The 56650-nt window shown below is 73.0% G+C and carries 50 protein-coding genes and 1 pseudogene (1 of these 51 cut by a window edge); 32 read left to right on the top strand and 19 right to left on the bottom strand.

Going from position 1 to position 56650, the window contains the following annotated elements:
- Window positions 1–71: 71 nt before the first annotated feature.
- Both ACF061_RS32095 and ACF061_RS32090 read right to left on the bottom strand, forming a co-directional pair.
- Window positions 72–278: a DUF5999 family protein gene (locus tag ACF061_RS32095; RefSeq protein WP_392270510.1), complete on the bottom strand. Its 207-nt coding sequence runs from the start codon at window positions 276–278 to the stop codon at window positions 72–74.
- Between the two features lie 397 nt (window positions 279–675).
- Window positions 676–1260 carry a hypothetical protein gene (locus ACF061_RS32090; protein ID WP_392270509.1) on the bottom strand — a complete coding sequence of 195 codons (585 nt, stop codon included), beginning with the start codon at window positions 1258–1260 and terminating at the stop codon, window positions 676–678.
- 551 nt (window positions 1261–1811) lie between these two features.
- Here ACF061_RS32090 and ACF061_RS32085 point away from each other — a divergent pair.
- Both ACF061_RS32085 and ACF061_RS32080 read left to right on the top strand, forming a co-directional pair.
- Window positions 1812–3329: a glutamate-cysteine ligase family protein gene (locus ACF061_RS32085; protein ID WP_392270508.1), complete on the top strand. Its 1518-nt coding sequence runs from the start codon at window positions 1812–1814 to the stop codon at window positions 3327–3329.
- Window positions 3330–3485: 156 nt separating this feature from the next.
- Entirely contained in the window at window positions 3486–4286 is an 801-nt protein-coding gene (locus ACF061_RS32080) for a CPBP family intramembrane glutamic endopeptidase (protein WP_392270507.1), read from the top strand.
- Window positions 4287–4350: 64 nt separating this feature from the next.
- On the opposite strand, the gene ACF061_RS32075 is transcribed toward ACF061_RS32080, so the two are convergent.
- Window positions 4351–5160 carry a PhzF family phenazine biosynthesis protein gene (locus tag ACF061_RS32075; RefSeq protein WP_392270506.1) on the bottom strand — a complete coding sequence of 270 codons (810 nt, stop codon included), beginning with the start codon at window positions 5158–5160 and terminating at the stop codon, window positions 4351–4353.
- A gap of 163 nt (window positions 5161–5323) precedes the next feature.
- On the opposite strand from ACF061_RS32075, the gene ACF061_RS32070 reads away from it, so the two are divergent.
- From ACF061_RS32070 to ACF061_RS32055, 4 genes are all read left to right on the top strand, one after another.
- Window positions 5324–5941 (top strand): PadR family transcriptional regulator, encoded by a 618-nt coding sequence (locus tag ACF061_RS32070; protein WP_392270505.1) that lies wholly within the window; start codon window positions 5324–5326, stop codon window positions 5939–5941.
- A 277-nt stretch (window positions 5942–6218) separates the two neighbouring features.
- Window positions 6219–6809, top strand: a complete 591-nt coding sequence (locus ACF061_RS32065) for a Clp protease N-terminal domain-containing protein (protein ID WP_392270504.1) — start codon at window positions 6219–6221, stop codon at window positions 6807–6809.
- A gap of 298 nt (window positions 6810–7107) precedes the next feature.
- The gene (locus ACF061_RS32060; RefSeq protein WP_392270503.1) at window positions 7108–8106 is read left to right on the top strand and encodes a DMT family transporter; all 999 of its coding nucleotides are present in this window, start codon (window positions 7108–7110) and stop codon (window positions 8104–8106) included.
- Window positions 8107–8280: 174 nt separating this feature from the next.
- Window positions 8281–9231 (top strand): DMT family transporter, encoded by a 951-nt coding sequence (locus ACF061_RS32055; RefSeq protein WP_392270502.1) that lies wholly within the window; start codon window positions 8281–8283, stop codon window positions 9229–9231.
- A gap of 242 nt (window positions 9232–9473) precedes the next feature.
- On the opposite strand, the gene ACF061_RS32050 is transcribed toward ACF061_RS32055, so the two are convergent.
- A complete protein-coding gene (locus ACF061_RS32050) occupies window positions 9474–10157 on the bottom strand; it encodes a pyridoxamine 5'-phosphate oxidase family protein (RefSeq protein ID WP_392270531.1) in 684 nt (227 codons plus the stop codon).
- 35 nt (window positions 10158–10192) lie between these two features.
- Between ACF061_RS32050 and ACF061_RS32045 the strand changes: the two genes are divergently transcribed.
- Window positions 10193–11524 carry an aminotransferase class I/II-fold pyridoxal phosphate-dependent enzyme gene (locus ACF061_RS32045; RefSeq protein ID WP_392270501.1) on the top strand — a complete coding sequence of 444 codons (1332 nt, stop codon included), beginning with the start codon at window positions 10193–10195 and terminating at the stop codon, window positions 11522–11524.
- A gap of 30 nt (window positions 11525–11554) precedes the next feature.
- On the opposite strand, the gene ACF061_RS32040 is transcribed toward ACF061_RS32045, so the two are convergent.
- Window positions 11555–12724 (bottom strand): DMT family transporter, encoded by a 1170-nt coding sequence (locus ACF061_RS32040; protein ID WP_392270500.1) that lies wholly within the window; start codon window positions 12722–12724, stop codon window positions 11555–11557.
- A 74-nt stretch (window positions 12725–12798) separates the two neighbouring features.
- Between ACF061_RS32040 and ACF061_RS32035 the strand changes: the two genes are divergently transcribed.
- Window positions 12799–13701: a LysR family transcriptional regulator gene (locus tag ACF061_RS32035; protein WP_392270499.1), complete on the top strand. Its 903-nt coding sequence runs from the start codon at window positions 12799–12801 to the stop codon at window positions 13699–13701.
- Between the two features lie 16 nt (window positions 13702–13717).
- Here the strand turns inward: ACF061_RS32035 and ACF061_RS32030 are convergent, their stop codons facing one another.
- The gene (locus tag ACF061_RS32030) at window positions 13718–14200 is read right to left on the bottom strand and encodes a pyridoxamine 5'-phosphate oxidase family protein (protein ID WP_392270498.1); all 483 of its coding nucleotides are present in this window, start codon (window positions 14198–14200) and stop codon (window positions 13718–13720) included.
- Window positions 14201–14559: 359 nt separating this feature from the next.
- Here ACF061_RS32030 and ACF061_RS32025 point away from each other — a divergent pair, with 359 nt between their 5' ends.
- From ACF061_RS32025 to ACF061_RS31995, 7 genes are all read left to right on the top strand, one after another.
- The gene (locus ACF061_RS32025; RefSeq protein ID WP_392270497.1) at window positions 14560–15324 is read left to right on the top strand and encodes a HipA family kinase; all 765 of its coding nucleotides are present in this window, start codon (window positions 14560–14562) and stop codon (window positions 15322–15324) included.
- Between the two features lie 44 nt (window positions 15325–15368).
- Window positions 15369–15770 carry a DUF3037 domain-containing protein gene (locus ACF061_RS32020; RefSeq protein WP_392270530.1) on the top strand — a complete coding sequence of 134 codons (402 nt, stop codon included), beginning with the start codon at window positions 15369–15371 and terminating at the stop codon, window positions 15768–15770.
- A gap of 125 nt (window positions 15771–15895) precedes the next feature.
- Window positions 15896–16657: a 3-oxoacyl-ACP reductase FabG gene (gene fabG, locus ACF061_RS32015; protein WP_392270496.1), complete on the top strand. Its 762-nt coding sequence runs from the start codon at window positions 15896–15898 to the stop codon at window positions 16655–16657.
- A gap of 12 nt (window positions 16658–16669) precedes the next feature.
- Window positions 16670–17428, top strand: a complete 759-nt coding sequence (locus tag ACF061_RS32010; protein WP_392270495.1) for an SDR family oxidoreductase — start codon at window positions 16670–16672, stop codon at window positions 17426–17428.
- A gap of 209 nt (window positions 17429–17637) precedes the next feature.
- Window positions 17638–19215 (top strand): ABC transporter substrate-binding protein, encoded by a 1578-nt coding sequence (locus tag ACF061_RS32005; protein WP_392270494.1) that lies wholly within the window; start codon window positions 17638–17640, stop codon window positions 19213–19215.
- Window positions 19216–19306: 91 nt separating this feature from the next.
- Complete coding sequence (gene ung / locus ACF061_RS32000; RefSeq protein ID WP_392270493.1) at window positions 19307–19990, top strand: uracil-DNA glycosylase; 684 nt, start codon at window positions 19307–19309, stop codon at window positions 19988–19990.
- 168 nt (window positions 19991–20158) lie between these two features.
- Window positions 20159–20674, top strand: a complete 516-nt coding sequence (locus ACF061_RS31995; RefSeq protein WP_392270492.1) for a hypothetical protein — start codon at window positions 20159–20161, stop codon at window positions 20672–20674.
- Window positions 20675–20948: 274 nt separating this feature from the next.
- Here the strand turns inward: ACF061_RS31995 and ACF061_RS31990 are convergent, their stop codons facing one another.
- Window positions 20949–21434 carry a hypothetical protein gene (locus tag ACF061_RS31990; RefSeq protein WP_392270491.1) on the bottom strand — a complete coding sequence of 162 codons (486 nt, stop codon included), beginning with the start codon at window positions 21432–21434 and terminating at the stop codon, window positions 20949–20951.
- A gap of 175 nt (window positions 21435–21609) precedes the next feature.
- On the bottom strand, window positions 21610–22122 hold the full coding sequence (locus tag ACF061_RS31985) for a DinB family protein (RefSeq protein ID WP_392270490.1): 513 nt from the start codon (window positions 22120–22122) through the stop codon (window positions 21610–21612).
- A gap of 441 nt (window positions 22123–22563) precedes the next feature.
- Between ACF061_RS31985 and ACF061_RS31980 the strand changes: the two genes are divergently transcribed.
- Window positions 22564–23475 (top strand): Gfo/Idh/MocA family protein, encoded by a 912-nt coding sequence (locus ACF061_RS31980; protein ID WP_392270489.1) that lies wholly within the window; start codon window positions 22564–22566, stop codon window positions 23473–23475.
- Here the strand turns inward: ACF061_RS31980 and lnt are convergent.
- Window positions 23393–24967: an apolipoprotein N-acyltransferase gene (lnt, locus tag ACF061_RS31975; RefSeq protein ID WP_392270488.1), complete on the bottom strand. Its 1575-nt coding sequence runs from the start codon at window positions 24965–24967 to the stop codon at window positions 23393–23395. The two genes, ACF061_RS31980 and lnt, sit on opposite strands and share 83 nt — an antisense overlap.
- A gap of 246 nt (window positions 24968–25213) precedes the next feature.
- Window positions 25214–26041, bottom strand: a complete 828-nt coding sequence (locus ACF061_RS31970) for a YhjD/YihY/BrkB family envelope integrity protein (protein WP_392270487.1) — start codon at window positions 26039–26041, stop codon at window positions 25214–25216.
- A 468-nt stretch (window positions 26042–26509) separates the two neighbouring features.
- Between ACF061_RS31970 and ACF061_RS31965 the strand changes: the two genes are divergently transcribed.
- Window positions 26510–27250, top strand: a complete 741-nt coding sequence (locus ACF061_RS31965; RefSeq protein ID WP_392270486.1) for an SDR family NAD(P)-dependent oxidoreductase — start codon at window positions 26510–26512, stop codon at window positions 27248–27250.
- A 239-nt stretch (window positions 27251–27489) separates the two neighbouring features.
- On the opposite strand, the gene ACF061_RS31960 is transcribed toward ACF061_RS31965, so the two are convergent.
- From ACF061_RS31960 to ACF061_RS31950, 3 genes are all read right to left on the bottom strand, one after another.
- Complete coding sequence (locus tag ACF061_RS31960; RefSeq protein ID WP_392270485.1) at window positions 27490–27672, bottom strand: hypothetical protein; 183 nt, start codon at window positions 27670–27672, stop codon at window positions 27490–27492.
- Window positions 27673–27797: 125 nt separating this feature from the next.
- Window positions 27798–28673, bottom strand: coding sequence for an undecaprenyl-diphosphate phosphatase (locus tag ACF061_RS31955; RefSeq protein WP_392270484.1), 876 nt, complete (start codon window positions 28671–28673; stop codon window positions 27798–27800).
- Window positions 28674–28852: 179 nt separating this feature from the next.
- On the bottom strand, window positions 28853–29698 hold the full coding sequence (locus ACF061_RS31950; protein WP_392270483.1) for a TVP38/TMEM64 family protein: 846 nt from the start codon (window positions 29696–29698) through the stop codon (window positions 28853–28855).
- Between the two features lie 531 nt (window positions 29699–30229).
- Between ACF061_RS31950 and tuf the strand changes: the two genes are divergently transcribed.
- Both tuf and ACF061_RS31940 read left to right on the top strand, forming a co-directional pair.
- Window positions 30230–31399 (top strand): elongation factor Tu, encoded by a 1170-nt coding sequence (gene tuf, locus ACF061_RS31945; RefSeq protein WP_392270482.1) that lies wholly within the window; start codon window positions 30230–30232, stop codon window positions 31397–31399.
- 152 nt (window positions 31400–31551) lie between these two features.
- Window positions 31552–32343 carry a spermidine synthase gene (locus ACF061_RS31940; RefSeq protein ID WP_392270529.1) on the top strand — a complete coding sequence of 264 codons (792 nt, stop codon included), beginning with the start codon at window positions 31552–31554 and terminating at the stop codon, window positions 32341–32343.
- A 7-nt stretch (window positions 32344–32350) separates the two neighbouring features.
- Here the strand turns inward: ACF061_RS31940 and ACF061_RS31935 are convergent, their stop codons facing one another.
- On the bottom strand, window positions 32351–33418 hold the full coding sequence (locus ACF061_RS31935) for a hypothetical protein (protein WP_392270481.1): 1068 nt from the start codon (window positions 33416–33418) through the stop codon (window positions 32351–32353).
- Between the two features lie 147 nt (window positions 33419–33565).
- Between ACF061_RS31935 and ACF061_RS31930 the strand changes: the two genes are divergently transcribed.
- Window positions 33566–34003, top strand: coding sequence for a DUF4442 domain-containing protein (locus ACF061_RS31930; RefSeq protein WP_392270528.1), 438 nt, complete (start codon window positions 33566–33568; stop codon window positions 34001–34003).
- Between the two features lie 255 nt (window positions 34004–34258).
- Here the strand turns inward: ACF061_RS31930 and galU are convergent, their stop codons facing one another.
- Window positions 34259–35257 (bottom strand): UTP--glucose-1-phosphate uridylyltransferase GalU, encoded by a 999-nt coding sequence (gene galU / locus ACF061_RS31925; RefSeq protein WP_392270480.1) that lies wholly within the window; start codon window positions 35255–35257, stop codon window positions 34259–34261.
- Window positions 35258–35561: 304 nt separating this feature from the next.
- Here galU and ACF061_RS31920 point away from each other — a divergent pair, with 304 nt between their 5' ends.
- Window positions 35562–36215 (top strand): DedA family protein, encoded by a 654-nt coding sequence (locus ACF061_RS31920; RefSeq protein WP_392270479.1) that lies wholly within the window; start codon window positions 35562–35564, stop codon window positions 36213–36215.
- Window positions 36216–36371: 156 nt separating this feature from the next.
- Here ACF061_RS31920 and ACF061_RS31915 read toward each other — a convergent pair whose 3' ends face one another.
- Window positions 36372–36899 (bottom strand): gamma carbonic anhydrase family protein, encoded by a 528-nt coding sequence (locus tag ACF061_RS31915; RefSeq protein ID WP_392270478.1) that lies wholly within the window; start codon window positions 36897–36899, stop codon window positions 36372–36374.
- Between the two features lie 122 nt (window positions 36900–37021).
- On the opposite strand from ACF061_RS31915, the gene ACF061_RS31910 reads away from it, so the two are divergent.
- Complete coding sequence (locus tag ACF061_RS31910; protein ID WP_392270477.1) at window positions 37022–37852, top strand: acyltransferase; 831 nt, start codon at window positions 37022–37024, stop codon at window positions 37850–37852.
- A gap of 204 nt (window positions 37853–38056) precedes the next feature.
- Here ACF061_RS31910 and ACF061_RS31905 read toward each other — a convergent pair whose 3' ends face one another.
- Window positions 38057–38914: an EamA family transporter gene (locus ACF061_RS31905; RefSeq protein ID WP_392270476.1), complete on the bottom strand. Its 858-nt coding sequence runs from the start codon at window positions 38912–38914 to the stop codon at window positions 38057–38059.
- A 93-nt stretch (window positions 38915–39007) separates the two neighbouring features.
- Between ACF061_RS31905 and ACF061_RS31900 the strand changes: the two genes are divergently transcribed.
- Both ACF061_RS31900 and ACF061_RS31895 read left to right on the top strand, forming a co-directional pair.
- The gene (locus ACF061_RS31900; RefSeq protein WP_392270475.1) at window positions 39008–39580 is read left to right on the top strand and encodes a helix-turn-helix domain-containing protein; all 573 of its coding nucleotides are present in this window, start codon (window positions 39008–39010) and stop codon (window positions 39578–39580) included.
- A gap of 43 nt (window positions 39581–39623) precedes the next feature.
- Window positions 39624–40178 (top strand): YbaK/EbsC family protein, encoded by a 555-nt coding sequence (locus ACF061_RS31895; protein ID WP_392270474.1) that lies wholly within the window; start codon window positions 39624–39626, stop codon window positions 40176–40178.
- A gap of 274 nt (window positions 40179–40452) precedes the next feature.
- Here the strand turns inward: ACF061_RS31895 and ACF061_RS31890 are convergent.
- A pseudogene (locus ACF061_RS31890) lies at window positions 40453–40646 on the bottom strand (CoA-binding protein); the annotation flags it as partial.
- A 520-nt stretch (window positions 40647–41166) separates the two neighbouring features.
- Here ACF061_RS31890 and ACF061_RS31885 point away from each other — a divergent pair.
- From ACF061_RS31885 to ACF061_RS31870, 4 genes are all read left to right on the top strand, one after another.
- Window positions 41167–42849, top strand: a complete 1683-nt coding sequence (locus ACF061_RS31885; RefSeq protein WP_392270473.1) for a hypothetical protein — start codon at window positions 41167–41169, stop codon at window positions 42847–42849.
- Between the two features lie 154 nt (window positions 42850–43003).
- Complete coding sequence (locus tag ACF061_RS31880) at window positions 43004–43555, top strand: hypothetical protein (RefSeq protein WP_392270472.1); 552 nt, start codon at window positions 43004–43006, stop codon at window positions 43553–43555.
- Window positions 43552–45582 (top strand): Hsp70 family protein, encoded by a 2031-nt coding sequence (locus ACF061_RS31875; RefSeq protein ID WP_392270471.1) that lies wholly within the window; start codon window positions 43552–43554, stop codon window positions 45580–45582. Before ACF061_RS31880 ends, ACF061_RS31875 begins: the two co-directional genes overlap by 4 nt.
- 833 nt (window positions 45583–46415) lie before the next feature.
- Entirely contained in the window at window positions 46416–49949 is a 3534-nt protein-coding gene (locus tag ACF061_RS31870; RefSeq protein WP_392270470.1) for a HelD family protein, read from the top strand.
- Window positions 49950–50445: 496 nt separating this feature from the next.
- On the opposite strand, the gene ACF061_RS31865 is transcribed toward ACF061_RS31870, so the two are convergent.
- Window positions 50446–50853, bottom strand: a complete 408-nt coding sequence (locus tag ACF061_RS31865; RefSeq protein WP_392270469.1) for a CoA-binding protein — start codon at window positions 50851–50853, stop codon at window positions 50446–50448.
- A 511-nt stretch (window positions 50854–51364) separates the two neighbouring features.
- Here ACF061_RS31865 and ACF061_RS31860 point away from each other — a divergent pair.
- The 4 genes from ACF061_RS31860 to ACF061_RS31845 form a co-directional block, all read left to right on the top strand.
- Window positions 51365–52159: a hypothetical protein gene (locus ACF061_RS31860; RefSeq protein WP_392270468.1), complete on the top strand. Its 795-nt coding sequence runs from the start codon at window positions 51365–51367 to the stop codon at window positions 52157–52159.
- 231 nt (window positions 52160–52390) lie between these two features.
- Complete coding sequence (locus ACF061_RS31855) at window positions 52391–53017, top strand: YigZ family protein (RefSeq protein ID WP_392270467.1); 627 nt, start codon at window positions 52391–52393, stop codon at window positions 53015–53017.
- Window positions 53018–53137: 120 nt separating this feature from the next.
- On the top strand, window positions 53138–54301 hold the full coding sequence (locus tag ACF061_RS31850) for an exonuclease SbcCD subunit D (RefSeq protein ID WP_392270466.1): 1164 nt from the start codon (window positions 53138–53140) through the stop codon (window positions 54299–54301).
- A 172-nt stretch (window positions 54302–54473) separates the two neighbouring features.
- Window positions 54474–56650, top strand: the 5' portion of a protein-coding gene (locus ACF061_RS31845) for an AAA family ATPase (protein WP_392270465.1). Its footprint extends 817 nt past the window's final position; 2177 of the gene's 2994 nt are visible here — the first part of the coding sequence; it begins with the start codon at window positions 54474–54476; its stop codon lies beyond the right edge, outside the window.

Here is a 56650-nt window from a genome sequence, read left to right as displayed (position 1 = left end):
TCGCACGGGTGCGTGCGGGCCGGCCCCTGGTGATCCGCGGGCGGTTCGCCGGATCCGGCCGCCCGTCGCGCTCAGGCTGCGGTCATCACCCGGTCGGCGCCCAGTGGGCGGTGCGGGGCGATGATCTTGCCGTCCGGCAGGAGCTCACCGGTGTCCTCGAAGAGGAGGACGCCGTTGCACAGCAGACTCCAGCCCTGCTCCGGGTGGTGCGCCACGAGACGGGCGCTTTCCCGGTCGGCGGAGTCGGCTGTCGGGCACGGTGGCTGATGCTGGCACATGGGCGGGATCTTTCGCTCTGATGTGTGGTCCGGGATGGCTGTCGTGTCCGTCCCGCGGCTGATGGCGTTCTCCATGGCCGCCCCCCGTTTGATAAGTCGGACTGGAACCAGTGTTGCCCCACGGGCGTGATTCCGCAGGGATTTCACGGCACCGCTTCTCACAGGTTGGAGACGCGTCACCCGGGCGAGCGGTTCAGCCCAACCGCACCCTTCCTTCGGGTGGTTCGCGGTGGCCGGATGTGACTAGTCCGACCGGGCCGGTCACCCCCGGGGGCTCATGGGAGCCGTTCGCGGCCCGTACGAGCGGAGTCCGGAGCGAGGCCGGCGGGTGGCGACGGCAGTACCCCGCTTCCGGGGCTTCCGGCAGCGGGGTACTGGGGCGATCCGAGCGGCGGGGTCAGGCGGGCGAGCCCAGGAGGCGCACGGGAGTCGCCCGGTGGGTGAGGACCGGCAGCAGGTCGGCGACCCGGTGCGGCACGTGCGCCGGTATGCCGGGCGGGGCAGGCGCCAGGGGGACGAGCAGGTCGGTGGCGGCGGGATGGCCGCCGGCGCCGTCGTCGGAGAGGTCGCCGTGCAGCCACAGCGTGAGCATGTACAGGCTCGGCATCGACAGCAGACGCGGCTGGTACGAGTGGGTCATCGTCTCCGCCTGGCGCAGCGCGCGCTCGGTGGAGGTGACGTAGGGGCCCTCGAAGAAGTGCGAGAAGGCCCAGCCGTCGGGGGTCAGCATCGTCTCGGCCGCGGCCACCGCGTGGTCGCCGCAGCGGATCAGGAAGCGCCAGCCGGCCAGCCGGGTCGCGGAGACGCCCTCGGGGGTGATCCGCTCCAGGACGTGCACGGGCAGCGGAAGCTCGGGGGTCGCGGGCTCCTGGGCCGCGCGCAGGGCGGGGGTCGGAGCTTCACGCACGGCGGTGGGGGAACCGAGCGCCGTGAGGACGGAACGCAGTGCGGGGGCGGGTGCCGGGGGGACGTGCAGCGGCATGGTGGGTCGCCTCTCAATCGACAGGCACGGTGGCACGGGGGCGGACGACGCTGTCAGCTCTCGGACAGGAGGGGGCGGAGCCGGGTCCTGGTGAACAGGTGAGGGATGTGCTCAGTGCGGCATGCCGCATACGGCCCTGACTGCGGATCCAGAACCGCGCGAGCCTGCTTCTGCCGTGGTGCAGAGTTTATACGACAAATGTTCAGATGGTGTTTCGCCTAGTCGTTTCCGGCGTGAACAACAAGGGTTCATTCGGCCGGAGATTCGCGGTAATCGTCCTGCTTTTGAGCAGGGTGCACCGCGATGACCTCGGGTTGCGTCCGCGCGGTGGACGGCTCGATGTCGTCGGCGTTTCTCACGAGTTCACTGGGGTACCCGAAACTGCTGGGTGCTCCATGCCCCGTGAATGTGCCTCTGGTGACACCAGGCCAGAGTAGTCGGTGCGGGGCGGCGATGGGACGTTATCGATCGCGATGGCGGGGCATCATCCCACCTGACCGGGACCCAGGCGGCCGGATCTCCGGCCCGCCCGAGCGAGGAGGGATGCTGCGATGGGGGAGAAGGTCGTGGCAGGCCAGTTCGACCTGTCCGATCGCAACCGCTACCGCGACAAGCTCCGGCGGTGCCTGACGGGACTGGAGCGACTGTTGCAGGAGAAGCGGTTCGACCGGCCGAAGAATCTCATGGGGCTGGAGATCGAACTGAATCTCGTCGGTTCCGACGGGATGCCCAGAATGCTGAATGCGCAAGTACTCGAGCGCATCGCCAGTCGTGACTTCCAGACCGAACTCGCGATGTTCAATCTCGAGGTCAACATCGCCCCGCACCGGCTGGGCGGCCGGGTTTTCGACCGGCTGGCGGAGGAGTTGAGGACGTCACTGGCATATGCCGACCGAAAAGCCGGGGAGGTTGATGCCGGAATAGCGATGATCGGCATTCTGCCGACCCTCGGCCGGGACGACCTGGTCTCCTCCAACCTTTCCGACGTCGACCGGTACGCGCTGCTCAACGACCAGATCGTCGCGGCCCGCGGCGAGGACTTCGCGCTGGACATCGACGGGGTCGAGCACCTCGCCTGCTCCTCCAAGTCGATCGCGCCCGAGGCCGCCTGCACCTCCGTGCAGCTGCACCTCCAGGTCACGCCGGACCGCTTCGCGGACGTGTGGAACGCGGCGCAGGCGGCCAGTGCCGCGCAGATCGCCGTGGCGGCGAACTCGCCCTTTCTGTTCGGGCGCGAGCTGTGGCGGGAGTCGCGGCCGCCGCTGTTCCAGCAGTCCACCGACACCCGCCCGCCGGAGCTCCAGGCACAGGGCGTGCGGCCGCGCACCTGGTTCGGTGAGCGGTGGGTGTCCTCCGCGTACGACCTCTTCGAGGAGAACCTGCGCTACTTCCCGGCCCTGCTGCCGATCTGCGACGAGGAGGACCCCCTCGACGTGCTGGCCGAGGGCGGTGTCCCCAAGCTCGCCGAGCTCGTCCTGCACAACGGCACCATCTACCGCTGGAACCGCCCGGTCTACGACATCGCCGACGGCGTGCCCCACCTGCGGGTGGAGAACCGGGTGCTGCCCGCCGGACCCACCGTCACCGACGTGATCGCCAACGCCGTCTTCTACTACGGTCTCGTCCGCGCCCTCGCCGAGGAGCCGCGGCCCGTGTGGACCCGGCTGCCCTTCGAGGCGGCGGCGGCCAACTTCGACGCCGCGTGCCGGCACGGTATCGACGCCCGGTTCAGTTGGCCCCGGCGCGGCCGGTACTCCGGTACGGCCGAGGTCGACGCCGTCAGCCTCGTCCGCGACGAACTGCTGCCGCTCGCCGAGGCCGGTCTGAGCGCGTGGGGCGTGGAGCCGGCGGACCGGGACCTCTACCTCGGGGTGATCGAGGAACGGTGCCGTCGTCGGACCAACGGCGCCCAGTGGCAGGCGGCGACCTTCCACCGGGCGCTGGAGAAGGGGCTCAGCCGGGAGGACGCCCTGGCCGCCACGACCCGCCGGTACTGCGAGCTGATGCACCTCGGCGAGCCGGTGCACACCTGGCCGGCCGGCCTGCCGGCGCCCGTTCCGCTGGGGTGAGACGGGTGGGGCGGCGCCGGTCCCGGCCGGGCTCGCCGGGGGCGCGGCGTCGCGGGCCACGTACGTCGGGAGAGTCACGGCCAGGGGCCGCCCGTGCCCGCGCGGGGCGGATCGGGCAAGCTGTGACCTCCGACGACGGTGGTACTGGAGGCTGGTGTGCAGGCGGAGGCGGGGCCCGGGGCCGATTCCTTCTGGCGTGAGCCGCCGTCGCGACGGATCCTGCGCGACGAGACACTGCTGGTCCTGGCGCTCTCCCTCGGGGCGAGCGGGGTGTCCGCCCTGATCAGCTTCGTCGGGTCGGTCACCAAGCCGGGCGGGCTCAAGGACCAGGCGGCCACCCTCAACGCCTCCGCCGCTCCGGGGCGCCCCTGGCTCGACCTCGCCTGGCAGCTCTTCGGAATCGCCACCGCCCTCGTACCCGTCGCCCTCGTCGCCCACTTCCTGCTGCGGGAGGGGCGGAGCCTGCGCACGCTCGGCTTCGACCGCACCCGTCCGTGGCCCGACCTCGGCCGCGGGGCCGCGGTCGCGGCGGTGATCGGCAGCACCGGAATCGCCTTCTACCTGGCCGCCCGCGGTCTGGGGTTCAACCTCACCGTGGTGCCGGAGGCGCTGCCCGAGGTGTGGTGGAAGTACCCGGTGCTCGTCCTGTCCGCGCTGCAGAACGCGGTGCTGGAGGAGGTCATCGTCGTCGGCTACCTGCTGCGCCGGCTCGACCGGCTCGGCTGGTCGGCGGGGACGGCGCTGGTCGCCAGTTCCGTACTGCGCGGCTCGTACCACCTCTACCAGGGCGTCGGCGGATTCGTCGGCAACATGGTGATGGGCGTGGTCTTCGTCCGGCTCTACCGGCGGTGGGGCCGGGTCGGCCCGCTGGTGGTGGCGCACTCCCTGCTCGACATCGGAGCCTTCGTCGGCTACGCCCTGCTGGCCGGGAGGGTGGACTGGCTGCCCACCGCCTGAGCCGGCCGCGCGGGGGTGCCGAAGGGGGCGTACGCATGCCGGGTACGCCCCCTTCCCCGTCCGGTCAGGCGCGCAGTTCGCCTTCGATGACGGTGACCGCGCGACCGGTGAGCAGGGTGCGTTCGCCGCGCAGCGCGGTGCGGACGCGGCCGGCGCGCGCGGAGGCCTGGAGGCCGGTGAGGTCGGGGCGGCCCAGGCGCTCGGCCCAGTAGGGGGCCAGCGCGGTGTGCGCGCTGCCGGTGACCGGGTCCTCGTCGATGCCCACGTTCGGGAAGAAGCACCGGGAGACGAAGTCGTAGCCGCGGGCGGGGTCCTCGGCGCGGGCGGTGGCGATGACGCCGCGCGTGGAGTGGGCGGCGAGCGCCTTGTGGTCGGGGGCGAGGTCGCGGACGGTCTTCTCGTCGGCGAGTTCCAGCAGCAGGTCACCGACGTTCGGGCCGGTGTCGAAGGCGGTGCGCGGCTCGGTTCCCAGGGCCTCGGCGACCCCGTCGGGGACCTCGACGGCGGTGAGCGGGGCGGTCGGGAAGTCCAGGGTGATCGCGCCGTCGCCGTCGGGCGTGGCGATGAGCACGCCGCTGCGGGTGGCGAAACGCACCGGTCCGGCCTGGGCGCCGGTGGTGTGCAGGACGTGGGCGGTGGCGAGCGTGGCGTGGCCGCACATCGCCACCTCGGTCGCGGGGGTGAACCAGCGCAGCGCCCAGTCCGCCTCGGCGCCCTCGGGCAGCCGGTGCGCGAACGCCGTCTCGGCGTGGTTGACCTCCATGGCCACTTTCCGGAGCCAGTCGTCCTCGGGGAAGGCGTCGAGCAGCAGCACCCCCGCGGGATTGCCGGCGAAGGGACGGTCGGTGAAGGCGTCGACGATTCGGATGCGCATGCCCTGACGGTAGGGGGCCGCAGGAGTCCGGGACCAAGGCCAATCGGCGGTCGGCGGCCTGGGATTCGGGGAGGCCGCGGTTCGGAAGGGGGTTGTCGGTCCAACTCCTCCGATATATCGTTGAAGCATCGCGACAGATCAACGATGGAATGGAGTGGTTGCGATGCGTACCCACGGATACGAGCGTGGACACCGGCACGACGGTCCCCGGCGCGGCCTGGGCGGCTTCGACGCGCGGCGTGCGGCCTTCGGGCCCTTCGGGCCGGGCGGTCCCGGATTCGGACCTGGCTTCGGCGGTCCGGGCCCCTGGGGCGGCCGAGGGCGTGGCGGGCCGCGCGGCAGGGCGCGGCGCGGTGACGTACGGGCGTCGATCCTGGCCCTCCTCAAGGACCGTCCCATGCACGGCTACGAGATGATCCAGGAGATCGCCGAGCGCAGCGGCGGCGCGTGGAAGCCCAGCCCCGGCTCGGTCTACCCCACCCTCCAGCTGCTGGAGGACGAGGGCCTGATCACCAGTGAGAGCGAGGGCGGCAAGAAGCTGTACTCGCTCACCGACTCCGGCCGCGCCGCGGCCGCCGAGGGACCGGACGCCCCCTGGGAGGAGGCCTCGCGCGGGGTGGACTGGGAGGCCCTCGGTGAGATCCGCCAGGCCGGCTTCGGTCTGATGGAGGCCTTCGGCCAGGTCTGGAAGACCGGCAGCAAGGAGCAGCGGGAGAAGGCGCTCGCCGTCGTCAACGAGGCCCGCAAGAAGCTGTATCTGATCCTCGCCGACGAGGACTGAGCCTCCAGCGACGAGGGCCGATCGTCCTCCGGTGCGGAGGGACCGGGCGGGGGGCGCCCCGTGGAACGAACCGCGGGGCCTCTCGGCGTGTCGCTGCGGTGGGCCGGCGGCCGGTGTGCCGCCGGGGCTGTGGGATTCCCCGGAGGATCCTGGTCGGATTGGCCTGATCTCATCCGTAAGGAGGAGATTCCTGCCGGTGGCGTCCACTTCTCGTGGGACGCGTAAATGCTTCCCGCCGTGGATGACCGGAGCCCGGCGGACTGATGGGCTGGGAGTCGTGCAACACCGTATCCCCGGGCAGTCGGCCCACGAACAGGACGGGCGCGGTCCGGACGACGACGCAGGGCTCAGTGCCGAGCTGGCGGCGGTGGTCGCCGCCGCCCGCAGAAGGGCGGTGCGGGACGGGGACCGGCAGATCGACACCGCCCACCTGCTGCACACGCTCCTGGAGTCCGACCCGGAGGTGCGCGCCGCCTTCGACGGCGGGCCACGCATCGTGCGGCTGCTCGGCTATCTCGTGCAGCGCAGCATCGGCTACGGGCTGCGCTGGCAGGGCACCGTGGAGGATTCCGGCGCCCTGCCCCTGGTGACCGCGGCGGAGGCGGCCGGGGCGGTGGCCGCGGGCCCGCCGAGGGGCGGCGCGGTGGCGGCGGGGTCCGGGACCGACGGCTGCTCGCCCGCGGCGTCGGCCGCGCTGGAGTTCGCCCGGGACCGTGCCGCCCGGCGCGGCGACCACCGGGCGCGAGGTCTCGACCTGCTCGCCGCGGTCGTCGCCGACCCCGGGGCGCGGGCCGTCGAGGTGCTCGCCCGCGCGGGGATCGATCCCCGGGAGCTGGCGGCACGAGTGGACAACGATGCCGACGGCTGACGGGACGAGCGCACCCGGGCGGCGGAGTCCGCGGGCGGACTGCCCCACGCGGTCGCGGCGGCCGTGACCGGCCGCGTCCTGAGGGGTGCGCCGCCGCCCGCGTGGCGCCCCTCGTCGTCAGCGCCTTCGCGGAGCCGCCTTCCGGGCCGACGGCGGCCGACCGCGGCCGACAGGGGACTGCCGGGGGACGCGCCGGGGCGGCGGAGGGGGACGGCCGGTGGGAGCGGTCGGGCGTCCAGCGAGTGAGACAGGTGCCATCCGGGGTGACGGTCATGTCATCGCCTGTCATCATGTGCCGATGCGTACGTCTGCGATCAGTCAGGGCCGGTCCGGCAAGGGCGTCGGGCTCGCTCTCGCGCTCGTGTCCGCCGTCGCCTTCGGCGGCTCCGGGGTCGCGGCCAAGCCGCTGATCGAGGCGGGCCTCGACCCCTTGCACGTGGTGTGGCTGCGCGTCACCGGCGCGGCCCTCGTCATGCTGCCGCTGGCCGTGCGGCACCGCGCGCTGCCGCGCAGCCGCCCCGCCCTGGTCGCCGGTTTCGGACTGCTCGCCGTGGCGGGCGTCCAGGCCTGCTACTTCGCCGCGCTCTCCCGCATTCCCGTCGGAGTCGCGCTGCTCGTCGAGTACCTGGCGCCGGCCCTGGTGCTCGGCTGGGTCCGCTTCGTACAGCGGCGGCCGGTCACCCGGGCCGCCGCCGTCGGCGTGGTCCTCGCGGCCGGCGGCCTCGCCTGTGTCGTCGAGGTCTGGTCCGGCCTGGGCTTCGACCCCCTCGGACTGCTGCTCGCCCTGGGCGCCGCCTGCTGTCAGGTCGGCTACTTCGTCCTGTCCGACCAGGGCGGCGACGCCGGTGACGCGGCCCCCGACCCGCTGGGCGTCATCGCGTACGGACTGCTGGTCGGCGCCGTCGTCCTGACGGTCGTGGCGCGCCCCTGGAACCTGCGCTGGCCGGTGCTCGCGCACACCGCGTCCCTCGACGGCACCGCGGTGCCGGCCGTGGCCCTGCTGGTCTGGATCGTGCTGGTCGCCACGGTCCTGGCTTACGTCACCGGCGTGCTCTCGGTGCGCCGGCTCTCACCGCAGGTGGCGGGCGTCGTGGCGTGCCTGGAGGCGGTCATCGCGACCGTGCTGGCCTGGGTCCTGCTCGGCGAGCACCTCTCCGCGCCGCAGGTCGCCGGCGGCGCCGTGGTCCTGCTGGGCGCGTTCATCGCGCAGTCCTCGGCGCCCGCCGGGAGCTCGGCGGAGCCGGTGGCGGGCGGCGGCCCGGAGAGGGAGTTGTCGGCACGGGGCACGGCGGCATAGTGTGCTGATCATGCACGCGCTCGTTCTTCCGCCTCCGGCCGCCTGAGGCGGGCCCTTCGGTGACGAGCCCGGCAGGTTGCCGGGCCGAACCGCGTTGCCCGCAGAAGAAGTCCGCCGGCCCCGTCCGACCGGGGTCGCCCATGCCGTACTTCTGCACCTCTGCGGAGAGAACTCGTGTCGCACTCCTCCTCCGGCCTGCCCGTCGGGCGTGGCCTCCTCTACCTGATCGTCGCCGGCGCCGCCTGGGGCACCGCGGGCGCGGCCGCGTCCCTGGTCTACCGGGCCAGTGACATGGGGCCGGCCGCTCTGTCCTTCTGGCGCTGCGCGACCGGTGTCGCGCTGCTGCTCGCCGCGCGCCTGCTGCGTCCGCGCGTTTGGACCGCGGCGCCCGTGCCGGCCGGCCGTCGGCTGCTGCGGGCCGGTGCCACCGGCGTCGGCCTCGCCGTGTTCCAGACCGCCTACTTCGCCGCCGTCCAGAGCACCGGGCTCGCCGTGGCGACCGTGGTCACCCTCGGCGCCGGGCCCGTGCTGATCGCACTCGGCGCCCGCCTCACCCTCGGGGAGAGGCTGGGCGGGCCAGGCCTGACCGCCGTCACCGGGGCGATCGCCGGGCTGGCCGTGCTGGTGCTCGGCAGCGGCGGCGCCACCGTGCGCCCCTGGGGCGTGCTGCTCGCCCTGGCGTCGGCGGCCGGCTACAGCGCGATGACGCTGCTCACCCGCCGGTGGGGCCGGGCGGTCGGAGCCGACCACTTCGCCGCGACCGTGGGAGCGTTCGCCGTCGCCACCCTCTGTCTGCTGCCGTTCGCGCTGGTGGAGGGAGTGGTGCCGCACACCGCCGAACCCGTCCGGCTGCTGTGGCTGCTGGGCTACATCGGCACGGTCCCGACGGCCCTCGCCTACGCCCTCTACTTCGCGGGCGCGGCCGTGGTCCGCTCGGCCACCGTGTCCGTGATCATGCTGCTCGAGCCGGTCAGCGCGGCCGTGCTGGCGGTCGCCCTGCTCGGCGAGCGCCTGACGGCGGCGACCGTCATCGGCACCGCGCTGATGCTCGGGTCGGTCGCGGGCCTGGCCGTGGCGGAGGCGCGCGAGGCGCGGGCAGTGGCGCGGGAACCCGCCCTCGCGTGAGGCCGGGCGGCCCCCGCCGTCATCGGGGAGCCGCCCGACCCCTCCGGTCCTCGCCGGCCGCCGGGCCCGGCGGGCCGACCGGGCCGGTCGGCCCGTGTGGTCCGCGTCGTCCGCCCGGTGCCCGGTCGGCCCTGGCTCCGGCGCGTTCGCGTTCGGCGGGCGAGCCGGACGGGGCCGCGACCGGGCGACCGGCCGGTGCTGCCGCTCGGCGTCCTCGCGGGGCGCTCAGGTGCGGACCGGCGTCACAGTGCCGTGAGGTAGCCGGGGAGTTCCGTCCCGGGGAGCAGGCCGGCGTCGGCGAGCGGAGCGCCGTACTCCCTGCGGACCGGCACCACGCCCGCCCAGTGGGGGAGGGAGAGGTCCTCGGGCTCGTCGTTCACGCCGCCCGTGCGCAGCTTGGCGGAGACCTCGGCCAGTTCGATGCGGAGCACGGCGGTCGCGGCGAGCTCCTTGGCGTTGGCGGGACGGGAGTCGGCCGCCCGGCCCGGCACGACGTGGTCCACCAGCGCGTCCAGCGCCGCCCGCTTCTCCTCCGGGTCGGTCACCTGACGGGCGATGCCGTGCACCACCACGGAGCGGTAGTTGACCGAGTGGTGGAAGGCGGAGCGGGCCAGCACCAGGCCGTCGACGTGGGTGACCGTCAGGCACACCGCTGTCCCGGGGTCGGCCTGACCGGCCATGCGCAGCGGGCGGGAGCCGGTCGAGCCGTGCACGTAGAGCCGCTCGCCGACCCGGCCGTACAGCGTCGGCAGCACCACGGGTGCGCCGTCGCGGACGAAGCCGAGGTGGCAGACGTAACCCTCGTCGAGGATCGCGTGCACCAGCTCCTTGTCGTACGACGCCCGGTCCGCGGAGCGGGTGGGCACGGTGCGGTCGGTCGGGGTGTAGGAGGGGGCCGGTGACGCCGGCTGCCGGGTGCCCTGCATTGCGGTCTCCATTGTACTAGTGCATAATATTGTTTGTGCTAGGAGGATATCGGATCGAGGGGCGGCGCGCGGCGGAGATCGCCGCGAGCGTCGAGCGCGGGGTGGGCTCGGGAGAGCTGGAACCGGGCCGACTGCTGCCGCCGGTGCGGGAGTTGGCGGGACGGCTCGGTGTCAATCCCAACACCGTCGCCGCCGCGTACCGGGTGCTGCGCGAGCGCGGGGTCATCGAGACCGCCGGGCGCCGGGGCAGTCGTGTGCGGCCCGCGCCCGCCACCACCGGGCGGGACCACATCCGAGTGGAGGTGCCCGAGGGCGTGCGCGACGTGGCCGGCGGCAACCCGGACGGGTCGCTGCTGCCGGAACTGGCGCCGGCCCTCGCGGCGGCGGCGGCGCGGGGCGACCGCGAACCGGTGCTGTACGGGAACCCGGCCGTGGAGCCGGAGCTGGCGCGCGTCGCCCGCGCCGACCTGGCCGCCGCCGGAGTCCCGGACGGGCCGCTCGCCGTGGTGTCCGGCTCGCTGGACGGCATCGAGCGGGTCCTGACCGCCCACCTGAAGGCGGGCGACACGGTCGCCGTGGAGGATCCCGGGTGGGGCAGGACGCTCGACCTGGTGCCGGCGCTCGGGCTGCGCACGGCGCCGGTCGCCGTCGACGACGAGGGGCCGCTCCCCGACGACGTACGCGGGGCCGTCGAGGGCGGCGCGCGCGCCCTGATCGTCACGGACCGGGCGCAGAACCCGACCGGCGCCGCGCTGAGCGCCCGGCGCGCGCGTGCTCTGCGGGCCGTCCTGCGCGCACACCCGGAGACCCTGCTCATCGAGGACGACCACGGCCACGGGATAGTCGACCTCCCCCTGCACCCCCTGGCCGGAGCCACCCGCCACTGGGCCTTCGTCCGGTCGGTCGCCAAGGCGTACGGCCCCGATCTGCGCCTCGCCGTCCTCACCGGGGACGAGGTCACCGTCGACCGGGTCCGCGGCCGGCAGCGGCTCGGGCCGGGCTGGGTGAGCCTGCTGCTCCAGCGGACCGTGGTACGGCTGTGGGAGGACGGGCGGCCGGACACCCGCGCGGTGGCGGCGGAGTACGGCAGGCGGCGCGAGTCGCTGATCGGCGCGCTGGCGGAGCGCGGGGTCGCGGCGCACGGGCGCAGCGGGATGAACGTGTGGGTGCCGGTGCCGGACGAGACCGGGGCCGTCGCCCGGCTGCTGCACTCCGGCTGGGCCGTCGCCCCCGGCGCACGCTTCCGGCTGAGCGCGCCCCCGGGCATCCGGATCACCGTCTCCGCCCTGCGGCACGGGGACACCGAGCGGCTGGCGGACGCCGTGGCGGCGGCGCTGGGCCCGGCCCCGGAGCCGGGTTACGTCTAGGGTCCTCGTTTCCGAGGTCTCCCGTGCGCATCAGGCCGGACCCGCGCCCCCGCCGGACGGCTCCGGACGGGGAGCCCAGGATCCGGGACGAACCGTGCGCTCGGCTTCGAGCTCGGCGGTGCGAACCGCCCGTTCGTACCCGCTCGCCGGTGCCCGGACCGTTCGTCCGGGCTCGGGCTCGACGTCCCCGCCCGCCTGCCCGGCCCCGCGCTCGACGTCCGGGACCGTCCGCCCGCGCCTGCCCGCCGTGGCCCGGGCGGACCGGCCGCCGCTCCTGGGGCGGGCCTGGGTCAGGGCCGCGCCGGCCAGGACGATCACCGCACCGACCGGGGTCGACCAGGTCAGGTGCTCGTCGAGCAGGGCGACGCCGGCGGTCGTGGCGATGATCGGGACGAAGTAAGTGACCATCTGGGCCGTCGTCGGCCCGACCTCGGCGACCAGGCCGTACTGGACGAGCATCGCGAAACCGGTGCCCAGGGCGCCCAGAGCGGCGATCGCGAGCAGCGGCACGACGTCCCAGTGGTCGGGGGCGCCGGTGAACAGCGGGGTGACCACCGCCAGCTGCGCCGTGGCGAGCAGCAGTTGTCCGCCCGTCAGGGACAGATGGGACTCGGTGGAGCCCGCCAGGGTGCGCCGGACGTATATCCAGCCGACCGGATAGCTCAGGGACGCCAGGAGGGCCATCGCCGTGCCGCCCGCGTCCAGGCCGTGGAAGCCCTGCCAGGCGCCCAGCACCGTGAGCACCCCCAGGAAGCCGAGTCCGAGTCCCGCCACCCGCACCCGGGTCGGCCGGTCCTCCGAGAGGGCGACGAGGGACAGGGCCATGCCCCACAACGGCGAGGTCGCGTTGCAGATGCCGGCGAGCGTGGAGGGGATCGTCAGCTCCGAGTACGCGAAGAGCGAGAACGGCAGCGCGTTCAGGAAGAAGCCCGCGACCGCCAGGTGTCCCCAGGTGCGCGCACCGCGCGGCAGCCGCTCCCGCTTCACCGCCATCGCCACCGCGAGCACGGCGGTACCGAAGACCAGCCGCCCCAGCGTGACCTGGAAGGGGGCGAAGCTCTCCGTGCCCACCTTCATGAAAAGGAAGCTGAAGCCCCAGGTCAGCGCCAGGAACGCGAACCGGACCCGCCAGTGCAGCGGGCGGCCGGAGCGGGCGGCCGGGACGGAAGGGGGCGGCGAGGAGGCGGAAGCGGTGGTCATACCGGTACGATGCACGCCCCGAACCTCTTAGCACAATCGAGATATCGTGCCCAGTATCTCGTAGCATCACTTACATGTTGAACCTGGAGCGCCTGCGCACCCTCGACGCCCTCGCCCGGCACGGCTCGGTCAGCGCGGCGGCCGACGGACTGCACGTGACGACCTCGGCCGTCTCCCAGCAGATGGCCAAGCTGGAACGGGAGGTCGGCCAGCAGCTCCTGGCGAGGAACGGCCGGGGCGTGCGGCTCACGGACGCCGGCCGGCTGCTCGCCGAGCACGCGGCACGCATCCTGTCCCAGGTGCGGATCGCCCAGTCCGATCTGGAGGCCCGGCGCGGACAGGTGGTCGGCGAGCTGCGGCTGGGCGCGTTCCCCACGGCGGCGCGGGGGCTCTTCCCGCTGGCGCTGTGCCACCTGCGCGACCGGCACCCCGATCTCGGTGTCACCACGACCGAGGTGGAGCCCGCGCCCGCCCTGCGCGCCGTGCTGCGCGGCGACGTCGACCTGGCCGTCGTCCTCGACTGGTACAACAAGCCGCTGCCCGTGCCGGACGGGCTCACCCGCGCCCCGATCCTCGACGACCCCGCCGACGTGGCCCTCCCCGCCAACCACCCGCGCGCCGACCTCACCGAGGCCGACCTGGAGGACTTCGCCGACGACGACTGGATCACCTGGGCCGACGAGGAGTTCTGTCACGAGTGGCTGCTCGACACCCTGCGCTCCAAGGGCGTCGAACCGCGCATCGCGCACCGTGCCCAGGAGCACGCCACGCAGTTGGCCCTGGTCGCCGCGGGCCTCGGGGTGTGCGTGGCGCCACGGCTCGGGCGGGGCCCGCTGCCCGCCGGGGTGCGGACCGTCGCGGTGCGGCAGGCGGTGCGGCGGCACGTCTACGCGGTGTGGCGCGCCGACGCGGACCGCCGCCCCTCGATCCGCGCGGCGGTGGACGCCCTGCGGGCGGCGGGGGAGCGTATCGGCTGAAGGGGCCGGCCCCCGCTCACCGCGGCGCGGGCCGGGCGGGTCCCAGTTTGCGGAAGTCCCAGGAGACGATCTTCTCCGGGGTCAGCCGCACCCACGCGTGGCGGCCGTCGTGCGGCATCTCCTCCAGGCCGAAGTGCTTCCGGGCGAACAGCGTCTCGGGAAGGTCGAGGTCGGCGCAGAGCTCTCCGGTGCGCGGAGCCTCGCCCACGAACTCCACCGTGCCGATCAGTTCCGCGCCGCGCAGCTCGCCGTACTCCTCGCCGGTGTCGACCACGACCGCGACCCGGGGATCGCGGCGCAGATCGGCCCAGCGCCTGCTGCGCACCACGGAGTAGAGCCACAGTGACGTGCCGTCCCAGGCGAACCAGAGCGCGCTCACATGCGGCGCGCCGCCGGCCGACACCGTGGCGACCCGGCAGGTGCGCTGGGTGGCGAGGAACTCGTCCAGCTCCCCGGGCGTCATCATGATCCTCCGCCCCCGGCGCTGCGTCGCGGTCATGCGGCCCCCTCTTCTCCTGCCCTCCCCCTGTCGTGCCGTGGCCGGTGCGCCCCGGCGGGAAGGGATCTCCCGAGGATGGAGCGCCTTCCCCGCTCCCGCAAGGGCGGCCGGGCTGCCGGGGCCGGGGGCGCTTCAGGCCGGCTTGTCCTCCTCCCCGGCGACGGAGGCGGACCCGGCGGGCAGCGGCCGGATCGCCGGGCTCTCGCGCACACTGCCGTCGGCCGCGGAGAACCCGCTGTGGCGCTGCGGAGGCGCGGAGTCCGGGTGCGGTCGCGTGGTCCGCACAGCGGTACGGCCGGTAGGCGCCGGGCGTCCAGACGGTGGAGGGTTCCCGGGCGAGACCCCAGTAACCTGGGGCGATGCTCAAGGAAGTCAACGCCACCCGCTTCATCACGCCGTTGCGCGAGGGCGGATCGCTGCCGGGACTGGTCGAGGCCGACGACTTCGGGACGTACGTCCTGAAGTTCACCGGCGCCGGACAGGGCCGCAAGACACTGGTCGCCGAGGTGGTCTGCGGGGAACTCGCCCGCCGGCTGGGACTGCGGGTGCCCCGGCTGGTGACGATCGGACTGGATCCGGTGCTGGGGCTCGGCGAGCCCGACGAGCAGGTGCAGGAGCTGCTGCGGTCCAGCGGCGGCGCCAACCTCGGCATGGACTTCCTCTCCGGCGCTCTCGGCTTCGACCCGCTCGCCTTCCCGGTCGACGAGGAGGAGGCCGGGCGGATCGTCTGGTTCGACGCGCTGGTGAACAACGTCGACCGTTCCTGGCGCAACCCCAACCTGCTCAGGTGGCGCGGCGAGCTGTGGCTCATCGACCACGGGGCCACCATGATCTGGCACCACAACTGGCCGGGAGCCGAGGCATCCGCGGGCCGCCCGTACGACGCCTCCGACCACGCGCTAGCCCCCTTCCGGCCCGACGTCGAGGCCGCCGCGGCCCGTCTCGCGCCCCTGGTCACCGAGGAGCTGCTCGCCGAGGTGACCGCCGAGATCCCGGACGTCTGGCTGACCGGCGAGACCGGCTTCGACACGCCCGACGACCTGCGGCGGGCCTATGCGCGGCCGCTGCTCGCACGCGCCGCCGTCATCCATGAGCGCATCAACGGCATCAAGGGGGCCAAGTGAGCGACCACCACATCATCGGAGGCCGCCAGGCGGGCGGGCGGCACATCACCAGGGCGGGCCAGGGCGGTGACCGCGACGTCTTCGAGTACGCGCTGCTGCGCGTCGTCCCCCGCGTCGAGCGCGGCGAGTGCGTCAACGCCGGCGTGCTCGTCTACTGCCGTGCCAAGGCCTACGTCGGCGCCCGCACGCACCTCGACGAACCCCGGCTGCTCGCCCTCGACCCGGCCGTGGACGTGGCGGGCGTGCGGGCCGCGCTCGCGGCGGTGGAGAACGTGTGCGCCGGCGGAACCGCGGCCGGGCAGGCCGCGGGCGACGACGCCGGGCGGCGGTTCCGCTGGCTGGTCGCCCCCCGTTCCACCATCGTCCAGCCCGGCCCCGTGCACACCGGGCTCACCGCCGACCCGGCCGCCGAGACGGAGCGGTTGCTGGACCTGCTGGTGAGGTAATGGATCACATGCGCCCGGTGTGGCGTTGACACCGGGTGCCAGGGCTTCTAGCGTCACATCCACCGAAGGTACTAAGCGGTCGCTCACCGCACACCGGGTTCTCTCAAGGGCGAGGAGAAGCAGCAATGTCCACCACTGACCAGCGGGTAGCCGTCGTCACCGGCGCCGCGCGCGGCATCGGTGCCGCCACCGCCGTACGTCTGGCCGCCGAGGGCCGCGCCGTCGCAGTGATCGACCTCGACGAGGCCGCCTGCAAGGACACCGTGGAGAAGATCACCGCGGCCGGCGGCAGGGCCGTCGCGGTCGGCGCCGACGTCTCCGACGAGGCGCAGGTGGAGGCGGCGATCGCGCGCGTCGTCCAGGAGCTGGGCGCGCCGACCATCCTCGTCAACAACGCGGGCGTGCTCCGTGACAACCTGCTGTTCAAGATGAGCGCCTCGGACTGGGACACCGTCATGAACGTGCACCTGCGCGGCTCGTTCCTGATGACCAAGGCCTGCCAGAAGCACATGGTGGACGCGGGCTTCGGCCGGATCGTCAACCTCTCCTCGTCCTCCGCGCTCGGCAACCGCGGCCAGGTCAACTACTCCGCCGCCAAGGCCGGTCTGCAGGGCTTCACCAAGACCCTCGCCAAGGAGCTCGGCAAGTTCGGCATCACCGCCAACTCCGTCGCCCCCGGCTTCATCGCCACCGAGATGACCAAGGCCACCGCGGAGCGCGTGGGCATGGGCTTCGAGGACTTCAAGGCCGCGGCCGCCACCCAGATCCCCGTGCAGCGCGTCGGCGAGCCCGAGGACATCGCCAACGCCATCGCCTTCTTCACGGGGGACGCCGCGGGCTTCGTCTCCGGCCAGGTGCTGTACGTCGCCGGCGGACCGCTCAACTAGGGGAAGAAGGACATGACTTCCGTGGAACTCTCCGGCAGGGTCGCCCTCGTCACCGGCGCCAGCCGCGGCATCGGCTACGGCGTCGCCGAGGCGCTGGTGGCCCGGGGCGACCGGGTGTGCATCACCGGCCGCAACGAGGAGGCACTGAAGGAGGCCGTCGACAAGCTCGGCGCCGACCGGGTCATCGGCGTCGCGGGCAAGGCCCACGACGAGGCGCACCAGGCGGAGGCCGTCGAGCGTGTCATGGAGGCGTTCGGCCGTGTCGACTACCTGGTCAACAACGCCGGCACCAATCCGGTCTTCGGCCCGATCGCCGACCTCGACCTGAACGTGGCGCGCAAGGTCTTCGAGACCAACGTGATCTCCGCGCTCGGCTTCGCCCAGCGCACCTGGCACGCCTGGCAGAAGGAGAACGGCGGCGCGATCGTCAACATCGCCTCGATCGCGGGCCTCGCCCCCTCGCCGTTCATCGGCGCCTACGGCGTCAGCAAGGCCGCGATGATCAACCTCACCCAGCAGCTGGCGCACGAGTTCGCGCCCGGGGTGCGGGTCAACGCGATCGCTCCCGCCGTGGTGAAGACCAAGTTCGCCCAGGCCCTGTACGAGGGCCGTGAGGCGGAGGCGGCCGCGTCCTACCCGCTCGGCCGGCTCGGCGTGCCCTCCGACATCGGCGGCGCGGCGGCGTTCCTCACCTCCGGGCAGTCCGACTGGATCACCGGCCAGACGCTCGTCGTCGACGGCGGCATCTTCCTCAACGCCGGAGTCGGCTGACCGGCCCGCGGGCCGTTTCCGTTCGGCGCGGATTTCCGCGCCCCTCTTGACGGAAACGGCCCCGCCGTCGTGGCACCGAGGGTGACCGGACGGTATGACAACGTAGTCAGTCACGCGCTGATCAAGACCGCGTTCATTGCGGGTTCACCGGGCCGGGAGCCGCGGTATGGTCTGCCGACCCTTGGGACGGCGGATCGAGGAGCGTGCGCGTGTTCAACCGGAACCGAGGCCTGCGGCCGGCGGTGGTGATGGCGTCCGTCTCCCTGGTCGCCGGGTGCGGTGTCCTTTCGGACGGCGGCTCGGGCGACGAGGGACCGATCGTGGTGGGGACCACCAGCGCGCCCAGCACACTGGACCCGGCGGCCTCCTGGGACGGTTCCTGGGAGCTGTTCCGCAACATCTACCAGACGCTGCTCGCCTATCCGAACGGCGCGACCACGCCCCAGCCCGACGCCGCGGAGAGCTGCCGGTTCACGGACACGGCCAACCGCGTCTACCGCTGCCGGCTGCGCCCGGGCATGAAGTTCGCCGACGGCGACACGATGGACGCCCGCGCGGTCAAGTACTCGATCGACCGCGTCAGGAACATCAACGTCTCCGGAGGCCCCGCCGGGCTGCTCGGCAGCCTGGACCAGGTGCAGGCGTCCGGCGACCGGGACGTCGTCTTCCGGCTCAACAAGCCCGACGCCACCTTCCCGTTCGTGCTCGCCGCCCCGGCCATGTCGATCGTCGACCCCGACGACTACTCCGCCCACACCCTGCGCAAGGACGGCAAGGCCTTCGGCTCCGGCCCGTACGCCCTGAGGTCGTACGACGAGGGCAAGCGCGCCGAACTGGTCAAGAACAGCCACTACAAGGGATACGCCGACCGCAGAAACGATGCGGTGACCATCCGCTACTTCCAGGACTCCACCACCATGGTCAAGGCGCTGCGGGACGGCCGCATCGACGTGACCTACCGCGGTCTGGCCGCCGACGACGTCATCGCCCTGCAGGGCAACGCCTCGAAGAACCTGCAGATAGTCGAGGGCTCCGGCGCCGACATCAGCTACCTGGTGTTCAACCCCAAGGACCCCTGGGCCGCCAGGCCCGCCGTGCGCAAGGCCGTCGCGCAGGTCGTTGACCGGGCGGCGATCGCGCACCGGGTCTACAAGGACACCGTCGACCCGCTGTACTCCATGGTCCCCAAGGGACTGACCGGCCACACCACGGGCTTCTTCGACGACTTCGGCGACCCCAGCGCCGCCAAGGCCCGCGCGGTCCTCGCCTCGGCGGGCATCACCCAGAAGGTCCCGCTCACCCTCTGGTACACCACCGACCGCTACGGTTCCGAGACCGCCCTGGAGTTCGCGGAGCTCAAGCGGCAGCTCGAGGACTCCGGTCTGTTCACCGTCACACTGCGCGGCCGGCCGTGGAAGACGTACGTCGTGGGCTACCAGAAGGGCGAGTACCCGGTGTTCGGGCGCGGCTGGTCACCGGACTTCCCCGACGCCGACAACTTCATCGCCCCGTTCGTGGGGCAGCAGAACGCCCTCGGCACGCCCTATCCGGCTCCCGAGATCACCAAGGTGCTGTTGCCCGAGTCACGCCGTGCGGGCGATCGTGCGGCCGTGGTGAAGGAGTTCCAGCGGGCCCAGCAGATCATGGTGGACGACGCGCGGCTGCTGCCGCTGTGGCAGGGCAAGCAGTACGTGGCCGCCAGCGACGACATCGCGGGCGGCGAGCGCGCGCTCGACCCGTCGACGATCATGACGATGTGGGAGCTGTACCGCAAGACGAGCTGGTAGGCGGGGAGTTCCCGGGGGCGTGGGGGCGTTGTCAGTGGTCGCCTGTAGGTTCAGTGGCCTGGAAGTGACCGCACATCGTGAGGACGTTGACGTGACCGACACCGCCATGCTGCCCGAGTCCTGGCGCGGGGTTCTGGGCGACGAACTGCAGCAGCCCTACTTCAAGGAGCTGACCGAGTTCGTCGAGGAGGAGCGGGCGAAGGGTCCCGTCTACCCGCCGCGCGAGGAGGTCTTCGCCGCGCTGGACGCCACGCCGTACGACAAGGTGAAGGTGCTCGTCCTCGGGCAGGACCCGTACCACGGCGAGGGCCAGGGGCACGGCCTGTGCTTCTCGGTGCGGCCGGGCGTGCGGATCCCGCCGTCGCTGCGCAACATCTACAAGGAGATGCACACGGAGCTGGGCACGCCGATCCCGGACAACGGCTACCTCATGCCGTGGGCCGAGCAGGGTGTGCTGCTGCTGAACGCGGTGCTCACGGTCCGCGCCGGCGAGGCCAACTCGCACAAGGGCCGGGGCTGGGAGAAGTTCACCGACGCGGTGATCCGCGCGGTGGCCGGCCGGCCCGACCCGGCGGTCTTCGTGCTGTGGGGCAACTACGCGCAGAAGAAGCTCCCGCTGATCGACGAGACCCGGCACGTGGTGGTCAAGGGCGCCCACCCGTCGCCGCTCTCGGCCAAGAAGTTCTTCGGCTCCCGCCCCTTCACCCAGATCGACGAGGCGGTGGCCCGGCAGGGGCACGAGCCGATCGACTGGGCGATCCCGAACCTGGGCTGACGGCTGAGGCCGCGGCCGGTCACCGCCCCCCCGGGGGCCCGTACCGGTGGTGGGGCCGGCCGTCGGGCACCCGTTCGTGTCCGGGGTCGCCTGCCCCGGTTCGCCGGTGCCGGGGGCTAGCGTCGGACGGGCGGGGCGGTTCGGACGACGGCGTGGGCTGGAGGCGTGGTGGCTGAGCGGCGGGAACAGGCGGCGCCGGACGTGATGACGCGCATCGGGCAGGGTTTCCTGCTGCACCACGCGGGGGACCGGGAGGAGGCCCGGCTGCGGTTGCTCGATCTGTGGCACGAGATCGGCGCGGACGGCGATCCGCTGCACCGCTGTACGCTCGCCCACTATCTGGCCGGCACCCAGGACGACCCGGTGGACGAACTGGCCTGGCACCTCAGGGCGCTCTCGGCCGCGCAGGAGCTCACCGACGGCGGGCCGACGGCGCACCACGGCGCGTCTGCGGCCCGCGCCCTCTATCCCCGCCTCCAGCTGAACCTCGCCGCCGACTACGTGAAACTGGGCCGATCAGAGGCGGCCCGCACCCACCTCCGCCGGGCCCGCGGCGCGGCCGCCGCCCTGGCCGAGGACAGCTACGGCGACGGGGTCCGCGCCGAGATCCACCGGATGGAACTGCGGCTGGGCGAGGCCGGCCCGGGTTCCACCGGGGAGCCGGGGCCGCGCCGCCGGTCCTAGAGGGCCCGTCATCGCGTTCCCGTCCGGTCGTCATTCCCGTCGTCGCCCGAAGCGCGGAGCGCCGGGCGGAAGTGCTCGTACCGGACGCACTCGGGCTTTCCGCCCGGTGCCGCGAGCGGGGGCCCCGCCCGAAGGCTCGGGGGAGTGTGGGAACGTGCCAGGCGTCGCGCGGCCGCTGCCCTGGCCGCCGGACTGGGACCCGGTCACGGCATCGGTCACGGCCGGCTGACCGGAGGCTGTCCGCCGGGCGCGCCGCGCGGGCGGACCGGGTGTCTCAACGGCTGTACGCCTGCCCGCAGATCCTCGCCTGGGGGCTGTCCGCCGCCCAGTGGCCGTACTCCCTGCCGAGGGCGCAGACGTCCGCGTTCCCCGGTGCCGGGTGTCCGAGGTCGGGGACGTCGGTGTGCGGCGCACGGGGTGGGCGCTGGTGCCGGGGCGTCGGGTGCCGGGGCGTCGGGTGTTCCGGGCGACGACCGGGGGAGTGCGAGGGCGGTGGCAGGCGCCGTTGCGGGGCCGGCGCCTGGGCGGACGGGTGCTTGGCCGGGGCCGGTGAGCCGGACGGGCCGACGCGTTCCAGCGCTTCCCGGGCCGGGGCCTGGACGGCTCCGGGCCCGGCGTTGCCGTCCGGGTGGGCGGCCGGCGGCCGGGCGGGAGCGGCCGCCGGGCCGGACGCGGGTGGCCGCTGGACCGTGACACAGCCGGTGAGGGCCGAGACCGCCACGGTGACCAGGAGGGTTGCGGTGGTCGTCGTTCGATGCATCCACGCAACTCTGCTGGCTCGGGGCCGCCCGTGGACGGCGCACCGGCGGATGATGCCCCGCACGGGTGATCTCCCACCCCGTACGGAGTGCGTGGAAGGGCCCCGGGGTGACGCCGCGCGGCCCGCGGAGCCGGAGGCCCCGCACGGACCCGACGGCGCTCGTGGCGGGGGGCCCTCAGTCCCCGGCCGCCCCGTCGATGCGCTCGCGGATCAGGTCGGCGTGGCCGTTGTGGCGGGCGTACTCCTCGATCATGTGGGTGTAGATCCACCGCAGGTTGAACGGCTCGCCGGTGGACCGGCCCAGGCCCTTGGACAGGTCGTCCAGACCGAACCCGGCGGCGCTGCGGCGCGCGGCCTCGATCTCGGCCTGCCAGGTGGCACGGGCCTCGGCCCAGGTGTCGCTCGCGGTGACGTGGAAGTCGCCGTCCCGGTCCTCCTCGGTGTAATAGATCGGCTCCACGTCCTCCCCCAGCAGTACCCTGCGGAACCAGCCCCGCTCGACCTCCGCCATGTGCCGTACCAGCCCCATCAGGGACAGCTCGGACGGCTCCGCGGCGGCGGTGCGCAACTGCTCGTCGGTCAGGCCCTCGCACTTCCAGGCCAGCGTCTGCCGGTGGTAGTCCAGCCAGCCTTCCAGCATGGTGCGTTCGTCGGCGTTCTGGGCGGGCTCTCGGCGCTCGTTCGTCATGCCGAGAGTCTGGCCCGGCCAGGGCCCGTCACACCATTCGTTTTCCGCCCCCGGGCCCGTCACACCGTTTGTTCGTCCTTGCGCCCCGGGCCCCTCCGACGGCTCTCGCGGCCCGGCCCGCACCTGGACCGGTCCCCGCGTCCGGGCGTGGAAGGTCCATGCCGAACCGGACGCCGCCGACCCGGTCGTCCGTCCGCCAGGGCGACCGGGCGACCGGGGACGGGACGCGTCGGCCGCGGAGCCGCAGGACCGCCGCGTCGAAGCGGGACACGGCGCGCGACCGCACCCGGCCGCCGTGTCGGAGGCGGCGATCACCGCGGTTCCCCAGGGCCCCGTCGGAACTCCTGCGGCCGGGGTTCGACGGCACCGCCGGCCTGCGGTCTCCGCGGCGGCCGTATGCTGCCGTGCGGACAGGCGCGGACGAGCGGTGAGGGAGAGCACGTGAAGGTCGGCTGCATCGGACTGGGCGACATCGCGCGGAAGGCGTACCTGCCGGTCCTCGGCACGCGGCCCGGGATCGAGCTGCACCTGCAGACCCGGACGCCCGCGACGCTGCGACAGGTCGCCGACGGCCTGCGCCTGCCCGCCGCGCAGCGTCACGCGGACCTCGACTCCCTCCTCGGCGCGGGTCTGGACGCCGCCTTCGTGCACGCGCCCACCGCCGTCCACCCCGAGATCGTCACCCGGCTCCTGGAGGCGGGCGTGCCGACCTACGTCGACAAGCCGCTCGCCTACGACCTCGACGCCTCCGAGCGCCTGGTCGCGCTCGCCGAGCGGCGCGACGTCGCGCTCATGGTCGGGTTCAACCGCCGGTACGCCCCCGGGTACGCGCAGTGCGCCGAGCACCCGCGCGAGCTGATCCTGATGCAGAAGAACCGCGTCGGGCTGCCCGAGGAGCCCCGCGCGATGATCCTCGACGACTTCATCCACGTCGTGGACACGCTGCGGTTCCTGGTGCCGGGCCCGGTCGACGACATCACCGTGCGCGGCCGGATGCGGGACGGGCTGCTGCACCACGTGGTGCTCCAGCTCGCCGGCGACGGGTTCACCGCGCTCGGCGTGATGAACCGGCTCAGCGGCTCGACCGAGGAGATCCTCGAGGTGTCCGGGCAGGACACCAAGCGCCAGGTGCTCAACCTCGCCGAGACGGTCGACCACAAGGGCCAGCCGACCGTGCGGCGCCGCGGTGACTGGGTGCCGGTGGCCCGGCAGCGCGGGATCGAACAGGCCGTGCTGTACTTCCTCGACGCGGTGCGGGCCGGGAAGGTGCTCAGTGCCCGTGACGCGCTGGAGACTCACGAACTGTGCGAGCGGGTGGTGCGGACGGTACTGGAGGGCTCCGGCGCGGCCTGAGCGCCCGCACGCCCTCCGTCACGCCCAGCGCGGCCAGCACCAGCAGCGCCGCGTGCACCGGCCAGTCGCCGATACGGACGTACGGGGTGAGGCCGCGCGCGGTCGGCACGTCGTACACCCGCGCCGCGCCGGCGTCCGTGCCGAGCCAGGGTCCGACGCGCCGCCCGTCGGGACCGTAGACGGCGGAGACACCGGTGAGCGTGGCGTGCACCATGGGCCGCCCGGTCTCGGCGGCGCGCAGCGCGGCGAGCGAGGCGTGCTGCGCGGGGGCCCAGCTGTGCTGGAAGGTGGCGGTCGACGACTGCGCGAGCAGCACCTCGGCGCCGTCCCGCGCGAGGTGCCGGCTCATGTCGGGGAACGCGGTCTCGAAGCACACCAGAGGGCCGACGCGCAGGCCGTGGCCGACGTCCATCACCACCTGCCGGGTGCCCCGCCCGCGGTCCTCGCCGGCGGCCTTGCCGACGGACGTGGCCCAGCCGAGCAGGGAACGGGCCGGGACGTACTCGCCGAACGGAACGAGCCGCATCTTGTCGTAGCGGGCGCCGGTCGGACCGTGCGGCCCGACCAGCACGGAACTCTTGTAGATACCGGGCCGGTCCGAGCGCCGGGCGTCCACGTTGACCAGCACGTCGGCGCCGGTGGCACGGGAGAGGGCGGCGATCCGCCGGGCCAGATCCGGCCGGTCGGTCAGGTCGAAGCCGACACTGCTCTCGCCCCAGACGACGAGGTCGACACGCTGCCCCGCCAGGGCGCGGGTCATCTGCTCCTCACGGTCGAAACGCCGCTGCCCGCTGTCGGCGCCGCCGACCGTCCCCGGCTGGACGACGGCTATCCGGACCCGGCCGTCGACCTCCGGGCGCGGCGCCCACGCCCAGACGGCACAACCCGCCGCGGCCACTGCGAGGAGACCGGCCAGGGCGGACGCCCGCACCGTCCGTACCGCGACGAGCACGGCGACGGCGACGTTGACGCCCACCAGCAGGAAGCTCAGCAGCCACACCCCGCCGACCGACGCCAGCCGCAGCGCCGGCGCCACCTGCCACTGGCTGGCGCCGAGCATGCCCCACGGTCCGCCCAGCCCCTGCCAGGAGCGGACCAGTTCGACCGCCAGCCAGCCCGACGGCAGCACCACGAGGGCGGCGGCCCCCCGCCCCGGCGAGGACACCCCGCCCAGGAAGCGCCGCACCAGCCATCCCCACGGCGCCCACAGCAGGCCCAGCAGTGCCGCGAGCACCACCGTGAACACATGCAGGCTGGGCAGCAGCCAGTGGTGCACGGCCAGCATGAAACCCAGCCCCCCGCACCAGCCGTCGTACGCGGCCCGCTTCCCGGTCGGAGCGGAGCGGGCGAGCAGGATCCACGGCACCAGGGCGACGTAGGCGAACCACCACAGCGACGGCGCGGGGAAGGCGAACACGGGCAGCGCCCCCGCGAGCGCGGCGAGCACCGAACGCCGCCACGGGGAGGCGAGCCAGCGGCCGAACGTCTTCATAGGGCGCCCTCCTACCCCTGGTCGGCTGCGGCTACCCGGCGGACGGCTCCAGTGTGCGCGTGGGCACCGCTTTCCGGACATGCTGCCCGCGCCGCGCGGAACGCGCCGGACGGGGGGCGCTCGACGGCCCGAGGAGCGGGCCGCGGCCGGACCCCGGGCCGGCGGTACGCCGGGCGCGACCGGTGCCGCGGGCCGGGCGGTGCGTCGCAGCCGGTGCGGCGCCCGCGGGCGCCGCACCGGCCCCGCCTACGAGTGGCCCGGGTCCTGGGAACGGTGCCGAGCGCCGAGTTCCCGAGCGGCGCGCCACCGCGACCGGGTCTGCTCGACCACGCTGTCCCACTGACGGCGGACCTCGTTGTCGGAGGGACGATGGCCCTGACGGATCCGGGTCAGCTCGTCATGGACCTCCCGTCCCAGTGCCGCCGAGGCGACGATGACGAGCATGGCGCTGAAGAGGGCCGAGATCAGCGCGAAGACCGCACCGATCGATCCGTAGCGCTCGGCGGAGGAGTTGAACACGCGCGGCAGGTAGACGCCCGCCCCCACCGAATAGGCCGCGGTCAGCAGGGCCGCGACGACGCCGAAGGGGAGCAGGCCGCGCGCGGTGACGCGCTTGGCGGACAGCAGCCGACCGGTCCAGACCAGGAACACCCCGGTCAGCGGTACCTCGCACACCGTGGCCGCCAGGTGGAGCCGCCCGCCGCCCAGCAGCGTCTGGAGCCAGCCGGTGACCGCCAGATAGCCGCCGAGAGCCAGGATCCACCACAGGCCGTTGCGTGTGTTGCGGACGCTGAGCGGATCGAGTTCCCAGGTCTGTTCGATCAGGCGCTGCGCGGCTCGTGCGAAGCTGAGCAAGGAGATCACCAGGAACAGCGCGCCGACGACGCCCACGCTCGCACTGGTGCCCGCTGCCGGGGAGAACAGGGACGTGACCGCCTCGGCGCCCGGCCCGGTGAGGTCGTAGTGCCTGATGATCCGGTCCGCGGCGTCGTGGCTCACGAGACTGCCCAGCACGGCGCCGCCGAGGATCAGCAGCGGGACCAGTGCGGTCAGGGCGCTCGACGCCAGGGCCATCGAGCGATCGAAGCCCACGATCTTCTGGAACCGGTTGACGACCCTCAACGCGAAGGCGGGCCGCAGCCAGAACGTCAGCGTTCCGACGACGCGCTCACGACTGATACCCGCCGTCCTGACCTCCGTGAAGACCGGAAACCCCGTGCCGGGGCGAGCTTAGCGGGCCGGCACGGTGGGCACGGCGTGACACGGGGCGCCGACGTCGATCGAATGACTGAGCGATTGATCGTCGCGTGGCTCGCCACCCGTGGTGCCGGTGCGCAGCGGGGTGTGCGCGGTGCGCCCCGGGGCAGCGGCACCCGCTCCACGCATTGCTCCGTACGGGTGACCTGGGACGGGCCGTCGCCCTGCTGCCCGACGGGCGGCCCCGTGCGGGCGAGGTGCTCCCGCTCCGGCGGGCCTAGGCTGATCGGACGGGGCTCGCCGCGCGGCACGGCGGGAGTGCGGCGCAGACGCATGGAGGTCCGCATGAAACGTCTCGTGACAGTCGTCACCGGCGGCAGCCGGGGCATCGGCGCCGCGATCTGCCGGCGGCTGGCGGCCGACGGGCATGACGTCGTGATCGGGTACGTCCACGACACAGAGGCGGCCGAGGCCGTGGCCGACGAGGTGCTCGAGGCCGGGGCGCGCAGCGTCACCGTACGGATGGACACCTCCGTGGAGGCGGACGTCGAACGGCTCTTCGCCGCCGCGGAGGAGCGGCTCGGACCGGTGACGGGGCTGGTGAACAACGCCGGGGTGACCGGAGCGCTGGGCCGCCTCGCCGACACCGCGACCGCCGACCTGCGCCGGGTCGTGGACGTCAATCTCCTCGGTACGCTGCTGTGTTCGCGGCGCGCCGCACAGCTCATGGCCCCCCGGGGAAGTGGCGTGATCGTGAACATGTCGTCCGCGGCGGCCACGCTCGGCAGTCCCGGCGAGTTCGTCCACTACGCGGCGACGAAGGCCGCCGTCGACACCCTGACCATGGGGCTGGCCAAGGAACTGGGCCCGGACGGCATCCGCGTCAACGCGGTCGCGCCCGGCATGATCGAGACCGAGATGCACGCGGAGATGGGCGACCCGGACCGGACCCGGCGCGCCGCCGACGTCATCCCGCTGCGCAGGGCCGGGCGGGCCGAGGAGGTCGCCGCGGCCGTCGCCTGGCTGATGTCGCCGGACGCGTCCTACGCGTCGGGGGCGGTGCTGCGGGTGTCGGGCGGGCGCTGAGCGCGTCGGCGGGTGCGTGGGCGGGCCGGGCAGACGTCCGGTGCGTGTGCGGGGGCGGGGCGCCCGCCGGGCAGGCGTTCAAAGGCTCCGCCGGGTTCTTCGGCGCCTGCGCGCTGTTCCCCGGCGCCTGGGCGGACTCTTCGGCGGCCGGGCGAGGGTCGAGGCGCCGGGCGGGCCTCCGGCGGTCCGGGTGGGTGCCGGCGTGCCGGTCGAGCGCCCGGACTTTCCGGCGGTGGGCCTCAGGCGGCGGCCTTGACCACCCCGCCCCGGATGGCGGCGGCCCACTCGACCACCAGCAGTTCGTACTCCGCGCGCTCCTGGGCCGACAGGGACCCGCCGGAGCGCAGCCAGAGCGCCCGGATCTGCTCGTTCAGCTCGGCCGCGGACCGCACGGAACCAAGGGTCATGGAATCGGGGGACATGGCCCAAGCCTAGGGGCAAGCACTGACGCTGCGCTACCGGACGGCTACTCGAACCGTATGGACTCGGTCACCCGGGCCGCGTCCGACCGGTCGGACGCCGGGACGGAGCCGTCCGGCCGTCCGGTTCACTCCGCGGGCTCGGCCGCGTGCGGGCTGAGCACACCGGCCGTGACCAGCCCGATGATGACGATCCCGAGCGCGATCCGGTACCACACGAACGGCATGAAGCTCTTGGTCGAGATGTACTTCATGAACCAGGCGATGACGGCGTACCCGGAGGCGAAGGCGACCAGCGTCGCGAAGAGCGTCGGCCCCCACGCCACCTGGCCGCTCGCCATCGCGTCCTTCAACTCGAAGGCGCCGGAGGCCAGTACGGCGGGGACGGCCAGCAGGAAGGAGTAGCGGGCCGCCGCCTCGCGCCGGTAGCCCATGAACAGCCCGCCGCTGATGGTGGCGCCGGACCGGGAGACACCGGGGACGAGGGCCAGTGCCTGGCAACAGCCGTAGACCAGGCCGTCCTTGACGCCGAGGTCCGACAGGTCCTTGCGCTGTTTCGGGGCCCGGTGCCGGCCACCCTTCTCGTCGCGCGCCGCGAGCCGGTCCGCGACGCCGATGACCACGCCGATCAGGACGAGCATCGCCGCGGTGACCCGCAGGTCGCGGAACGGCCCCTCGATCTGGTCCTTGAGCGTCAGGCCGAGCACGCCGATGGGTATCGAGCCGACGATCACCAGCCAGCCCGTGCGGGCGTCCGGGTCCTGGCGCATCGACCTGTCGACGAGCGAGCGCGACCAGGCGGCGAGGATCCGGCCGATGTCCTTGCGGAAGTAGATCAGTACGGCCGCCTCGGTGCCGATCTGGGTGATCGCGGTGAAGGCCGCGCCCGGATCCCGCCAGCCGGAGAAGGCGGCCGTCAGCCGCAGATGCGCGCTGGAGGACACGGGGAGGAACTCGGTCAGTCCCTGGACGAGTCCGAGGACGAGGGATTCAAGCCAGGTCATGGAGGAAGGGAGCCCCTGTGCCGGTCGGGAACGGGCGGCGGACGCCCCGGACCGTCCTGTGCGGTGATCCGGTGCGCGCGGGGGCAGCGTAACGCCTGGAGATGACCAGAACCCTACCGGGAGTTTGCTTCCTCTTTACTTCGAGGGGGCCGGGGCGGGATTCGGAGCGCCGCCGTCCCTCAACGGGCGCGCAGATGGTGGCGTTTGCGCCAGGTGACCGCCGCGGCCACCAGGGCCGGTACGGCGATGCAGGCCATCGCGATCAGGAAGGCCGGTGAGGTGGGCGCGGCGGCGCGGGAGCCGGCGACGACGTAGGCGGCGGTGTTCGGGACCGAGCCGATCGCCGTGGCCAGCAGGAAAGCGGGCCATCCCATGCGGGAGACGGCGGCACAGTAGTTCGCGGCCCAGAACGGCACCCCGGGGAACAGCCGTGCCGCCAGCATCGACCGGAAGCCGTGCCGGCTGAGCTGTCCGTCCGCCGCCTTCAGCAGTCGGCCGCGCAGCAGCGGACGCAACGCGTCCTGGCCCAGCACCCGGCCCAGACCGAAGGAGACCCCGGCGCCCAGCACCGTACCGGCCAGTGCCGCCGCGAGCCCCGACTGGGAGCCGAACAGCGCGCCCGCGGCGAGGTTCAGCAGCGGCCGGGGCAGGAACGCCACCGCGCACAGGCCGTAGGCCACCGCGAACACCACCGCCGCCGCGGCCCCGCCGAGTTGCGGCGGCCAGCCGTGCGTCAGCAGCCGCTGCGGCTGGAAGAGCAGCACGGAGGTGCCGGCCGCCGCGAGCAGGACGAGCAGCAGGGACAGACGCGACCAGGGGGACAGCAGCGTTCTCGCGCACCGGGAGGCGAGCCCCGTCGACGCGGCGGACGAGGCGGCGGCGGTCGCGTCGCGAGCCGCGGAAGCCGGTGCGCCGGACACGGTGGCCGGGGCCGGCCCGGCCGGGGCGGCGACGGCGGGCTCCGTGGCGGTGGCCCGGGGAGAGGCCGTGGCGGTGCCCCCAGAGCGGGTGGTGGCATCGAGCATCTTGTGACACTAACCGACAGATATGTCTGATCGCCGTACGGTTCGTCTCATGAGTGTCACAGACGAGGGCGCTCACGCCGGTCCGAACGCCCCGGCTCCCGGCCCCGAACGCCCCGGCTCCCGGTCCGCCGGGCGATTCGCCGGCGCCCGCGCGAGCACGCCGGGACGGCCCCGGAGCCGACGCGGGCCTTCCCGGCCCGGGACGGGCCGGCCCGATTTGCCGTCCGCGGGCGAGGCGTTGGAGCACATCCGTCACTGAGAGACCGTCAACCGCCGTTTTGCCGCGCTTGTCGAAAACCATTCGACGCGCCTGTCGCGGTCGGCGATGATCGAAGCATGTTCCGGTACGCCTTCGTCCTCGCAGCATCCGCGGTCGCGGATGCTCCGAAGGCTGCCGTCCCGGTCCTCCTCGCCACGGTCGACGGCGCCCGAAGCTGACCCTCCCCGGATCGTCCGGCGGACCCCGCAGGGGGAGGGTCGGTCTTCTCCCGGGGTCCCCGCGTCACACCTATCAGGCTTCGAGGTACAGCCATGCCCAAGACGGCGTACGCACGCACCAAACCGCATCTGAACATCGGCACGATGGGCCACGTCGACCACGGCAAGACCACCCTGACCGCCGCCATCACCAAGGTCCTGGCCGAGCGGGGCACCGGCACGTTCGTGCCCTTCGACCGCATCGACCGCGCGCCGGAGGAGGCCGCGCGCGGCATCACCATCAACATCGCGCACGTCGAGTACGAGACGGACACCCGGCACTACGCGCACGTGGACATGCCGGGTCACGCCGACTACGTCAAGAACATGGTCACCGGGGCCGCGCAGCTCGACGGGGCGATCCTCGTCGTCTCCGCGCTCGACGGGATCATGCCGCAGACCGCCGAACACGTGCTGCTCGCCCGGCAGGTGGGCGTCGACCACATCGTCGTCGCGCTCAACAAGGCGGACGCGGGCGACGAGGAGCTCGTCGACCTCGTCGAACTGGAGGTCCGCGACCTGCTCACCGAGCAGGGCTACGGCGGCGACGCGGTACCCGTCGTGCGCGTCTCCGGGCTGAAGGCGCTGGAGGGCGACCCCCGGTGGACGGCCTCGATCGAGGCGCTGCTCGACGCGGTGGACACCTATGTGCCCATGCCGGAGCGGTATCTGGACGCGCCGTTCCTGCTCCCGGTGGAGAACGTGCTCACCATCACCGGCCGCGGCACCGTCGTCACCGGCGCCGTCGAGCGCGGCACCGTCCGCGTGGGCGACCGGGTCGAGGTGCTGGGCGCGGGTGCGCAGACGGTGGTCACCGGCCTGGAGACCTTCGGCAAGCCGATGACCGAGGCGCAGGCCGGGGACAACGTGGCGCTGCTGCTGCGCGGTGTCCCGCGTGACGCGGTCCGCCGCGGCCACGTCGTCGCGGCGCCCGGCAGCGTCACACCCCGGCGGCGCTTCACCGCGCGGGTGTACGTGCTCTCGGCGCGCGAGGGCGGCCGTACGACACCGGTGTCCACCGGATACCGGCCGCAGTTCTACATCCGCACCGCCGACGTGGTCGGTGACGTGGACCTCGGCGAGGTCGCGGTCGCACGGCCCGGTGACACCGTCACGATGACGGTGGAACTGGGGCGCGCGGTGCCCCTGGAGCCGGGGCTCGGCTTCGCCGTCCGCGAGGGCGGCCGGACCGTCGGCGCGGGCACGGTGACCGCCGTCGAGTGAGGGGACCGCGGTGAGCGGGGGACCGCGTGGCCGGGAGCCGGCCGCGCGGTCCCACCCGGCCCGCCGGGGATCCGCACCGGCACAATGGACCCGTGAGCGAGTCCGATTCCATACCCGTCACCCGCGCCGTCGACCACGGGAGCGCGAAGCTGATGCCCGACGTCGACCGCGCACGGGCCTGGCTGCTGACCGTCGACGGTGCGCCGCAGTCCTACGTCGACCTGGACGACCCCACCCACCTGGAGTTCGAGTACGCGCGCCGGCTCGGACACGTCCTGGACACCCTCGCCCGGCCGGGCCGTCCGCTGGACGTGCTGCACCTGGGCGGCGGCGCGCTCACGCTGCCCCGGTACGTCGCCGCGACCCGCCCCGGCTCGCGCCAGGACGTCGTCGAGGCCGACCGGGGCCTGCTGGAACTGGTCGCGGAGCACCTTCCGCTGCCCCACGGCGCCGGTGTCGCGCTGCACGCCGCCGACGCCCGCGCCTGGCTGGAGACCGCCCCCGCCGACTCGGCGGACGTGCTGATCGCCGATGTGTTCGGCGGCTCCCGGATCCCGGCGCACCTCACGTCCCTGGCCTACGCCAGGGAGGCGGAGCGTGTGCTGCGCGCCGACGGCGTCTACCTCGCCAACCTCGCCGACGCCACGCCCTTCGCCTTCCTGCGCTCCCAGATCGCCACCTTCGCCGCGGTCTTCGCCGAACTGGCGCTGATCGCCGAACCGGGCGTGCTGCGCGGCCGGCGCTTCGGCAACGCGGTGCTGATCGCCGCGCACCACCCCGTGGACACGGCCGCGCTGGCCAGGCTCACCGCCGCCGACGTCTTTCCCGCCCGCGTCGAACACGGCCCCGGTCTGCGCCGGTTCACCGGGTCCGCCGTCCCGGTCCGGGACGCGGACGCCGTACCGTCGCCCGAGCCGCCGGGCGGGGCGTTCGGGATCGGCTGACCCGGGGTCAGCCGGTGGGCGTCCCGTGCAGCCGGACCGTGCCGAGGATCTTCATGATGGTCGCCTCGGGAACCTCCTCGCGGACGCCCTTGGCGCCGAAGAAGTTCCAGGACACGAAGTCGCCGGCGGAGTTCTTGAAGCCGAAGGTGAGCGCCTTGCCGTCGCTCGCGCACTTGCCCTTCATCGGCGTGTTCGTCGACCGGGCCCAGGCGATGCTGCCCTGGACGCCCGACGTCGTCCTGTAGGGCTTGGCCTTCTGGTCGAAGGTGAGGCTCTTCTTGTCGGGCTGGGTGTACCCGCCGTAGATCCACCAGGCGACGGTGTTCACCGCGACCTCGTCGGTGTTCTTCGCGCCGTCGGCGCCCTTGCTGCCCACCGCCGCCAGCGAGGTGTCCTCCGTGCGGCCGTCCTTGTCGTCGTCGGAGGTGCACCACTTCGACTTGTACTCGGCCGTGCCGGACATGTAGGCGACGGGCTTGCCCGTCTTGTCGTCCTCGAAGGCGATGCCGAGACCGGGAGCCTTCACCTCCCAGTCCGCCGGCACGTCGAAGGCGATGCCCCACTTGGGGTTCACCACGACCTTCCAGCCCGCGATCTGCGGCTTCTCCGTCTCCATGCCGCGCGGGTTGTCCTGCGGCGCCGGGGTGCCGTTCCCGGTGGACGCAGGCGCCGAACCGGTCGGGCTCGCCTTGTGGTCGTCCTTGCCGCCGTCCGCCTTGTCGTCCTTCTTCCCGCCGAGGACCAGGAACCCGGTCACACCGGCGGCCACGACCACGGCCGCGGCGGCGATGATCGCGACGAGCTTCGTCCGGTTCCCGCCTCCGGTGCCGCCGCCACCGGGGCCCTGCTGCGGCTGCGGCGCCCCCGCCGGGCCCGCCTGGCCCCACTGGGGCTGCTGCGGCTGTTGCCCGTAGGGACCGGGCTGCTGCCCGTACGGTCCCTGCTGCCGGCCGTAAGGGCCGGGCTGCTGGTAGCCGGGCTGCTGATAGGGATTCGGCTGCTGATAACCCGGCTGCTGGTACGGGTTGTTCTGCGGGTTCTGCTCGCCCCCGGGCGGCTGCTGTCCTGGCCACATGGGCAGTAACCCTAGCGGCGCGGGGGACACGATCGGGTCACCGGATCTTGTCAGGGACGCACCGGAAGACCGGGGACGCCGGTGCGGCGCCCGCTCTGGTCAGCTTAGCTACTCACTAGTAACCTTCGGCTCATGAGCGCAGACCAGATGTCGATCGGCGAGATGCTCGCCGCCACGGTGCCGATGGTCCGGACCCTGAACCTGGAGTACCTGGAGACCACTCCCGAGCGGGCGGTGCTGTCCCTGCCGGACCAGGAGGAGTACCGCAACCACGTCGGCGGACCGCACGCCGGAGCGATGTTCACGCTCGGGGAGTCGGCCAGCGGCGCGATCGTCCTCGCCGCCTTCGGCGACCAGCTCTCGCGGGCGGTGCCGCTGCCGGTGAACGCCCAGATCGCGTTCAAGAAGATCGCCCTCGGCCCGGTCAAGGCCACCGCGACCCTCGGCCGTCCCGCCGCCGAGGTGGTCGCCGAACTCGACGCGGGAGTCCGCCCGGAGTTCCCGGTGACCGTGCGGATCCAGCGCGAGGACGGCGCCGTGACGACCGAGATGACGGTCGTGTGGACGCTTCGGCCGAACAACTGAGTGCCGTTCGGGGCACGGTGAGGCCCTGAGGCCGGGCGGGGCCTGGGCGGCGGGCCGGTCCGAGGCGCCCGCCGCCCGGAACCGCCGCGTCGTGACCTCGCCCCCGCGCCTCGCCCGCGCGCGTCGCACCGTCCCGCGCGGCATGGGAGCCGCCGGTCCGTCCGGTGATCCGGTTCCCCGCGTGGCGTCCCGGTCCCGCGCTCGGTGTCCGGTTGTCCGCGTGGCGTCCCGGGGCCTCGTCCGGTGGTCCGGTCGCTACGCGGCGATCCGCCGCCCCGGGGCGGCGCCGTCGCTCTCCGCCGCCGCGACGAACTCCTTGAGCCAGGAGAGGAACGCGGGCCCCAGGTCCGGGCGGTCGCAGGCCAGCCGGACGACCGTACGCAGATAGTCCGCCTTGTCCCCGGTGTCGTAGCGCGGGCCGTCGAACACGACGCCGTGCACCGTGCCGCCCGCGGCCAGTTCCTGGAGGGCGTCGGTCAGTTGGATCTCGCCGCCGCGACCGGGCCGGGTGCGTTCCAGGACGCCGAACACCTCGGCGTCGAGGACGTAGCGGCCGATCACGGCGTAGGAGCTCGGCGCGTCCTCGCGCGCCGGCTTCTCGACCAGGCCCGTGACGCGTACGACGCCGTCGTCGCCGGTCGGTTCCACGGCCGCGCAGCCGTAGAGGTGGATCTGCGCCGGGTCGACCTCCATGAGGGCGACCACGCTGCCCGCGTGCTGGTCACGGACCTCCAGCATGCGGCTCAGCAGGGTTTCGCGCGGGTCGATCAGGTCGTCGCCGAGGAGCACGGCGAACGGCTGGTCACCGACGTGGTGGCGGGCGCAGAGCACGGCGTGACCGAGGCCGAGCGGTTCGCGCTGGCGGATGTGGTGGATGGCCGCGAGGCGCGCGGGGGCGCGCACGGCGTCCAGCCGCACGGTGTCCCCCTTGGCCGCCAGTGCCTGCTCCAGTTCGAAGGCGTGGTCGAAATGGTCCTCGATCGCCCGCTTGTGACGGCCGGTGACCATCAGGATGTCACCGAGCCCCGCTGCCGCCGCCTCCTCGACGACGTACTGGATGGCAGGCTTGTCGACCACCGGCAGCATCTCCTTCGGCGTCGCCTTCGTCGCCGGCAGGAACCGGGTGCCGAGCCCGGCGGCCGGGATGACGGCCTTGCGGACGGAACGGGCGGTGTGGGCGGCGCCGGCGGTGCGGACGGCGGGCGCCGACGTGAGAGCGGGCGCGGACACTGGTGCGGAACCGGGGTTGATCATGCCGGTCATGCTGGCCCGCCGGGATGAGAGCGAGCCCGGAGGCACATGGGAGTGCGCTGTGGGACGGGGAGGCACGGGCCGACGACCGGATCCTCCCCGCTCGCTCCCCGCGCCTTCGGGGAGCGCCCCGGAGGCGGCGCCGTCCGTCCGGATCAGGCCGGGATCCCCGCCCGGGCCCGCACGGACCCTCCGGCCCGGCCCGACGGCCGCCGCCCCCGCGGACCGAACCGGTAGGCTTCCCGGGAGGGCGCGTCCTCGCGGCGCTTCCGGGAACGCATGGGCGCGAGACGGGGAGGAACCGGCGGTGCACGTCCAGGAGTGGCTCGACACAGTACCCGCGGCCGCTGTCTACGCCGTGGTGGCGCTGGTCATCGGTCTGGAGAGCCTGGGCATCCCACTGCCCGGCGAGATAGTCCTGGTCTCCGCCGCGCTGATGTCCTCCCAGCACTCGGAGATCAACCCCTTCGTGCTCGGCGCGTGTGCCGTGGTCGGCGCGGTGGTCGGCGACTCGATCGGCTACGCCATCGGACGCAGGGGCGGCAGGCCCCTGCTCGCCTGGCTCGGGGCTAAGTTCCCCAGGCACTTCAGCGAGGGACATGTCGCCACCGCCGAGCGCTCCTTCCAGAAGTGGGGCATGTGGGCCGTGTTCTTCGGCCGCTTCGTCGCCCTGCTCCGCATCTTCGCCGGCCCGCTCGCCGGCGTGCTGCACATGCCGTACTGGAAGTTCCTGATCGCCAACGTCCTCGGCGGCATCTGCTGGGCGGGCGGCACGACGGCCGTCATCTACTACGTCGGTGTCGTCGCCGAGTCCTGGCTGAAGAAGTTCTCCTACCTCGGCCTGGTGGTGGCCGTGCTCATCGGCCTCGCGTCGATGCTGGTGATCAAGCGCAAGGCGAAGAAGGCGCAGGCCGCCCACCCGAAGACCGAGGAACCGGAGCCGGTCCCCGCCGGGGAGTAGCACCGCCCCCCAGCGGACGGACGCCGAGCGGACGGACGCCGAGCGGGACGGCCCGCGCGCGGGGGCGGCCGGGTCGGCTCGGTATGGCTCTCGCGCGCAGGGGCGGCCGGTCCGTGCGGGCCGCGTCCTCCGACGCCCGCACGCCGCGGCGTCCTCCTACTCGTGGACCTCGCGGTGCGCCGTCGCCAGCTCCGCGTACATCGTCCCGTTCAACGTGATTCCCTGACGCTCCTCCTCCGTCAGCTCCCGCCGGACCTTGGCCGGCACGCCCGCCACGAGCGACCCCGGCGGCACCCGCATCCCCTGCGGAACCAGAGCCTGCGCGGCCACCAGCGATCCGGCGCCGATCACCGCGCCGTTCAGCACCGTGGCCCCCATGCCGATCAGGCAGTCGTCCTCGACCGTGGCGCCGTGCACCACCGCGTTGTGCCCGACGGACACCCGCTCGCCCACGCCGACCGGGAAGCCCGGGTCGGCGTGCAGCGTGCAGTTGTCCTGGATGTTGCTGCTCGCGCCGACGGTGATCCGCTCGACGTCGCCGCGCAGCACCGCGCCGTACCAGACGCTCGCGCCCGCGCCCAGCGCGACGTCACCGATCACCGTGGCCGTGGGCGCCACGAACGCCTCCTCGTCCACCTGCGGCTCCCGGCCGCCGATGCCCGCGATCAGCGCCTTGTGCGTCATGCTCGTCCTGCCTTTCACTGCCTTCAGGGCCACGGTCTCCCGGCACCGTACGTCATCCCGTGGGGTGAAGATCACAGGCGTCGGGCCGCTCGGGTCCACCGCGGGCTGAGTACGGTGAGCGGGTGCCCAAGCGCAAGAACACGTTCTCATCCTGGCGGCGCCGCCTCGCGCAGCGCGCCGTCCACGCGGGCTGGGCCTGGGTGCAGCGCACGGGCTCGGTGACGGCGGAGCACCCCGGGCGCCTCCGCTTCGGCGCGATGGGAACGGGGACCCGGCTCGCCTTCCCGATCGGCACGGTCTTCGGCGAGCCGTGGATCCACCTCGGCGCGTACTGCATCGTCGGTGAGCAGGTCACGCTGACCGCCGGTCTGATGCCCGACCTGGACCTCGGCCCGGAGCCCATCCTGCGCATCGGCGACGGCGTCGTCCTCGGCCGCGGCAGCCACGTCATCGCCGACACGACGGTCACCATCGGCAGCGACTGCTATTTCGGACCGTACGTCTACGTGACCTCCACCAACCACTCCTACGACGACCCGCACCAGCCCATCGGCAAGCAGTGGCCGCGGATGGAGCCGGTGGAGATCGGGCCCGGATGCTGGATCGGCACCGGGGCGGTGATCCTGCCCGGCGCCCGCGTCGGCCGGAACGTGGTGGTCGCGGCCGGTGCGGTGGTCCGCGGCGAGGTGCCCGACCACGCGGTCGTCGCGGGGGCGCCCGCGCGGGTCGTACGCCGCTGGACGCCCGCCGAGGGCTGGCAGCCGCCGCTGCGGACACCGGCCCCGGTGCCGATACCGGACGGCGTCACGCCCGAGCAGTTGCTGGCCCTGGCGGACCTGGACGAGGAGAGCGTGGCCCGGCTGGCCGAGCTGGACGAGCCGGACCCCGCGCACCTCGGGGCCGCGAACCGGCCGGCCGGCCCGGACCTCGCCGGGCTGGAGACGGAGGGCTGAGCCGCTCCGGCGGTGACCGGCCGCGCCGCCCGGCCGTCGGCGGACCCACCCGTGCGACGACCGCTTGCCGTACGGGGGTCCGGGCCGTCTGCCGTACGGGGGTCCGGCCGCCGCCGTACGGCGGTCCGGGCGGTCTTCTCCCGTGCGGGAGCCGGATGCCGTCTGCCGGCTGTTGCCGGTCGGGAGCCGCGGGTCGTCCGCCGCTCAGCCGGTCGCGAGCAGCAGGGTGCCCAGCAGGGCCAGTCCCGCTCCGGCCGTCTGCACCGCCCGGAGCCGTTCACTGAGGAAGCCGCGGGCGGCCAAGGCGGTCACCACCGGATAGAGCGAGGCGAGCACCGCGGCCACGGTGACCGGGCCGTGCTGGGCGGCGACCGAGTACGTGCCGTTGGCCGCGACGTCCGCCAGGCCGACGAAGGCGAGCGTCGGCAACGCGGCCCACGGGAAGCCGCCCGCCGGCAGCACCTGAGCGCCCCGCCGCGCGGAGGCGTACAGTACCGCGCCGCCCGCGAGCACGTTGGTCACACGCTGGACGAAGAGCGCGAGGAACAGCCCCGTGACGGTGGTCGACGCCTCGGCGATCAGGGCGAACACCGTGCCGAAGCCGAGCGCCGCGACCAGTGTCAGCCAGATGGTCCGCCGCTGCACGGCCGCGCCCCGCGACCGCGGCCCGCCGGCCAGCACGACCCCGGTGACGGCGACCGTGATGCCCGCGATCTGCAGCAGGCCCGGCCGCTCCCCGAGCACCAGGCCGACCCCGATGGGAACGGCGACGCTCAGTGTGGCGAGCGGCGACACCACGCCCATCGGCCCCAGGGCGAGCGCCTTGTAGAAGGAGAGCAGCGCCACCGGGCCGACCAGGCCCGCGGCGAACGCGAACCACAGGCGCGGGCCGGCCTCGCTCCACGCGCCGGTGGCCACCACGATCGCGCCCAGCACCACCGCGGCGATCGACTGGGAGACCACGACGACCGTCAGGGCCGGGTTGCGCCGGGTGAGCAGCCCGCCGCCGAAGTCGGCCAGCCCCCACAGGAGGCTGGTGGCCAGGGCGAAGAGTGCTGTCACGGGAGTCCTCGCAGTACAGTTCGGTGAACGATCGGGTGCAACTCACCGTAGTTCAATGAAATTGACTCTGTCAGCCAAAATATTGGACGGAATGTGTCGGACCTCGACCTGCTGACCCAGTCCCTGGCGCGCAACGTCAAGCGCTGGCGCGCTGATCGCGGCTTCACGCTGGACGCGCTCGCCGCCCGTGCGGGGGTCAGCCGCGGCATGCTCATCCAGATCGAGCAGGCCCGCACCAACCCCAGCCTGGGCACCGTCGTCAAGATCGGTGACGCGCTCGGCGTCAGCATCACCAGCCTGCTCGACTACGAGCAGGGCCCGAAGGTCCGGATCGTCCCGGCCGACCGGGCCGTCCGGCTCTGGCACACCGACGCCGGCAGCTACAGCCGGCTGTTGGCGGGCGGCGAGGCGCCGGGCCCGCTGGAGATGTGGGAGTGGCGTCTGATGCCAGGCGAGGGCAGCCCCTCCGACCCGCACCCGGGCGGAACCTTCGAACTGGTCCACGTCACGGCCGGCGAGCTGACGCTCACGGTGGACGGAGTGGAGTACCGCGTGCCCGCGGGCGCGAGCGTGTCCTTCGAGGCCGACACCCCGCACATCTACGCGAACACCGGTGACACGCCCATGGAGATGGTGATGGCGGTCTCGGTCCCAGCCGTGCAGTGAGACGCCCGGCCGGACCGCGTCGCGCCACTGTTAGCGTGCGGGCATGCGCGCACCCATCGGAGACTTCGAGCGGGCCACTCCCGCCCCCGACTGTCTCGGCGAACTGATCGGCCCGGTCGCCGAGGCCGTACGTCACTGGCGCGGCGGCGTTCCCGTCGACCGGATCCTGTACGTCGACAGCGACCCGCAGTGGGCCGACACCGCCGTCTTCGTCGAGCACTACGGCCGTGACCTGCTCCAGCGGTCCGCGAACTGTGTGGTGGTGGCCGGCAAGCGCGGCGGTGAGACCAGCCTGGCCGCCTGCCTGGTGCTGTCCACCACCCGCGTCGACGTCAACGGCGTCGTCCGCCGTCGTCTCGACGCCCGCAAGGCCTCGTTCGCGTCGATGGAGGCGGCCACGGGGGAGACCGGCATGGAGTACGGCGGCATCACCCCGATCGGCCTGCCCGGGAGCTGGCCGCTCCTGGTCGACTCCGCCGTCGTCGACCTGCCGTACGTCCTGGTCGGCAGCGGCCGGCGGCGCGGCAAACTCCTGGTGCCGGGCAAGGCGTTGGCGGAACTGCCGGGAGCCGTGGTGCTGGACGGGCTCGGAGTCTGACCCCCGGAACCGGACCAGGACCGCCGGGCGCCACGGACACCTGGTGCCGCGACAGGCCGTGTCCGCCCCGCCGCGACGCCCGGCACGTCTTCACCGAGCTCTTCGAGCGGGCCCCACTCGCCGCACCGGCCGGAAGCCCGAGGACGTCCGGTACGGGGACGTCCGGTAGGGGGCTTCCGGTCGGCACTCCGCCGAGCAGCTCTTCGAGCGGGGGCCCGGAGCACGCACCGGACGCCGCTCCTTCACGGCCGAACGTTCGCTTGCCGCGGCGCTGGCCCAGGCGGGGGACTTCGATCGCCGGCAGCGGTCCATGACCATGTCGAGCCCCGCGGCCCGGGTGCGTGCGTAGGCGTCCTCGTCGACGACGCCCAGCTGGAACCAGACCGCCCTGGCGCCCTTGGCCACGGCCTCGTCGGCGACCGGGCCGGCCAGTTCGCTGTTGACGAAGACGTCGACCACGCCCACCGGGACAGTTCCGGCAGGCACGATTCCGTACGGGTACGGACGTGGTGACGTTCCACTACCCGGCGCCGACGGACTAGCGGTACTGCGTCAACTCGACTACGTGCCCCTGGAGTCGGCCGAGGACTGAGAGCCAGGACGCCGAGCTCGTTACCGCGATGGTCGCAGTGGGCGGCGCCCGGGCGGAGAAGCAGATCCGTCAGCCCTCATGGCCCGACCGGGGAAGCACACTGGTCGGGGCCGTTCGGCCGGCGCGGACGGGCGGAGCTCTCAGCAGTTTTGGGTCCCTCTCACGTGTCCGGTTCGGCGAGCGGGACGCAGGTGAGCTTGTCAGGGCCGCGGATCAGCCGGATGGTGCTGATGGTGCCGTCCTCCGAATCGCGTCGCACGGTGGCCGATCACTCCCAACTGGCGCGGCACCGAATCGCACTACCAAGCTAGGGCACTCCCGACCTATTGCCCTGCTGTTGGCGCTCGTCCTGGACGTCCCGTGAAGATTGTCTCCACGCCGAGTTAATCTGCCGTGGTGCATGACGAGTACGACGGGCTGGACCCTGTAGCGCGCAAGGAAGCTGCGATCGCCAGGGAGCGGGAGCGCCTGGCGAGGGTGGAGCAGCGGCGAGAAGCGCGGGGGCAGTCCAGGTTCAGCGGGTTCGTCCGCCGTAAGTGGGGCTGGCTCGGCGTCAGGGGAGACGATGAAGCGATCGCCGCGGCGGTGAAGACCGCTGAGGGCCTTGCTGTTGCTGAGGGGCTCTCGGATGATGTCCGGGTAGTGCTGCAGGAGGCGGCCGGGGGGAAGCCCGACCGCGAGCGGTTGTTGCCGGCGGTCCGAGATGCCCTGGGGCGGCTGTCTCCGGATGCCGTGCTTGAGGTCCTGCGCGTCCTGTGGGCGGCCCGCATACCCTGGTTGACCGAGCCGGGCATGACGCGGCTGGAGGTTGTGTGCTCCACCGCGGCCTCGCGCCTGCTCACCGGTGGGTCCCGTGCCGTTTCGGGCGGGCCGGCCTTCTCGCTCTTCGCTGCTGCCTGCACCCAGGGTGCGGTGCCTGTGCCGACTCGGCATTTCTCCGATGTGCTGCCGTGGGCGCCGCTCAGCGTGCTGGACGACCTGATCGACCGCGGCGGTCTGTTGCCTGAGGACATGCCCTGGGAGGACCGCTCTCCCTCGGACGCGCTCTATCTCCGCGCGCGCCTGGCTCCCCAAACCGTTTCACGGGAAGAGGCGCAGTCCCTCCGCTGGGACGAATACAGGCGCCGGGAGGCATTCCTGGAGAGAGACAGCCTCGAGAGGCGGGATCCCGCCGACCTCTGGGACCTCCTGCTCGACCTCACCATGGACGGGGACGTGTCCGGCATCTCCGAGCTGGACCTGTTGCTACCGCGCAGGGAGCAGATCCTTCTACGAGACATCAGGTCGGGTGCCTTCAACGGCGAGTGGCCAACCGAGATCCTCCGCGACCGCGGGCTCTGGCTGCTGATGGCGACTTTGTGGAAGCCGAAGTCCCTCGTCAACCCCCACCTCAGCGAATTCCATGCCCTGGTGGCGTTGAACCGAGCGTACGACCTCCTCAAGGACGGACGCACCCAGGAGGCGGTCGAGCAGGCCGAACGCTTCGAGAAGGGGAAGATCGGGCTGAAGGCCGACGCCGGTATTCGGCAGGAGGCACTCAACATCCGCACGTACGTGGCCGCCCTCCCGAACACCGCGCCCGCGCTGGCCCAGGCGGAAACGCTGGCCCAGGAAGCGGTGACCCTCGGATCTGAGGCACAGCGCAACCTGGACCTCATCCATGCCTGGCAGGCCACGCGGAAGAACGAGCGTGGATCGGCCACCAATCCGTTCATCGACCTTGGGCTGGACCACGGCTCGTTCCGATGGGAGAAGCAGGCCCGTGACCTGTTCCGGCGGGCCGAGGGCGACAACGTGAGGCAGGCGCAGATCAACGCTGCGGAGGAACGAATCAGGTCCGCGGAGGTGACCGATGCGCGCTTCTCGGTGTTCTTCTGCCTTCCGCTGGACCCTGACCGCTATCTGATGCCGGACGCTGTTCCCGTTTCGCTGGTGCCGCCGGTACCCCCGCTCGAACGCCGCACGTCTGAGGTGACGAGAGCCGAACTCGACGGGATCAGGGCCCGAGCGGCCATTGAACTCCTCGAAGATCTGCGGACGACGCCGCCGCGGCTCGACCGTCACAGCAGTTCCTCCTGAGCACCGAACTCCCCCTACCCACACGCCCTGAGGTACCAGCGCCATGCCAAAGCCTTCCCATAAGAAGTCAGCCCCTGCGAAGTCGAACAAGTCCGACCGCCCGGGCCGGCCCTGCCCCGCCTGTGGGGGTATCCAGCCTGGAGCCGCCGCCAGGGTGAAGAGCCGTAAGCCCACGGGAACGCTGCGTCGCGAGCTACGCGCCCGTGAGAGGGCGGAAACGCAGGCACAGGCCAAGTCCGCGCCGCAGCCGACCGTGGCTGTGCCGGTCTGCCCGCACGACCCTGTCGACGCTCCCGGTCTCATCAAAGGCATCGTGGCCCGCCTCCAGGAATCGGCGGCGGAGGGTTCAGGCGCGCCCTCGCCTGCGGCCGTGCGCAAGGCCGTGCTGGACGAGTTCAGGACGAGGGCGACGTTTGCTGGGCGGCTGGCCGAGATCGACGCCCTCCTCTGGGCACAGAGCGGCAACGTGGGGCAGACAGTCGAGGCGACCATGGCGGACCACCTGGCCGCCCTCGGGATACGCCGGGTCGAGGTGCCAGGGGGCAGCGACACCGAGGCGTTCGTGGTGACCGAAGGGCAAGGCGAAGCCTTTGAGCTTCTCCGGCCGGCGTACATCGACACCATGACCGGAAAGCTCATCCTCGCCGGTCAGCTGAAACGAGTGCCGGGGGGTATCGTGCAGGGTATTTCTGGAGGGGAAGCATGACGGCCACCGGTATCGACTTCGGGACGACCAATTCCGTAGCCGCCCAGTGGAACGGTGAGTATGTCGAGGTTCTGGAGTTGGGCAGCCAGGGACTGGACGCGACCTGGAACCGTCCGGGCTTCGAGCGGCTTTACCCCTCCGTCGTCGGTACCAGCTCCCTACGGTCGGGTGCGCTCTTCGGCTGGGAGGCCAAGCTCCGGTCCGAGCAGGCCGTCGAGGCGTGCAAGCGCATGCTGCGCGAGGAGCCGCTGGTCACTATTGGCGGGCAGAGGTTCGCCGCGACCACCGCCGCGGCGGGCGTCTTCCGGTCCATGGCGCGCGCTGCCGAGGAGGAGGCCACCGACCTTCGGGAGGCAGTTATCACAGTGCCCGCGAATGCCACCGGTGCGGCCCGCTTTCGTACCCGTGAGGCCGCGCGGGCGGCAGGCGTCAAAGTTCTGACCCTGCTCAACGAACCCACGGCCGCGGCGATCGCCCACTCGCACTATCTGAAGGAGGAGGGAGAGTTCCTGGTCTTTGACTGGGGCGGCGGCACCATGGACGCCACCCTGCTCCTCCACGACGACGGCTTCTTCGACGAGCGGGCCAGCCGCGGCGTGAACCGCTTGGGCGGGCTGGAGATCGACGAGAGGCTGCGCCGCATGATCCTGGAGCGCGCGCCGAAGAAGCGGACGTGGACGGCGTCGCAGGAGCGGCAGTTCCGGCTCGATGTCGAGCGCAGCAAGATTCTTCTCTCCGGCCAGGCATCGGTGCTGATCACCACTCCGGACGATGTCTCCGTGGAGATCGGCCAGGACGAGTTCTCCGACGAGATCCAAGACCTGATCGACCTGGCCCTGGCTCCCGTGGAGCAGTGCCTCGAGCACGCGCGCCTCGATCCGAGCCAGCTCAAGGGCGTGCTGATGATCGGTGGCAGCAGCCAGATCCCCGCCGTGCGGGCCGCTGTCTCCGAGTTCCTCGACTACGAGCTGGTCGACACCGAGATGTGCAATCCGATGACCGCGGTCGCGGAAGGGGCTGCCATCTGCGCGGCCTCGATCGCCGGTGAGCTGGACAGCGTGATTCGTGTTGTCAACACTCACGCACTGGGAACGATCACTACCGTCCCGGGCAAGGGGCGGCAGTTCAGCACCCTCATCGAGCGCAACATGCGGCTGCCACAGCAGCGCACCAAGACGTACGAACCGACCAAGGCGAACGTCTCCGAGCTGACCGTCGAGGTGTGGGAGGGAGCCGCCGACCGGCCGGTGAACCACCCGGACAACGTCAAGTTGACCGAGCTCCAGTTGGTCTATCCGGAGTCTCTGCAGGAGAAGAGTGACGGGGTCTTCGACCTGGAATTCATCTACAGCAAGGAGGGGCTGCTCTCCGTCAACGCCAAGCTGCAGAAGACCGGGAAACCGGTCCTGAGCGGCGAGGTGAAGGTCTTCGGAGAGGGAGTCGTCGAGCCTGAGGTGGCCGCCGAGTTGGAGCGGCTCTGCAACCTGCGGACGGCCGCGCGGCCGGTGCCGAAGCCGACACACCCGCAGAAAGCGTCCGCCCCAGCCGCCGTGACGCGCTCGGCACAGCCGAGCGACACGGGGCCGCTGGTCGTGGACGGTTCCAACCTGGCTTGGAACGGTCGCCTGCCTGCCTCCCAGGGTGGTAAGCCGAGCTTCGCCGCGTTGCAGGCGGCGATCCGTTCGCTACGGTTCAAGCACCCGCATCGGGACATCCACGTCGTCGTCGATGCCACGCTGCGGCATCAAGTGAGTGAGGCGGAGCGGCCAATCGTGGAGAAGGCCATCGCGGACGGTGAAGTCGTCCAGCCGCCAGCAGGCACGGAGGGCCGGGGGGATGCTCTCGTCATCAGCATCGCGGAGGAGATCGACGGTGTCATCATCTCCAACGACAACTTCACGCCGTTTCAGAGGGCCAACCCCTGGCTGCTGGACAAGGGGCGGGTCATGGGGGCGACGCACTCACGGGAGGTGTGGGTGTTCAACCCACGGAAGCCGAACGCCGCTACGCCGCGGGCCCGCGGCTGACACTGGAGGCTCCGTGCAGATGCGGAGTGCCCCGGCCGCCATCTCCGGGGCACCCGATGCGCACAGTGCCACAGGGCGGACGACAATGCGCCGCGCCAGTGGACGTGACCAGCGACGTCGCGGATAGCGGGTGGCTTCTCGCACCGGATCATAGATGCGGTCGACTGTGATGCGATAAGGAGGCGGGGGGAAAGTAGTCCGTCTTGTTGACCGCTTGCGCCCTCAGTTCGAAGCCGCGGAGCTCCATGATGCGACACGCCCTCGACACCACCCAGCGCCCCGCAGCCCGCCGACGGTGCGGGGACCACGATCGGGCGCGTCACCCAGGCCAGCGCCGGAGTTGATCGGGCCGCGCAGGCGGTACCCCCTGTACCGCCGGTCCCGCCGGTCACGCCAGCCGGTTCAGGGGTGCACCCGTCGGCTGGGAAGACCCCGTCCCGTGGCAGGAAGTGGCTCACCCACGGCACGACCGCGTTCGTCGCGCTCTTCCTCGGAGTCGCCCTGGGCGGCAGCGGCGGCAGTGGGGACGGCGGCGGGAGCGACTCCGGGCTTCCGGACACCGTCGCCGCGACCTCGGCCGCTCCCGCCCCGACGGTCACCGAGACCGTGACCGCAGAGCCCGGGCTGGCCGGGCCCGGCTCCTCGGGCACTGACCGGCCCCGGGCCCTCCGGTCCGGACACCATACGGGGCGGCCGAGCTGCACCGGAAGCTGGGCGTATCTCAGGGGCGGACTCGCTGTCACGAAGCGGTTCTGATAGATGTTTTCACTGGGTACGGGCGACTGACGTGTCGCCCGTAGCGGTGCCGGGGAGTGCCGCGGGGAAGGACGCACATGAGCACCACCACACGTGGGGAAGTCATCGCCCTCGAGCAGAAGGCGGTGGACCACGCGTACGACTGCTACGAAGCGCGGCTGGCCGAGATGAGCGGGAACTCCGCCGCGACGGCCTCGGCGAGTGGCAAGGACAGCGTCACCGTCCGCAAGGCAGCGGAGAAGCAGGCCGCGGCGTATGGGGGACTCAACAACGAGGCCCTCGTTTTCGCGAGGGTTGACGCTCCCGAGGAGCCGGGGCAGAAGCCCCGCCCCTGGTACATCGGCCGTCGTGGCGTGCGGGACAAGGACAGCGAGCCGGTGGTGCTGCTCTGGACCAGCCCGCTGGCGGACAAGTGGAACAAGGCGCTGCCCGAGAAGCCGGGGGATGTGATCTTGCGTCGGCGGCTGCAGTGCGTGCGGCGTGTCGTCGAGGGCTACTTCGACGAGATCGCCGCCACCCAGCCCTCCGCCGTTCCGGCTCGTGCTAGCGTCCCCACTCCCACGCGGACTCCGAAGCCGCGGCCGACGGCCGACGAACGGGCCGGGACGGAAAGGCCGCAGGAGTCGGACATGGCCGCTCCGCCGGCACCGGCCCCCGAATCGACCCCGACATCGGCCCCGGAACCGGTGCCGGAAGAGGTCGCCGAGCCCGGCGGCCCACGGCCCGGGCGGCGCCCGTCTGCCCCCACGCCGGGTGACATGGCGCGTATCCGGCGGCGCAAGCCGCTCCAGCCGGACGAGTTGCTGCTGCGCGAGCTGCAACGTTCGCGCAGGGGCCGGATGCGCGACATCGTCGAGACGATCCGCCGCGACCAGATGGACCTGGTGACGGGTTCCCCGACCGACATTCTCGTTGTGCAGGGTGGCCCGGGCACCGGCAAGTCCGCGGTCGGTCTGCACCGGGTCACCTGGCTGGTCAACAACAACCACTTCAAGGCCCAGGACATCCTCGTGATCGGCCCTCACCAACGGTTCCTGGACTACGTCGGCCAGGTGTTGCCCACTCTCGGCACGAGGGACGTCAACGCCGTCCAGTTGTCCCGTCTCTGGGACGCCGACACGCCTGGCACCGACGCCGCACAGGCGCGCCGGGTGAAGTCGGACGAGCGGATGGCGGCCGTGCTGCGGAACCGCGTCGAGACCGAGTTCCGGCCCGAGGTCCTCGACGACCTCACCACGGCCCCAGCCTTCGAGGGTGACGAGCCCGCCGTCACGGTCACCGCCGCCGGCACGACCCTGCGCGTCCCGCGCTCCGAGGTCCTCGACCTACTCACCGCCGCCCAGGATGGCGGCGGCCCGTACCGGCAGCGCAGGGACCGCTTCCGCACCCTGTTCGTCGACCTCCTCCTGCGCGAACTCACGGACATCGCCCCCCGCCGCGCCCAGTCGCCCACCATCCGTCGGGACTTCGAGCGTAACCGCCGGGTGGGACTGCTCGTCGAACGGATCTGGCCGTCCCCGAGCGCAAGGCAGGCCCTGCGCAGCCTGTACGACTCTCCCGACCTGCTCCGGTCCTGCGCCGACGGCATCCTCGACGAAGACGAACAGGCCGTCCTGCACCGGCCCCGCGCCGCCACCGCCGATGCCGAGCCCTGGACCCTGGACGACCACGTCTGCCTCGAGGAGCTCGAATTCCTCATCAGCGGCGAAGTCCCCCCGCGCTACGGGCACATCGTCGTCGACGAGGCCCAGGACCTCACGCCGATGCAGGCACGCGCCCTGCGCCGCCGCTGCGCGGCCGGGGGCTCGATGACAGTCCTCGGCGACCTGGCCCAGGCCACCGGCCCGCATATCCACACGAGCTGGGAGCCCCTCGGTACGCTCCTGTCCGACCACGGCGACTGGCGTGTCGCCGAGCTGACCACCAGCTACCGCGTGCCCGCGGAGATCATGGAGTTCGTCGCTCCGCTCGCCCGCGCGGTCGCCCCCGGCCTGCCCTACCCGCAGGCGGTGCGCGAGGTGGGCGGGGACGCCGTACGCATCATGGCGACCGAACCGTGGAAGCTTCTCGAGGACACCGTCACCCACGTGACGCACCTCGTCGGTTCCAGCGACGACGGGAACAACCTGCGTTCCATCGCCGTCATCGTCCCCGACGACTCCACCTGGCTGGACGAGATCACCCGCCTCCTCGACGAGAGCGACGACCTCACCGGCCCCTGTCGCGAGGCGGTCTCGGTGCTGGCCGCCGCGCAGGCCAAGGGCATGGAGTACGACCACGTCCTGGTCCTGGAGCCGGCCACCATCGCCGCCCGCGGCCCGGTTGGCCTGCGCCAGCTCTACATCGCCCTCACCCGCAGCACGCAGACCCTTACCGTGCTGCACACCTCGCCGCTTCCGGAGGCCCTCACGAACACTGTCCCTTCCGCTGCCCCCGCCGGAATCACCAGCTCCTCTCGCGCCGAGGTCCGGCCGGACGACGAGGCCGCGGTCCCGGAGATCGGCACGGACGTCCGGGTGAAGGTCGTCGGCCCCGGCCCCGGCGGCCGCTACAAGGTCACCGCCCTGGCCCCAGCCCTGGACCGCCCAATGATGCTCACGGTCCGGCACGGCTCCACCCCGCCCCGCACCGGCGACGAGCTGGATTGCTGGGTGTTCGCCAACGAGACCAACCAGACCGTGCTCACCACCGACGAGCGTGGCCGCATGACGATCTCGCCGACCATGGCACCCCGCTACATCGCGGCCCTGGGCATACTCGACGAGCTGGTGTCGGACACGGGCGGCGAGCCGCAGAACGCCCGCGCCCGCCTATCCGAGCTGAAGGGCATGGCCAACCGCATCCTCCGCCGCGACCAGGCGGACTGGGTGGACGTACGACGCGTCCTCGGCTCGCCGGACAGGCAGCGGTTGAGCCTCCTGCGCGATCTCGCCGCCGGCACCCACCGGGCACTCAAGGACGGCACTCTGGACATCGCCGCCCTCCGGGACCAGCTCTCGGGCTCCGGCTGGGCCGACGCCCTCGTCGAGGCACGCGAGACCCTCTGCGTCCGCATGGACGGCGTCACACCCACAGCCCCGGAAGAGGCACCCGGCACCGCTCTCGCCGCTGAGCAGCAGCCCGAGCAAAAGGAGACCGAACCTGTGTCCGCCTACGGAACAGCGGCCACCGCGCCCGCCGCCACCTCCGAGACCGTGGAGCAGTCCGCTCTGCTCCAGGCGCTGGAGGCCTGGGCCACGGCCGACCGCACCTGCAAGAAGCACGAGGCGGTCCGCCACGCCCTGAAGTCGGCCCTGTTGTGGGCGGACCTCGAACCGGTGGACTCCCCGGTCGTCGACGTCAGTTGCGTCACCGACCAGGGAATGCGCCTGTACGAGGTTCTGGGCGCGGGCCGCTCGGCCTACCAGGACCTACGGGAGGGAGCGACCCGTCTCCTCGAGATCGACCACACGCTGCCGACCTCGGCCACCGGCCGTTACCTCGTCCTGTGCGAACCCCCTGCCGAGGACTGGGCCGCCGACGCTGTCCGTGACATCTTCACCGTTCACGTCCTGTGGCGTACCCCGGACGGCTGGGGCGGCGAAGAAGTCGGCACGGCGCTCGGCGGGTGACCCGTTCGTTCGCTGTTCCGGCAGCACCGACGTGCCGGGGGAGCGTCGGCGCTTGAACCGGCGCGGGCGCGCCAGGCGGTCGCGTACAGCGACTGGAAGAACGCGCGAACCTGGTCACGGGTCCAGACGTAGCCCCGTTGGAATTCCGCAAGGGCGATGTCCCCGGAATCGATTTTGTGCAGGATCTGCGACATTTGCATGCCGCGCCTCTTCGAGCGGCCCGCCGGTTCTCACCGGGGCTGTCCGATCGGGGGGTTCCTCACCTGGAGCACCAAGAAGGGCGATCAGCCCGTCCCCGCGACCCTAGTGTCAGCACGAGTCGGCCGCCACGCCCGCCGCCCGAGGCCGCCCCCCTATGGCGCGCCCGACCACCGCCCGTCCCATCCCCGGAGCCGTCCTGCCCGCCTGGGTCCCCCTCCTCGAGATCGCCGACCGCGACATGGCGCCAGGCACCGACGCCCTTGGCGATAGGGCTGCCGCTCGACCCCGTGGGCCCCTAACTCACGGACTTGTACTCGATCGCCGGACAACGGTTCATGACCATGTCGAGGCCGGCGGCGCGGGTGCGTTCGTAGGCGGCTTGGTCGACCACGCCGAGCTGGAACCAGACCGCCTTGGCGCCGATGGCAACGGCTTCGTCTGCGATCTGGCCGGCGGACTCGCTATTCACGAATACATCCACGACATCGACTTCAAAGGGAATCGCACTCAAGGAGGCATAGCCCTGCTCTCCGTGTACTGTCTCCGCCTTCGGGTGAACGGGGACAATCCGCTTGCCGTGGCGCTGCAAGGTTTCAGCAACGCCATACGCCGCGCGCCCCTCGTTCGAGGAGAGTCCAACGATCGCCCACGTGTCGCCAAGTTCGGTGAGAATCTTCCGAACCGATTCTGCCTGGCTGTCCATCCCGGCCTCCTGTCCCCGACATCTGGACTGTGGACAACACCTCTCGGCCCTCAATCATTCCTGCGCGGGCGACCTCTCAGAAGATCGAGGAAGCCTCGTGAGCCGTGCAGGTCCATGCCGCCAGGCACGGGCCACCTCCTGCCCCAGGTGGTTCGGTTGCACGGGGCACCGATGCAGACGGTCAGTCAGTTCTCCCAGACAGTGGAGGTACCCAACCGTCGCGTGCCTTCCTCGCAGTCCGGCCACTTCCTGGTGGGCGACGACCCGCCCTCTGCGCCGTCACCTACGCACTTCCAGCAGGCAGGGGCAGACAGTGGCGACCCGCGACGCTCTCGGGCTGTCCCGGTCCGAGCGCGCTGCTACGGCCGGCCGGAGCGCGGCGCGGGGGCCGGTCCCGGGCCCCTGTTCCGCCCGTCGCGGGGGCCCCGGGCCCGGGGCCCGGTCGCGTTCTCCTGCCCCGAATGTGCGGCACCCGCCTGCGCGCCGCCCGTGGGCCGCCTACGCTCGGGCCGTGCTGCGCATCATCGACGCCCGAACCGGCGAACCCGTGGCCGCCGCCCCCGCCCGTCGCGGCCTGACCCGCATCGAGGCGCACGCCTCGGGCTGCGACGCCTCGGGCCTGCGCGTGCTCCTGGTCGCCGACCTCCTCGTCCGTGCCCTGGAACTGGGCGGTACGCCGGTGTGGGCCCTGCTGACCGGCGCCCGCGAGCAGGCTGAACTGCGAGCGGGCGCGGCGGCCCTGGGCATCCGTCCCTTCGAGGACAGCCGCGGCCTCGGCGCGGCGCTCGGCGAGGCGCAGGTCGTCCATGTGGCCGAGGCCGGCCGCGCGCCCGGGCCCGTGGCCAGCGGGCGCGGTGGCCCGGCGTCCCGCGACACCCCGACCGGCGGCGGTAGCGCGTCCAAGGACGTCTGGATCGCCGTCGCGCCCGTCGACGCGGCGGTGCCCGTCGCCCCGGCGGTCGACGAGGACCCCGCCGCCTGGCGGCTGGCGCTGCTCGCCCGCCCCCGCACCCTGCCCGTACGGCTCGACCGGGACACGCTCGACAAGGCCCACCGGACCCTCGCGCGCTGGCGCGGCGCGGTCGCCGACTGGGCGCGGCAGCCCTCCCGGCCGATCCCGGAGGATGTGCGCGGCCGCTTGCGCGACGCCTGGGAGCACGACCTGGACGCGCCGGCGGCCCTCCGCGTGCTGGACTGGGCCGGCGCCCGGCCGGACCTCGCCGACGGCGCCCGCTTCGAGACCTACGCCTACGCGGACCGGCTGCTCGGCCTGGACCTCACCCGGGACCTCGGACACTCGGCGTGATCACACGCGCGGGACGCCGCCCGGGACGGCGACGCCGCTGCCGGTCGGGCGCGGTCCGGGCCCGCGGAACCGGTCGGGAGCCGATGGCGGACCACCCGGACGACGGCGGCCCGCCGCAGCGGCTCCACGGCTGCCCGGCGCCGTGTCCGGCACCGACGGCGGCCCCGCGGCCCCCGCGCCTCCGCCGCACCTGCGGCCGGGCCGCCGCGGCGGCCCGCATAGGCTGGCCGGATGCAGGACGAGTACCGCACAGTCGCCCACGCGGGCGTGCACGAGACCGAGATCAACCGCTCCCGCTTCCTGTGCGCCCTCGCCCCGGCGGCCACCGAGCAGGAGGCCCAGGAATTCATCGCGGCGGTCCGCAAGGAGCACGCCGACGCCACGCACAACTGCTGGGCCTACGTCATCGGCGCCGACGCCGGCGTCCAGAAGGCCAGTGACGACGGCGAACCCGGCGGCACCGCGGGAGTGCCCATGCTCCAGATGCTGCTGCGCCGGGACATGCGCTACGTCGTGGCCGTCGTCACCCGCTACTACGGGGGCGTCAAACTCGGCGCCGGCGGACTCATCCGGGCCTACGGCGGAGCGGTCGGCGAGGCCCTGGACGCGGTCGGGACCCGCACGCGCAGGCGGTTCCGCATCGCCACGGTGACCGTCGACCACCAGCGGGCCGGCAAGGTGCAGAACGATCTGAGGGCGACCGGGCGCCAGGTGCGGGAGGTGAGCTACGGCGAGTCGGTCGCCATCGAGATCGGACTGCCGGACGCCGACGTGGCCGCCTTCCGCGCGTGGCTGGCGGACGCCACCGCGGGCACCGCCGGCCTCGAACTGGGCGGGGAAGCGTACGGCGACGCGTGAAAGCTCACGCGACAAGTGGGTGATTTCCGGCGTAACCGTTTCAAATCGCCGCGTCGGTGGCAGGGGGATGCGGGCGTAACCGCCCGTGCTGTCGGACCCGGCCGTTAGTCTTCGAGGATCATGAGGCTGCTGCACACTTCCGACTGGCATCTGGGTCGGGCGTTCCACCGGGTGAGCATGCTCGGCGCCCAGGCCGAGTTCATCGGTCACCTCGTGACGACCGTGCGTGAGCGCGGCGTCGACGCCGTCGTCGTCTCGGGAGACGTGTACGACCGCGCCGTGCCCCCGCTGGCCGCGGTCGAGCTGTTCGACGACGCCCTGCACCGCCTGGCCGACCTCGGTGTGCCCACGGTGATGATCTCCGGCAACCACGACTCCGCCCGCCGGCTCGGCGTCGGTGCGGGGCTGATCGACCGCGCGGGCATCCACCTGCGCACCGAGCCGGCGGCGAGCGGAACACCGGTGGTGCTGCGGGACGCCCACGGCGAGGTGGCCCTCTACGGCCTCCCGTACCTGGAACCGGCCCTGGTCAAGGACGAGTTCGCGGTGGAGAAGGCAGCCCACGAGACGGTGCTCGCCGCCGCCATGGACCGGGTCCGCGCCGACCTCGCCGCGCGCCCGACCGGCACCCGCTCGGTCGTCCTCGCCCACGCCTTCGTGGCCGGCGGGCAGGCCAGCGAGAGCGAACGGGACATCACCGTCGGCGGGGTGGCCGTCGTTCCCGCCGGCGTCTTCGACGGCGTCGACTACGCCGCCCTGGGCCATCTGCACGGCTGCCAGACGATCACCGAGCGCGTGCGCTACTCCGGCTCCCCGCTGCCCTACTCCTTCTCGGAGGCCGAGCACCGCAAGAGCATGTGGCTGGTCGACCTGGACGCCGACGGCTCGGTCACCGCCGAGCGCGTCGACTGCCCGGTCCCGCGCCCGCTCGCCCGGATCCGGGGCCGGCTCGAGGACCTGCTCGCCGACCCCGCCCTCGCCCGCCACCAGGAGGCATGGGTGGAGGCCACCCTCACCGACCCGGTCCGCCCGGCCGACCCGATGGCCCGCCTCACCGAGCGCTTCCCGCACACCCTCCACCTGGCCTTCGACCCCGACCGGGCCCCCGACGAGCCGGACGTCTCCTACGCTCGCCGGCTCGCCGGGCGCGGCGACCAGCAGATCGCGGAGGACTTCGTGGCCCACGTGCGCGGCGCCGGACCCGACGCCGGCGAACGGGCCGTGCTCCGGGAGGCGTTCGACGCGGTGCGCACGGACGAGACACGGCACGGGGCGACGCGGTGAGCCCGCGGGAGGGTGGCCGCGCCGAGCGGTCCGGCGCGACCGGCGCCGCCGGGGGTGCGAGGGCGCGGCGGGCGTCCGGCCGCGCGGATGCCCGGACGCGGTGGTACGCGGCGGCCCGCGGCGACGGTGGTCCGCGGCGGCTGTCGGCGACGCACGGCAAGGGGGAGGCCCAGTGAGGCTGCACCGGCTCGAGATCACCGCCTTCGGGCCCTTCGGCGGCTGCCAGAGCGTCGACTTCGACGCGCTGTCGGCCGCCGGACTGTTCCTGCTGCACGGACCGACCGGGGCGGGCAAGACGTCCGTGCTGGACGCCGTGTGCTACGCCCTGTACGGCTCGGTGCCCGGCGCCCGGCAGAGCGGGCAGGGGATCACCCTGCGCAGCGACCACGCCGCGCCGGACGCCCGTACCCAGGTCACCCTGGACCTCACCGTCGCCGGACGCCGGCTGGAGATCACCCGGCAGCCGCCCTGGCAGCGTCCGAAGCGGCGCGGCACCGGCACCACCGTCGACAAGGCGCAGACCTGGCTGCGCGAGTACGACGCGACGACGCGCGCCTGGAAGGACCTCAGCCGCTCCCACCAGGAGATCGGCGAGGAGATCACCCAGCTGCTCGGCATGAGCCGCGAGCAGTTCTGCCAGGTCGTGCTGCTGCCGCAGGGCGACTTCGCCCGCTTCCTGCGCGCGGACGCCGAGGCCCGCGGCAAACTGCTCGGCCGCCTGTTCGACACCCAGCGCTTCGCCGAGGTCGAGAAGCGCCTCGCCGAACGCAGGCGCGCCACCGAGGCCCGGGTGCGCGAGGGCGACGCCGCGCTGCTCGCCGACGCCCACCGCATGCAGCAGGCGGCCGGCCACGCCATGGAACTGCCGGAACTCGCCCCCGGCGAACCAGGACTGGCCGAAGCGGTGCTGACCGCCGCCGCCGTCGCCCGGAGCACCGCGCGTGAGCAGCTGACCGTCGCCCGGTGCCGGCTCGCCGCCGCCGAGACCGCGCAGCGCGACGCGGAGCGCGCCCTGGACGGCGTACGCGAACTGTCCCGGCTGCAGCGGCGGTTCACCGAGGCACGGGAACGCGCCGGGCGTCTGGCGGACCGGGCCGGCGCGCACCGGGAGGCACAGGCGCGGATGGAGCGGGGGCGCAAGGCGGAGACCGTCGCGCCGGCGCTGGAGCTGCGGGAGGCCGCCGACGCCGAACACCGGCGGGCGGCCGCCGCCGAGGCCCGCGCGCGGACGCTGCTGCCGGAGCCCTTCGCCGACGCCGGAGCCGGCGGACTGGCCGCCGCCGCGCGCCGGGCCGCGGAGGAACTGGGCTCGCTGGAGTCGGCTCGCCGCGCGGAGCGGCGTCTGGCCGAACTCCTGGCCGAACGCGCCGACGCGGAGCGGCAGGAGCGCGCCGACGAGGACGTGCTCCAGGAGGCCGAGGGCTGGCTCGCCGGGTGGGAGGCGACCCGCGCGGGACTCCAGGACCGCATCGAGGCGGCACAGCAGGCGGCGGGCCTGGCGGAACAGCTCGCCGTACGGCGTGGACCCGCCCAGGACCGGCTCGCCGCCGCCCGGACCCGGGACCGGCTGACGGAAGAGACGCAGCAGGCGCGGCGCCGCGCCCTCGACTCCGCCGAACGAGCCGCGCGGGCCAAGGAGCACTGGCTCGAACTGAAGGAACAGCGGCTGAACGGCATCGCCGCCGAACTGGCCGCGGGCCTCGCCGACGGCGAGCCCTGCGCGGTCTGCGGGGCCACCGAGCACCCCGCGCCCGCAAGCAGGGTCGCCGGGCACGTCGACCGGGCGACCGAGGAACGCGCCCTGGCCGCGCACCAGGACGCCGAGGAACTGCGCGCCGAGGACGAGCGCCGTCTCGGCGCCGTGCGCGAGGCACTGGCCGCCGCCACCGCCGAGGCGGGCGACGCACCGGCCGCACGACTCGCCGACGAGGTGCGGGACCTCGAGGGACAGCTCGCGCAGGCGCGCCGGGACGCCTCCCTGCTGCACCCGGCGCAGGAGGAACTGCGCGGTGCGGAGCAGGAGCGCGAGCGCCGGCTCGCCGACCGCCGGCAGGCCGAGGTCCGCGCGGCCGCCCGGCTGACCCGCAAGGAGGGCCTGGACCGCGAGGAGGCCGCTCTGGAGGCCGAGCTGGCCGTAGCCCGGGGCACCGCCCACAGCGTCGCCGCACGGGCCGGGCAACTTCAGCGGCAGGCGGCGCTGCTCACCGACGCCGCCGACGCGGCGCGCGCCGCCGAGGAGAGCGCCGAGCGGCTCAAGCACGCCGACGGGCGACTCGCCGAGGCCGCCTTCCGGGCCGGCTTCGACACCCCGCAGGAGGCCGCCGCGGCGCTCCTGGACGACGCCGCCCA

The sequence above is a fragment of the Streptomyces sp. NPDC015220 genome, from assembly GCF_043079345.1.
Taxonomy (GTDB): domain Bacteria; phylum Actinomycetota; class Actinomycetes; order Streptomycetales; family Streptomycetaceae; genus Streptomyces.
This window is presented reverse-complemented; position numbering and strand designations above follow the sequence as displayed.

Excerpts from the sequence above, each read along its gene's own strand:
- ACF061_RS32040 (WP_392270500.1), bottom strand. The coding sequence starts at position 12,724 with ATGACCACCGCTTCCGCCTCCTCGCCGCCCCCTTCCGTCCCGGCCGCC.
- ACF061_RS32010 (WP_392270495.1), top strand. The coding sequence starts at position 16,670 with ATGACTTCCGTGGAACTCTCCGGCAGGGTCGCCCTCGTCACCGGCGCC.
- ACF061_RS31895 (WP_392270474.1), top strand. The coding sequence starts at position 39,624 with ATGCGCGCACCCATCGGAGACTTCGAGCGGGCCACTCCCGCCCCCGAC.
- lnt (WP_392270488.1), bottom strand. The coding sequence starts at position 24,967 with ATGAAGACGTTCGGCCGCTGGCTCGCCTCCCCGTGGCGGCGTTCGGTG.
- ACF061_RS32050 (WP_392270531.1), bottom strand. The coding sequence starts at position 10,157 with ATGCAGGGCACCCGGCAGCCGGCGTCACCGGCCCCCTCCTACACCCCG.
- ACF061_RS31865 (WP_392270469.1), bottom strand. The coding sequence starts at position 50,853 with ATGGACAGCCAGGCAGAATCGGTTCGGAAGATTCTCACCGAACTTGGC.
- ACF061_RS32060 (WP_392270503.1), top strand. The coding sequence starts at position 7,108 with ATGCGTACGTCTGCGATCAGTCAGGGCCGGTCCGGCAAGGGCGTCGGG.
- ACF061_RS32075 (WP_392270506.1), bottom strand. The coding sequence starts at position 5,160 with ATGCGCATCCGAATCGTCGACGCCTTCACCGACCGTCCCTTCGCCGGC.
- ACF061_RS31960 (WP_392270485.1), bottom strand. The coding sequence starts at position 27,672 with ATGTCCCCCGATTCCATGACCCTTGGTTCCGTGCGGTCCGCGGCCGAG.
- ACF061_RS31855 (WP_392270467.1), top strand. The coding sequence starts at position 52,391 with ATGCAGGACGAGTACCGCACAGTCGCCCACGCGGGCGTGCACGAGACC.
- ACF061_RS31970 (WP_392270487.1), bottom strand. The coding sequence starts at position 26,041 with ATGGCCCTGGCGTCGAGCGCCCTGACCGCACTGGTCCCGCTGCTGATC.
- ACF061_RS31965 (WP_392270486.1), top strand. The coding sequence starts at position 26,510 with ATGAAACGTCTCGTGACAGTCGTCACCGGCGGCAGCCGGGGCATCGGC.
- ACF061_RS31985 (WP_392270490.1), bottom strand. The coding sequence starts at position 22,122 with ATGACGAACGAGCGCCGAGAGCCCGCCCAGAACGCCGACGAACGCACC.
- ACF061_RS32085 (WP_392270508.1), top strand. The coding sequence starts at position 1,812 with ATGGGGGAGAAGGTCGTGGCAGGCCAGTTCGACCTGTCCGATCGCAAC.
- ACF061_RS32030 (WP_392270498.1), bottom strand. The coding sequence starts at position 14,200 with ATGACCGCGACGCAGCGCCGGGGGCGGAGGATCATGATGACGCCCGGG.
- ACF061_RS32035 (WP_392270499.1), top strand. The coding sequence starts at position 12,799 with ATGTTGAACCTGGAGCGCCTGCGCACCCTCGACGCCCTCGCCCGGCAC.
- ACF061_RS32025 (WP_392270497.1), top strand. The coding sequence starts at position 14,560 with ATGCTCAAGGAAGTCAACGCCACCCGCTTCATCACGCCGTTGCGCGAG.
- ACF061_RS32095 (WP_392270510.1), bottom strand. The coding sequence starts at position 278 with ATGTGCCAGCATCAGCCACCGTGCCCGACAGCCGACTCCGCCGACCGG.
- ACF061_RS32090 (WP_392270509.1), bottom strand. The coding sequence starts at position 1,260 with ATGCCGCTGCACGTCCCCCCGGCACCCGCCCCCGCACTGCGTTCCGTC.
- ACF061_RS32070 (WP_392270505.1), top strand. The coding sequence starts at position 5,324 with ATGCGTACCCACGGATACGAGCGTGGACACCGGCACGACGGTCCCCGG.
- fabG (WP_392270496.1), top strand. The coding sequence starts at position 15,896 with ATGTCCACCACTGACCAGCGGGTAGCCGTCGTCACCGGCGCCGCGCGC.
- ACF061_RS31940 (WP_392270529.1), top strand. The coding sequence starts at position 31,552 with ATGCCCGACGTCGACCGCGCACGGGCCTGGCTGCTGACCGTCGACGGT.
- ACF061_RS31870 (WP_392270470.1), top strand. The coding sequence starts at position 46,416 with ATGAGCACCACCACACGTGGGGAAGTCATCGCCCTCGAGCAGAAGGCG.
- ACF061_RS31990 (WP_392270491.1), bottom strand. The coding sequence starts at position 21,434 with ATGCATCGAACGACGACCACCGCAACCCTCCTGGTCACCGTGGCGGTC.
- ACF061_RS31875 (WP_392270471.1), top strand. The coding sequence starts at position 43,552 with ATGACGGCCACCGGTATCGACTTCGGGACGACCAATTCCGTAGCCGCC.
- galU (WP_392270480.1), bottom strand. The coding sequence starts at position 35,257 with ATGATCAACCCCGGTTCCGCACCAGTGTCCGCGCCCGCTCTCACGTCG.
- ACF061_RS31930 (WP_392270528.1), top strand. The coding sequence starts at position 33,566 with ATGTCGATCGGCGAGATGCTCGCCGCCACGGTGCCGATGGTCCGGACC.
- ACF061_RS31935 (WP_392270481.1), bottom strand. The coding sequence starts at position 33,418 with ATGTGGCCAGGACAGCAGCCGCCCGGGGGCGAGCAGAACCCGCAGAAC.
- ACF061_RS31850 (WP_392270466.1), top strand. The coding sequence starts at position 53,138 with ATGAGGCTGCTGCACACTTCCGACTGGCATCTGGGTCGGGCGTTCCAC.
- ACF061_RS31915 (WP_392270478.1), bottom strand. The coding sequence starts at position 36,899 with ATGACGCACAAGGCGCTGATCGCGGGCATCGGCGGCCGGGAGCCGCAG.
- ACF061_RS31955 (WP_392270484.1), bottom strand. The coding sequence starts at position 28,673 with ATGACCTGGCTTGAATCCCTCGTCCTCGGACTCGTCCAGGGACTGACC.
- tuf (WP_392270482.1), top strand. The coding sequence starts at position 30,230 with ATGCCCAAGACGGCGTACGCACGCACCAAACCGCATCTGAACATCGGC.
- ACF061_RS31950 (WP_392270483.1), bottom strand. The coding sequence starts at position 29,698 with ATGCTCGATGCCACCACCCGCTCTGGGGGCACCGCCACGGCCTCTCCC.